The sequence below is a fragment of the Cryobacterium serini genome, from assembly GCF_004404025.1.
In the GTDB taxonomy this organism is placed as follows: Bacteria; Actinomycetota; Actinomycetes; order Actinomycetales; family Microbacteriaceae; genus Cryobacterium; species Cryobacterium serini.
The window spans coordinates 57,428-115,098 of sequence record NZ_SOHN01000003.1; the positions used below are offsets into that span (position 1 = coordinate 57,428).

Below are 57,671 nucleotides of genomic sequence, written 5' to 3' on the forward strand. Positions count from 1 at the left end.
GCGACCATGAGTACGGTGCCGAGCGCCGCGTCATCCGCTCGCACAAGAACGCCGGCGATCAGCAGCGCGCCAAAGAGAAGCGCCGAGATCGCCTGCCGGGTAGTGCGTTCGAGGCGGGCGACCCGCTTCTCCAGGCCCGGGCTGGTGACGCCTACCAAGCCGTCTTCGACTCGGGAGATGAATTCATCCAGCCGCTTCGGCAGGCGAACCGCGAGACCGACAGTCTCCCTCACCTGTTTGGCGATGTCCTGCACCAAGTTACCGCTCTCGTCACGCAGCAGCTGCGCCGCATAGGGCTCGACGGAGTCCCAGAGGTTGAACGCGGGATTGAGTGAACTGGCTACCCCAGAGGTGAGGGACATTGCTCGAATGATGAGCAGAAAGTTCTCGGGCAATTGAAAGGGCAGCGAGCGCACAACATCGCCGAACTGCACCGCGAAGTCGCGGAACTCCCGCGGGTCGACCTCTCGCAGCTCTGCAAACCCCATGCCGCCGAACCGGGCGAACAAGGTCGTCATCGCACGTTCGAGCTCCGTCGTCTCCGCCGAAGGCAAGAGCACCCCTACGTCGTTCATGGCGCTGACGAGGCCGCGCCCGTCACGCGAGGCGGCAGCGATCAGCATTTTGCGCAGTCCGGTGCGCGTGCTCGTATGAACCTCGCCCATCATTCCGAAGTCGATGAACGTCAGCTTCCACCCGCGTTCGATATCAGCGACCGGGGTGACAAAGATGTTTCCGGGATGCGGATCAGCGTGAAAGAAACCCTTGGTGAACATTTGGTCGAACATGACCTCCGCGAAGAGTGGGGCCACCTGTGCCGGATCGATGCCCGCCTTGTGCAGGGCCTCGACATCGGTGATCTTGATCGCCGTCACGTCTTCGAGGGTGAGCACCTTACGGGTGGTGCGCTCCCAGACAACGATGGGTACGCCCACTCGGTCGTCGTCGGGAAACGCTGCCGCGAAACGTTCAGAGCTAGCACCTTCATGCAGGTAGTCGATCTCTTCGAGGCTGGTCTGCGCGAATTCCTCGACGAGCGCGGGCATATCGACCCGGTTGGAGACGAGTTTCACATGACTGAGCCACCCACCCACCTTGCGCAGGGCTGCGAGGTCGACGTCGATAATCGCGTCGATGCCCGGGCGTTGCACCTTGATGATCACCTCGTCGAGCCCCGTGTCGGCAGCATCAAGCGCGGTCAGTCGGGCCCGGTGCGCCTGACCGAGCGAGGCCGCCGCCACCGGCGTCTCGTCGACCGACAGAAAGGCTCGCTCGAGCGGCATGCCCAGCTCCGCTTCGGCTGCAGCGCGGATAGCAGCAAAGCCCACGGGGGCGACTTCGTCTTGCAACCCCTCGAGTTCCTTGGTGATTTCGGGCGGCAACACGTCGAGGCGCGATGACATGAACTGCCCGACCTTGATCATGAGACCGCCCAGGTCGGCCGCGAGCACATGAAAACCCTTGGCGAAGCGTCGCATCCGCTTGGAGCGTGTGCGTTCCGCGATTTTCACCAGCCCGATGCGAGGCAGGAACAACTCGAACCACCACGTTATGGCCAGATACCAGCTGGCGAAACGCAGAATGCGGCGGTATCGGGCACGCATGTTACCCGCGCCCGAATTCGAATCGTAGCTACCTCGACGAGCCAGTGGCACCCCGTCAGTCCTGGGCGAGGATCGAGTAGAGCTTGCGACGTGCGTCGTCAAGCACCATGACGGCCTGCTTGATCTGCTCCGGCGAGCCGGTGCGACCAACCTGCGCCGCTGCCTGGGCGAGCTCGATCCCAGCTTTCGGCAATGCCGCATGACCATGTCCGTGACCAGAATTGGGCGCTGTAGTCTCCCACGGCGCGCTCATGTCAGCGTCAGCGACAGCGGCGCGCCCCTCGTCGGTCAGGGAGTAGATCTTGCGACCATTGGACTCCTCGGCGCTGATCAGGCCCTCGTCGGCCAACAGCTGCAGGGTCGGGTAGACAGAGCCGGCGCTGGGCTTCCAGCTACCGCCACTGCGCTCTTCGATTTCGTGAATGATCTGGTAGCCGTGCATCGACTGCTCAGCGAGCAGCGCGAGCACCGCCGTGCGCACCTCACCACGGCCGGCGCGGGTGCCGGTCTGCTTTTCGAACCGCGAACGAAACTGCTCCATCGCCTGCCAGATGCCGTCGATGTTGCCAGCGTTGAACCCGCCGGTTGGATATGAATTGCCCATGATTGCCTCCTGTAAGTATTGCGAACGATATACAGCGATACGTCAACGATACCCAGCGATGCTTTCGAGCGATACACCTAAAACGGATGCTCAGGGCTGGCTCCCAGACATCGTTAATTTTAGCAATCAGCGTCGATCAAGAGAAAGGCGCGCGCGGGTCTAGCGTTGAATCATGGAACATCCAACACTGCCCGTCACCCACATCGTGAACGTTCGAGCCGACGCAGCGGTGGAACCCGGTCGACTCGGTCACAGCACGGTTCTCTCCTCTCCCGGGGTGCGGGTGGTTGTACTCACTTTCGAGGCCGACTTCATTCTCAAGCAACACTCAGCGCCCAAGATTTTACTGATGCAAGCCCTAGACGGATGCCTACGCGTCACCGCCGGCGGACAGGTCACCGACCTCGTGCCTGGCGCCCTGCTGCGGCTCGATGCCGGCCTGGAGCACGAGGTCGAGGCGCTTGAAGAGTCACGACTGATGCTCACCCTGATCGGCTAGACGCCACAGATTTTCGAGCCACGACTTCGACGAACTACAGCACCCAGTCGAAGGCCTTCGCGGGTGAGCGGGCGCCCTGGGCGGCTTTCGAACGGTTCGGCTCGCCGAGTTCCATCAGCAACGTTTCCGATACGCGCACGAGTGACCCGAACACGTCGGGTGTCAGCCACGGCGGGCGGGTGGCAAAGAGGATGTCCTCGCTCGCGGTGTTGCCACTGGCTCCCGGCGCGAAGGGGCATCCGCCCAGACCACCGAGCGCTCCGTCCACCATGGTGGCCCCGGCGGAAATAGCCGCGAGCGTGTTCGCCACGCCCAGCCCCCACGTGTCGTGCCCGTGAAAAACAATCTCGCGGGCCGGCGTCTCGAGGCGCACACGCGTAATGAGTGACGACACCTGAGCCGGAACCGCCTGCCCGAGCGTGTCACAGATCACCACGTGCGCGGCCCCGGCTGCGCGTTCGTCTTGCGCAATCTGCACTACCCGCGACGGGTCGACCTGCCCGTCGAACGGGCACGTGAACGAGGTCGCGACGCACAATTGGATCTGCCCATCCACATCACGGCTGATCTCCACGGCCGCCGGCATGGCGGAAAGACTCGCCTCGGTGGTGCGGCCGATGTTGGCCTGGTTGTGGGCATCCGTTGCGGAGAAGCAGTACTGAAAGTTGCGGGCGCCCGCGGCGGCGGCGCGCTCCACATGCCGCGGCGTGGCGACCCACACCCAGCACCGCGCCAGCTCAGCGGGCGTGAGCTCCGCGAGCACCTCGAGGGTATTCGCCATCGATGGCACGAGGTCGGGCCGGGCCATCGACCCGACCTCCAGCGACTCCACTCCGAGCGCGAGCAATGACCGAATGGTCGCGAGCTTGCGCTCGGTGGAGAGCATGCCGCCGGTGAGTTGCAGGCCGTCGCGCAGGGTGACGTCACGCAGCACCGCGGTGGGTTCGAGGGTGAACATCAGGCGGGCTGCAATTCGCTCATGATGTGGTCTATCTCGGCAGAGCTCTTGCCCAGAACTCCAGACAGCACCTCGCGGGTGTGCTCCCCGAGGTCAGGCCCGAGGGTCTGGATGTCGAGTGAGCGTTCGCCGATCACGGGCACAATGCCAGGGAAACCCACGCCGGGTAAAACCTGCGACCCGTCGGAGACATCGAAGCGCTGGATCATGTTGCGCGCCTCGTACTGCGCGTCCGCGCAGATATCGGCGGCCGTATAGATAGGACCAGACGGAACCCCCGCCTCCTCCAACACGGCCAAAGCCGCTCTCGCCGAAAGCCCCAACGTCCACGCCCCGATCGCGGCGTCGAGCTCATCCCGCCGCAGCCACCGCGCCGCGTTGTTCTGCAACCCGGGGTCGCTCCCGAGGTCATCGCGGCCGATCACGTGCATGTAGCGCTGGTAGATGGCATCCGCGTTGCCGGCGATCACGATGCTGGCGCCGTCGCCGCAGAGGTAGGCGTTGGTCGGGGCGATGCCGTCCATCCGGCCGCCGACTCGCTCCCGCGCCACGCCATACGCCGAATAGTCGGGTATCAGCGATTCCATCATCGACAGCATCGATTCGTTGAGCGCTACGTCGATGACGCGTTCGTGCAACTCGAGCGCAGCATCCGTTCGGCCCTGACGCACCTCGCGCTGAAACAGGGCCATTACCGAACCGAACGCCGCGTAGAGCCCGGCGATCGAGTCGCCGATCGACACGCCGACCCGCACGGGAGGCCGGTCGGGGTCGCCCACGAGGTCGCGAAAGCCGCCCATGGCCTCGGCGACCGCGGCGAATCCAGGGCGCTGCGAGAGCGGCCCGGTCTGCCCGAACGCCGACACCCGGGTGAGAATGAGGTTGGGATTCACCGCGTTCAACGCGGCGGGCCCGAGCCCCCACTTTTCCAACGTGCCCGGCCGAAAATTCTCGAGCACCACGTCGCAGTGCGCCACGAGTTCCAGCACGATGTCGCGCCCCAGCTCGGTCTTAAGATCGAGCACGATCGACTTCTTGTTACGGTTGATCGTGCGAAACAGCATCGACGTGCTGCCGGCGTGCAGCCGCCAGTTGCGCAGCTCGTCTCCGGTTCCGGGCCGTTCCACCTTGATCACCTCGGCGCCGAAATCGGCCAGCATGCGCCCGGCCGTTGGCGCGGCGATGAAGTTGCCGAGTTCGAGCACACGCACACCGGCGAGCGGGGCCACGTTGGTCATATCAAGTCCTTTCAAGCGGATGCTGCGGTGCCAGGCGTGACTATTTTCCGCCGACGAACTCGTTGGTGTAGGTGGTGGCGAGGTCGATCTCGGCGTCACCGACCTCCGGGTTGGCGATGCGCTGGGTGTCGAGCACGGCCTCGGCACCGGCCTCGCTGTTGCGTCCGTCTTCGGTGAGCTGCGGCTTGAGCTCTTCGATGAGCGCGGCGTAGCGTTCGAGGTCTCCGCCGCTGAAGGTCTCCGGCATCTCGGCTGCGATCTCGGCGCCGGTGTGCTCGGCAATGTAGGCGAGCGTCTTGGTCAGCACGTTCGCGAGCTTTTGCGCGGTTTCGGGGTTCTTCTTGAGCCAGTCGCTCTGCGCGTAGAACGACGACGACGGCCACATGTCAGTGTCGTAGTGCTCCTCCACGCCCGCCGGCGAGCGCAGGTCGGCCAGGCTCACGGTTTCGGCGCCGGTGCGCTCCGCGAGCACCGATACGTCGGGCTCGAGCATCACGCCGGCCACGACTCCACCGGACTCCATGGCGGCCACAGCGGATGCCCCGGCGCCCATCGCGACGACACTGACGCCATCGGGGTTCAATCCCGCCTCCTCGAGCAGAAAGCGCAGCATGGTGTGGGTGGAGGAGCCCGGCGCGGTGACGCCAACGCTCTTGCCGATGAGGTCGTCGAGGGATGTGATCTCGGAGGTTGATCCCGGAGCCACGACGAGGGCGATGGCCGGCGACTTGCCCATCTGCACGAACGAGGTGATGCTCTGGTTCTTCGCCTGCATCTGAATGGTGTGCTCGTAGTAGCCGCTCACCACGTTCACGCTGCCGCCGAGCAGCGCGGTGAGGGCCTTCGACCCGCCCTGCAGGTCTTGCAGTTCTACGTCAAGCCCTTCCTCTTCGTAGTAGCCGAGCTGCTCGGCGAGGGTGGTGGGTAGGTAGGTGAGCAGGGTCTGGCCGCCGATGCCGATGGCGACCTTGGGGGTGGCTGCGGCATCCGCTCCCCCGCTTGTGGTACTGCTGCAGCCGGCGAACAGGGTGGCGGTGAGCAACGCTGCGGCGGCCACGGTGAACTTTTTGGGCAGGGACACGGTGTTCTCTTTCTCTAGGAGGATCAGTATTTACGCGCCGGGAACCGGGCGCCAGCGCAGCAGGTAGCGTTCGAGCCGGTTCACGCCGAGGTCGACGAAGAGCACCACGATCATGAGGATGAACATGCCCGCGAACACGCCTTCGGTGTCAAACACGCCCTGGGCCTGAGCGATGACGTAGCCGACGCCAGCGGCAGCGCCGAGGTATTCGCCCACGACCGCGCCCACGATGGCGAAGCCCACGCTGATGTGCAGGCTGGAGAAAATCCAGGTGAGGGCGCTCGGCAGCACGACGTGTTGAATGAGGTGGCGTTCGGTGGCACCGAGCATGCGGGCGTTGTCGAGCAACACCTTGTCGACGCTTTTCACGCCCTGCAGCACGTTGAAGAACACGATGAAGAAGACCAGGGTGACGCCGAACGCCACCTTCGACTCGATGCCGAGCCCGAACCACAAGAGGAAGATGGGCGCGAGCACCACGCGGGGCAGGGCGTTGAACATCTGCACGAACGGTTCAAACAGCCGCTCGAGAAAACGCACCCTGGCCAGCAGAAAGCCGAGAATAAGGCCGAGCCCGGTGCCGATGATGAAGGCGTAGAGGGCTTCCTGCAGGGTGATCCAGAGGTGCGGAAAGATGAACCCGGTCACGATCCAGTCCCACACAGCCACGCCGATGGCGCTCGGCAGCGAGAAGAAGAACGTATCGATCACGCCGGCCCGGCCGAGAATCTCCCAGGCACCGAGCACCACCGCGGTGAGCAGCAGCTGGTAGAAGCGCATCAGCGCCGCGGGCGTTTCGCTGCGAGGCCGGGCCGGGCCGCTGCGGGGCCGGCGGGCAGCGGATGCGGCGGGCGCGGCATCCGTTCGAGTAGTCGTCGTTGACATGTCAGGCCGCCTTTGCCGCGTAGGTCTTGGCCACTTCGTCGCGCAGCTTGCCCCAGATCTCCCGGTGCAGTTCGACAAACTGCGGGTCGTCACGAATCTCGAGCAGGTTGCGCGGGCGCGGCAGGGTGATGTCGTAGCGGGCCACCACGTGGCTCGCGGGGCCGGCGCTGAGCAGCACGACCTCGTCGCTGAGGGCGATGGCTTCGTCGAGGTCGTGGGTGATGAAGATCACGGCCTTGCCCGACTCCTGCCAGATGTCGAGCAGCTCGTTTTCCATGATCTGGCGGGTCTGCACGTCGAGGGCGGAAAAGGGTTCATCCATGAGCAGAATGTCGGGGTTCACGATCCAGGCCTGCGCGATGGACGTGCGCTTGCGCATGCCGCCGCTGAGCTGGTGCGGGTAGCGGTCTTCGAAGTTCGACAGGCCCACCTTGGCGAGCCAGCGGCGCGCCTCGGCGGCCGCTTCCTTCTTGCCAACGCCGCGCATGATGAGGCCGAGCGACACGTTGTCGAGCACGGTCTTCCACGGCAGTAGGGCGTCCTGCTGAAACATGTACGAGGCTCGGCGGTTGACGCCCACCACCGGGGCGCCGAAACTGCGCGCCTCGCCCTGGCTCGGCGCCATCAGCCCAGCGGCCATGTTGAGCACCGTGGACTTGCCACATCCTGTTGGGCCCACGATCGACACAAACTTGCCCGGCATCACCGTGAGGTCGATGCCCTTAACCGCGAAATACGAGCCGCCCTGGGGCGTCACGAACTCCTTGGTGCAGGCATCGAGCTGAACCGCCGGTACGTGCGCTGTTTCTGTTGACGTCATCGTCATGCATTCCTTACAGGCCGGGTGTCGAAATACTCACTCGCATTGAGAGTGAACCACTCGCAATGTGGTTACATGAACCCTAGTGGCGCTTTGCACCCGAACGCAATGAATAATGGCTCTGTGACAAACGAATGCTTCGCTCGCAGAGCGCAGACAAGGACACCTCGTGACTGAAACAGCTGGCAACCGCATTTTGGTGCTGGGCAAGATTCGCCAAATCATGGACTGCTTCACCGTGGAGGAACCCACCCTGTCGCTGAGCGCGATTCGCAAACGCGCCGGACTGCCCGAGAGCACCACGCAGCGCCTCGTTCAGAACCTGGTGTCGGAGGGCTTTCTCGACCGCGACGGCAGCGGCTACCGCATTGGTCTGGGCGTGGCGCGCTGGGCGATCAATGCCACGCAGGGCCTCGACGTGATCCAGGCCTCCCGCCCGATGCTGCAGACCCTGCGTGAACAGACCCAGGAGTCATCGGTGCTCTATGTGCGCTGGCGGCAGTACCGAACCGTGGTGGCCACGGCGCGCTCGCCGCGCGCCATCTCCCGCGTGCTCGAGGTGGGCACCGTCATGCCACTGCACCTGGGTTCGGCCGGCAAGGTCTTTCTGGCCTTCGATGAATTCGCCCGACAGGAGCTGCTGACCGTTGCGCCGGAGGAGGCGCTGCCCGCCGAGCTGCTGGATCAGATTCGCACCCAGGGCTGGGCGTCATCGTTCGAGGAGCGCGAGCCCGAAGTCGCCTCGGTGAGCTCCCCCGTCTTCGACCACCATGGCAATGTGGTGGCCGTGGTGGGCATCGTAGCCCCGTTTTCGAGGCTCAACGAGGCGACCGCGGTTCCAGGGTATACGGAGCCGGTCGTTGAGTGCGCGGCGCTGATCTCGGCGGCGCTGGGGTTTGAGAGAATAGGACCATCATGAAGACCCTCCTCAATATCATCTGGTTCGTGCTCTCAGGCTTCTGGCTGTTCCTCGGCTACATGGTGGCCGCGGTCATCATGTGCGTGCTCATCGTCACCATCCCGTGGGGCATTGCGGCCGCGCGCATCGGCGTCTACGCCCTCTGGCCGTTTGGCAAGACCGTGGTTGAGACGCCGAACGCCGGGGTCGCGTCGCTTCTCGGCAACGTCGTCTGGGTCATTCTGGCCGGCTGGTGGATCGCCCTCGAACATTTGATCTCGGGCATCGCTCTCTGCTTCACCATCATTGGTATCCCTTTCGGAATCGCCAACTTCAAGCTGATCCCGGTGGCCCTGATGCCGCTCGGCAAGCAGATCGTCGACACGCCCTAGCGTGCACAGGTCATGCCGTCGGTAATCAGGAACTGAGTGCGTGCGCGCGTGCCGCCATGCGCTTTTGGCGTGCCCGGCGAAAGAGTACGAGAAAGACCACGACAGCCGCGGCACCGAGACCGGCGACCACCCACATATACCCGGCACTCCGGACCGCCGCGAAGAGCAGCGCACCGATCGTGAGCACCACGGCCAAGAAGGCGAGGGTGAGGTAGCGGTCGTCCAGCCTTTTAAACGGATGCATCGGCTCCAGTGGCGGCTCGGTGACCGGCTCCCAGACCACGATGAAGAACGTGGCGATGGGCCCAAGTAACAACGAGACCAGAAACCAGTTCCAGCGGGATGTGTGGGGCTTCCTATCCCTCATCCGATGAGCCGTCATCAGCATCGGGACCATTGATTGCTGCTCGATCCACCGAGCACCCGCACAAACACGCGTTGCACGTTTGGGTGGAGCCATTGGGCCCGTCTCCACTGTACGGATTCCTGGTGCTGAGCGCCGGACCGGGGCTCTTGGCGCGAGCTAAAATTGGCCTCAGAACATCTTCGAGCCGGCAGCCGCGCGACCGGTGCATGAGCGTTGATCGGGCCCTTTGAGAATCTCTCCAGCCAGCAGAGCAAAACCTGGCCCGTCACTGGACCCGATGAATCCACTTTCGAGAGTTCGCATCGGTCAAGTGCAGTACGACCCTTCGATCATCTAGTCCAGACAGGGCGTCGGTGAACGGGTCACCAACCGTCTCGAAACGCAGGTCCGTGTAGAACGACAGGGCACTTTTTCGGGCATTGGCCCAGACCAGGTCAACAGCAAGCTCGGAGCCTCGCGCCAAGACGGCTCGCATGAGAGCCTGCCCAATGCCCCGACCTCGGTAGGGTGCCAAAACAGCCACACCCCAGAAACGCATTGAAGAGTGCTCATCGAACGCTACGTCGGGGAACGGCGCTGGACCGCAACTCGCGCACCCGACTGTCACACCATCGTCAGTTCGAGCAACGAAGTGCCTCGCACGCCGATCACGGTCTGGCGCAATTTCAAGTTGTTGCCAAGCAAGCACCGTCGAGCGCAACGCTTTAGTTTGCTTCAGGCCACTATCGCCGATCGTGATTCCATACATAAGTTAACCTCCGACACGTTCACTGATAAAAGCGATGAGTGGTTTGCGACGGCTCTGTTGCAGACGGATGCGCTGCATTCGCTTGATCAACAGCGCGACATTCACGATGAACCCGCCACAGAGAAGCGCCGCGATCGCAACGGTCGTCACCGCGACTGGGAAGGCGGCGCTGGCAAGCATGGGCACCAACGAGGCAGCTGCCACGGCCGCGGAGATGGAGAAGAGGAGTTGTAGCCTTTCGGCTTCAAGTGTCCGTTGGCGTTCGATGCGTTTGGTCTCTGCCTCTGTGACTGCCGCGAACCGTTCTTCAGCTGTCCGACGGTGCCCTTCGACATTGAACGCAGATGAAAGCGTCTTTGAAACCCTGATCAGGCGGGGGTCCTTCAGCATGATGTCGGCATTTCCGACCTCGGCGGCATCGGCTGCAAAGACACCCCTGAACCTCGCCAACTCGTATATGCCGCTTTCGTCGCCATCGGCGCTACCGTCGGCGATGCCCCGACCGAGCAGGTAGAGCCAGCATTGCGAGACGAACCATTGGGCGTGCGCGAGCCGGGTCAGGAGCTGAATCTGATCTACCAGCGACTTCGAGGTGACGTTATCTTGATGCTCGACGACAGTCACCCAGCCAGTCGATGCCGTTTTCACCCCCGAGACACAAAGCCCATGAAACTCTGGCGGCGTTGAATTCAGCCCCCGAAAATTTGAAGGAACCAGCTCAAGGAGCTCGGCGTACTCCGCCTCATCCTTTGAGGCTTGATCCGTGATGAAGATCGTCCGAAAGTCGTGGAACGCGTAGCGTCCGGGTCTTGGAACGAGAAGATCCTCGACTAGAACAATCACGGTATCGACCACCACCGATAGCTCGCCAACATCGGCGCGTCGCGACTCGGAGAAGCCTGTCTGCACACGCAGGGACTCGGTCATCGAACCAGCCCGAGCCAAGTACGGCAGGTAATCTGCGTTCTTCCAAGAGACAAACCCGTCGTAGAAGTCCAGCAACTGGTCAGGCCTGGTTGATTTCGGGAGAGTGAAATCAAGAGTGAGGTGCATCACGCCGAGCCAAGGGTAGATGTAGCCAACGCGTTCAACTTCGTAGCTTTGCCCCGCAATGTCAGCCACGAACATCGGCGTTTCGAAACGAATGATTGGGTCGTGCCAATTCAGGTACGAGAGGTTGAACGAGCGCGCGCCAAGTGCGTCAATGCCGACGTTTCCGTATGCCTCTTGCAGGCGTTGCATGGCAGCTCGGACATCACCTAGTCTGCCCCCGAGGTCGTAGGCGGCGATGACTTGGATGTTTTTCATGACTACAGGAATTGTGTCAGCCTCCTGAGGAAGCACTCCGCCATACGCATGCCCCATTTCGGGGGTGGAGTACCTGTGGAACGAGCGGAACCCTTGCTACGGCGGTGGCGCGCCCTGTGGCTCCCCCCTCGCGGACAGACTTAGGCGTTTGTAGCCATTGGGCTACGAAGAGTTCGAGTTTCACCCGAACCCGGAACTCGTGCTACATCACGAATCGTGTGTTAACGACCCCGGTTCGGCCATCTCCCGCCGTCAAATCGGGGTTTACGCCGCTAATCACACCTGCATCCACGCAGCAATAACGCCGAACATGGCTGCGGAAAACGCGATGGCATCAGTGGTGACCGCTTATCGCGGCGTTCGCAACCGAATCGCACCCTTGGCGGTCGACGGGTCGACCACTCCGAGGCGCCGTGCGGCCCCGGCCAAACTGACCTCCCCGAGACAGCCCTAAAAGAGCTCGCCCGGGTGAGGAGGGTTGTGCATTCCGGTTATCTTGGTCCCTTTCTTCTGCTCCATTCGTTTCAGTGGAGCTCACAGAGCCGTTCGGCAGCCTGGGCGTCAATATGCGGGCGCAAAGCCTCGTCGTCGAGCAGTTGGCTGAACCCGACTGCAGCCCTGCGGCCGCCCATTCGGAGCCGAATCCGGCGGTCATCAACCCTTTGATCTGCAGGTGTTTCGCGAGCGCGACAGTGAAGCCGTTCAGTCAAGGTTCGCTCGGTGGGCCGCCGCATCGAACTCCGCAATGCGCTGCCGAAGTTGCAGCGCCTTAAGTGACGCGGCGAAGGCTTGTTCAAACGCGGCAGCGTCCTTCGAGCGGATACCGTCGAGCAGACTCACCCACTCCCCCACCTCGATCCGGATATAGCTCCAGAACAGACCGCGGGTAACGACGAGAATCTCGACGTCCTCAACCGCGGTCACGATAGCGACGCCACCAAGGGTGACCGTGACCTTGTCGCCGTGGAGTGCAAGTTTCCAGTCGCCGGCGCGTGTGAGGGCCTTGCCCCAGGCGGATGGCTGCCAAGTCGGCGGCATGCTGGCTGTCCTCTCGCTAGCTCGGCGAGTTCGATCCGGTTGCAGGGCCTACGGCTGAATGGCCGTGCAGTCCAACAATCGTCCCGAGTGCGCGAGGCGGGCTTCAGCCCGTACTCCGCACTCTAGTCAACACGTAGCCCGCCCACGGCCCTCGGACAGGGCTCATTTAGGGAGGTTCTGGCGAATCAGAGCGCCACGGCAGCAACAAGCGGAGCGGCGCCAATGGATACCCCCGCTGCGGATCAGAGCAGCGGAAACGCACCCGCCAGCCGGGTGAGGGCTGCCTCCCCCACGATCGGAATACCGTAGTCGCGGGCCTTGCGCGCCTTGCCCGAGAGGGAGTCAGGGTCGGCAGCAACGAGAAGCGTGACCTTCTTGGTCACCGCACTCTTTGGCGCGAAGCCGCGGGCCAGCAGTTCCGATTCCCAATCGCTGCGCGGCCGGTTCATGTCCCCGGTGAGCACAACGAGGTCACCGAGGTGTAGTTCGAAGTGCGCACTCGCCACCGAGGCGGTGGCCTGCTCCGGCTGGTCGAGCGCGGCGTCGAGCGCATCCGCTGAGATGTCGAGGAGGTTGGCGACGTCGACGAGGTCGGCCATCTCATCCGTTGTGAGGGTGCCGTCGGCCCAGGCAATGCGGGCGAGCGCGGCGAAATACTCGCCGTGCAGCAGCTCGCAGCGGTGGCGGCTGAGGCCGAGCTCCTCGGCGAGCTGCACGAGCGCCTGCGCTTCGTGAGCAGAAAGTTGTCGGTCGAGCAGGCAGCGGTCGAGCAGAGCAAGGTAGTCCTGGTGTTCGGCCGGTCCGCTGATTTCGGGCAGTCGCACGCTGATGCGCGCCAGAAAAGCGGATGCTGTCTGCTCCGTCGCGAAATCCGGCCGCGCGTACCACGGGCGCGCCGACGCCGGCAGGGTCGGCCAGCGGTAGGCGGCGGCCCGGTCGAGTGGGTCGGCCCACAGGGTGGGGTCGGCGGCGATGTAGTTGCTGAGCAGCCGGGCGGTGGCGTTGGTATCGACGGAGGCCCGGTGCGCTCCGGTGAGATCGATGTCATAGGCAGCGCAGCAGTCGGCGAGCGACCGACCTGTGCCGGGCAGAAATTCCCGGGCCAGCTGCATTGTGCACAGGCTGATCACCGGGTCGGTAATCGGGTAGCCAGCACGGGCAAGTTCGGCGAGCAGAAACCGAGTGTCGAAGGCGGCGTTATGAGCCACGATGACGCGGCCATCGAGCAGTGCCACGAGCAGCGGGGCCACCTCAGCGAAGGTGGGAGCGAGCATGACATCGGCGGCACGCACGCGGTGAATGTCCTGACGCCCAAGGTCACGCCCGGGGTTGATGAGCGTCTCCCATTGGCCTTCGATCTGCCCATCGGCGCTGACATGCGCGACGGCCACCTCGATGACGCGGTCGTGGCCGCCCGGGAAGAGTCCGGTTGTCTCAAAGTCGATAACGGCGAAACCGGGCATATTGCTCCAGAGCTGAACGGGGTGGTCCTCTGACTGTAACGAGGGGGTAGACATGGGCGCGGCCCACAGACGAGGGGGTGTCAGCGGTTGCGACGATAGGGCGTGAACGGTTTGCGGTACCCGACGACCGGCTTTACGACCGGCACCGACGGGCTGCCGTCGATGGAGAGCGTGGTCTTGCAGCGCGGGTAACGCCGGCAGCCGAGAAACGGTCCGCGCTTGCTAGTGCGCTCGACCATGAATTCGCGGCCGCAGCGCGGGCAGACGATCGAGTGCAGCACCTCGCCGATGGCGTTCGTGCGCACCACGCCCTGGTCGCGAATGAGTTCCATGACGAAGCGCGATTCGCGCTTGTCGATAGTGACAAGTAGAACGCTGCGCCGCGCGCGGGTCAGCGCCACATAGAACAAGCGACGCTCTTCGGCCTTCGGAAATTCTTCGGCTGCCGGCATGGCGAGCCGCAACACAGGGTCGTTCGGGATGATGCTCGGGAACCCCCATTTTCCCGACACCAAGCCAGGAATGACGATGTAGTCGGCCTCGCCGCCTTTCGATGCGTGAATCGTCATGAACGAGATATCGAGCAGGTCCCGAAGGTGCGTGCAGCCGTCCAGATAGCTACTCTGGTGCCGATACCGACCGAGCACGAGCACCGACAATTTGCGGCCAGGCACGCTGGGAATCGCGCCGCTCGCGACGTGGCTGTGAAGCGTGGTCAAACGATGACGGATGGCTGCTGCCACGGCATTATCAGCTTCAACCGTCATGATCCCCACGGTCGGTGCATATTCGGCCGTCGAAGAGACGACGCTTTTGGCGATCTGCACGGGGTTCTGCATGACGAAGGCGCTGGAGACATCCGCTATTGATTGCGAAAAACGAAAGGTGCGTTCGAGTCGCATGATGTCGCTCGGGCCGAACCAGCCTTCAAAGCCCGTCATGACCGACACATCGGCACCGGCGAAGCGGTTGATGCTCTGCCAGTCGTCGCCGACCGCGAATAGGTAGCTCCCAGGTGTGGTCACGAGCGCGCGTGCGAGGCGGGCACGGGCAAAGCTGGCGTCCTGAAATTCGTCGACCATCACGAGGTCGTATGGGCTGTCCCAGTCTCCGTCTTCGAGGTGCTGCGCCGAGAGCGTGAGCATGTCTTCGAAGTCGATGCAGTTGTCGGCTGCTAGTTTCTCGTTCCATTCCCGACGGATGGCCGCAAACAGTCTCAGGAACGATGCGTCGCGATAGCGCACCGGACCATGGGCTAATTCTGCGAGGCGAACGCTCAGCTGCTCATCGGTGAGGCAATTGCTCTTCGCGTGGATAAGGAACGAACGAAAGGTGCCCAGCAGGAGGGCATTCTCGACCGGCTTCTGGCCGACGGCAAGCCGGTCGGCGTCGGGCTGCAGCGAGATTCCTCGTTGGGTCAGCTCGGCTCCTAAACGAGTGAGATCCCTTCCACTCCAGAGCTCGGACATCGTGGTTTCAAGCAGAGTGGTCCCGTTGGTGTGATGTATTTTGCGCTTCCACGCGACGCTCTCGAGATAGCCGTCAAAGGGCGACAACCCCTCCGCATCGATCGCCCAGTGCTCGTGATATGCGTTGATGGCCGGATAGTAGAAGTCCGGTCGGTACTGCACATGCTCGGCGTCAACGGTCTCAATTTCGTAGCGCTTCTCGTAGATGTAATCGACACCGTTGAAGAACAGCCAGTCAGCGATCATCCGCTCGCCAGCGCTTTTGACGGTTTCACCGCGAGATGTCTGAAACCCCTCATTGGCGTCGGCTTTCGTTCCGTCGTCATCAGGGTAGTCACGGGCCAGCACAGCGCGAAAGAAGTCCCACTCCGAGCGGAACATAACGTCGGTGGCGCGCAACCGGTCGACAATTAAGCCGAGTTGTTCTATATCTTTGCCGCCCTCGAGCCTTGGAGCCAAAGACGGCTTCTTGCCGGTGGCCTGGCCGATAACGTCGAGGCCGAAGGCATGAAATGTGCGGGCGACAACCTGCTCGGCATTGAGGCCCAGAGGTGAAAGCCGGTCGCGGGTGCGCTGCTGCAATTGTTTGGCTGCCGTCGAGTTGAAGGCGAGCATGAGTATCTTGTCCGCCGGAATGAGGTTGCGGTGCAGCGCGTAGCCGGCTTTGGCAACCATGGTGGAAGTCTTGCCCGAGCCGGCGGCTGCGACGACCAGCATGCGGTTATCAAAGCAGATCACGGCGCGAGTCTGCTCTGGGGTCAGCGGAGAGGATTCCACGTTGTCGAAGAATTCGCGGCAGTCCTCAGTCTCAGACTCGAGATAGTTCTGGTTTTCACCTGCAACGACGTCTTGCACGTCTTTCGCCCAGCTGGCAATGGTGTTGACGATGCCGACCGGCTGGACGGCAATATAGGGGTGCAAGGCCTTATCGTCGAGCAAGTGGCTGAAGCCCACGGCGGTCTTGCGGTTCGCCCATTCGGTGCTGAATTCGGTGGTGACCCAGCCCTTGGTCTGCATATGTTCGGTGAGCGCGGCAGTGAAGCCGTTTAGCCACAGCGTTGCCTGGTGGGCTGCCGCATCGAACTCGGCGATGAGCTGCCGAAGTTGCAGCGACTGCCGCGACGCCGTGAAAGCGTACTCAAACGCGGCAGCGTTTTTCGAACGGATGCCGCGGAGCCGGCTCACCCGTTCCGCCACCTGCAGCTCGATCTGGCTCCAGAACAGGCCGCGGGTGACGACCACGGTCGACACGTCCTCAACCGCGGTCGCGGTGGCGACACCGCCGACGGTGACGGTGACAATGTCGTCGTGCAGCGCGAGTTGCCAGTCGCCGGACTTGGTGAAGGCTTTGCCCCAGGCGGACGGCCGCCACGTCGGACGTGCGTGTTTGGTCATCGGGAACTGATCAGGAGTTTGATCGTGCTTGCACCGAAGCCGATGAGGGAAAGCGGAATTGTGAACATGAAAAACGTTTGGGCCAGGGAAGTCATGCGTACGATCGAGGCCGTGGGAACGTCCGAAGCGCCCATCCCATATTGCTGCGCGACGTATCCGGCCCCGGCAACGAGAACGGGGAAGCCCAGCGCCATTTCGAAGAGCTTCAGGCCGTTGTGCCGAAATACCTGCACGATGCCGTCAAGCGGCCAAGAGGCAACGAAGGGCAAGATTCCCGCCCACAACTTCACGGCTGCCACTCCTGCGAATTGCGATGCAATCATTGAACCAATAATGGTGGACCCCCGGGTTCTTCTTGTCTTTTGCCGCCGACTCTGATGTACCGACAACGGTTCGCACCCTTATGAACGAACCGCCTAATCAGCCCGAACCGGCAGAGGCACTTCGAACTGTAGCGCTATCGCTCTCGTGTGCGCGGCCCACGGATAGGGCTATCTAACGGTTGTTGGGGCGTCCTTTTCAGTCTCGAAATCGGAAGTTGTGCACGATCACGCCGCAAATCACGCACCCGGGAATCGTTTGAGGCCTGCTAAAGACATTGCCTCTATCGGCGATCTCAAGACGCTTTCGAACTCGGGCCACGTAACGCTATTCGCCGTAGCCAACCTCGACACCGGTAAGACTGCGATCGGCACGGTGACCAGCGGTGCGTCCCAAGCGATCAGATCCCACGCTGCTAGACCCGCCCCAACATTATCTGCCCGATCCCGGCCATCTGGCGGATCCCGCTCTAGTGGATAGTCGCGTTCGCGCTCGAGGATTCCTCGCTCGGACCTGCACATTGATGCAAGTACAAAGGTGCAGGATTGAAACATGAAGACAGAAGTCCAAACGCCCATGGAGATCTTTTTCCTCCCACAGCAGCTGCAGGTACCCCTGTTCCAGCGCCCGTACGTGTGGCGCGAGGACGAACAGTGGGCGCCCTTGTGGCAGGACATCCGTCGTTTGGCCGAACTGAGACTTAGTAAACCGTTCAGCACAGCTACGCACTTTCTCGGTGCGGTCGTTCTCCAAGGTCACGAAACATTGATCGGACGACTCCCCGCCAGCAACATCATTGACGGTCAACAAAGATTAACGACGCTGCAAATCATCATGGATGCTGCCGCACTCGTTCTCGACGAGGCCGGACTTGATATTTTGGCGGGCCAGCTGGAGTCCCTGACACACAACCAAAGCAATTTCTTGCAGCCTGGGCAAAGCCGGCTGAAGCTGATGCATTCAAACAAGGATCACGCGGCCTTCGATGAGGTAATGAACGTCGAGCCACCCGTCGACCACGTGCGGCTCAAACACTCCGAGTCCTTGATCGTGCAAGCCCACAATTTCTTTGCACGTTCGATCACGCAGTGGCTCGGCGCTCGCACCGCGAAGGAATTCGACTCTCGCGCCGATACCCTTGTTACGGTTCTCTTGCGCGGGCTTCAACTCGTGGTAATCAATCTCGGCGCGGACGAGAATTCACAAGAGATCTTCGAGACCCTGAACGCTCGAGGTACTCCGCTGACCGCCTCCGACCTCATCAAAAACTTCGTCTTCCAGCGACTCACTGCAGAAGGCGGTGATACCAAGCAGGCCTATGCCGAAGATTGGCCTTTCGACACCAAATTCTGGGAGGCTGAAGTCAGCGTCGGGCGGCACAATGTCAGCCGCAGTTCGCTTTTCTTAAACCAGTGGCTCATCTCTCGAACTGGCGATGAGATTGGCCCGCAGTCCACATTCACTCGGTTCAAGTCCTTCGTTGAGCACGAGAGTGGACATACGATCACCGAACTCCTCCCGCTCATCAAACAGCAAGCAGCGATGTACGAGGAGTGGACTGCTGCTGCCATTGAGGATGGCGAGCTCACGGTTGTCGAGATGTGTGTCTACCGCATGCAGGCAAACGGAATCGAGGTACTGAAGCCGCTTCTCATCTGGCTGCACTCCCCCGACCGTTCCATCCCGATTTCCGTGGTTGACGAAGTGGTCGCCATTGCGGAGAGTTGGCTCGTGAGGCGCCAACTTCTCAGCCTCACCGGCTCCGACCTCGGCCGCATCGTTTCGGATGTGATTCGCGTTCATCGTGAGGCGGCACCCACCGATTTAGCCGCCAGCATCCAATCCCACTTGGCGCGACTCAGCGTGTCTAGCACCTATTGGCCTGGCGACCACGAGATTCGTTTAGCGCTATCGACAGAATCCACCTATCGCCGGTTCAAGCGCGGTCGTTTACGGGTGCTGCTTGAATCAATCGAAAACAGGTTTCGTTCGGAGTCCGGCCAACCGCAGGTGCCTCGCAAGGGCTATCCAATCGAGCACGTGATGCCCCAGAAATGGGAAACGAGTTGGCCGGTGGATGGGCTAGAAGCCGAACAGGAACGCGCTGCTCATGTCCACCGTTTGGGAAATCTCACCCTCCTCACCAAAACGCTGAATTCCAAGGTTTCAAACGGGCCCTGGCTCGCTAAGCGAGAATCATTCAAGGAACATGACACGTTTCTCCTGACCAGCAGGCTCGTGAACGCAACAAACGATCAGGAATGGGATGAGTACCAAATCGACCGCCGCACGGAGATTCTCATTGATGCACTCTTGAAAAACTTTCCCGTGCCAGTCGATCATGTCGGCTTAGTTACAGACGCCCCCGTGAAAGAAGCAGACATAGTTGAGATCAAAGACCTAGTAATAGCTGGTCTCCTCAACAACGGAACTCGGCTCAAGTCCCGCCCCGGTAAGTGGAATTCCGTGGACGCGATCGTGCAAGCCGACGGCCACCTTGAGGTAGACGGCAAGACGTTCACCTCGCTCTCTGGCGCAGGCTCGCACGTCCGTGGCGGGGCCACCAACGGGTGGTACTTTTGGCGACTCGATGACGGCAGAACGCTGAAGGACGTCCGTGATGCTTACCGCAGTGCAAACACCGCTGACTCGCCCAAAGATGGGGAGGAGGCATCGAGCGAGGATCTCGTTGTGTCCATACGAGGTTGAGGAGATATGGGCCGCGGATGAGCCCTATGCCTTGTCACAGTGACTGTCACCTCCGGTTGGCGTCGGCTGGTCACTGCCGTTGTCGGCATGGACGGCGATCACTTTAACAGTGCCGGGCGCGATGACGGGGGCAGGCAATAGGCTGCAGGGGTACGTGGGGTGAGGACGAAAACGCGGTACGCATGAACGTGGAACAGCCGTCGGTGAGCGAATCATTTGACATGCTCGTAGGGCTGGTAGCGGCGGTGAAGGCACCCTCGCGGCACCCGACTCGGCAGCGCGGTGCACAAGCGGCTCAAGCTGAGCAACATCACCGACGGCCTCGATTTCTCCGCCCTGGCTGTGGATATCGCGCACGCGTTCGACCTCGCACGCTGGAGGCGCTGGCCCGATCGGCCATCGGCTCTGAGCCCGGAGCCCGCGCGCCCGGCCGCGAACATTGGCGGGAGCTGCTGTTCGCGGCCGCCCTCGACGCCCGGCAAACGCAGAGTACCGTGTTTGAGGACATCGCCGACCTGGTCTACCGCGAAGACGACGACAGCCTGGTGATCGTTGATTTCAAGACCAATATCGGCCTCAGTGCGGAGCAGATGGATGCCTACTGGCACCAGCTCTCGACCTACGCCGACTTCATTCACCGGGCAACCTGCCAGACCGTGAGCGAACTCGCGCTCGTCTTCTGTCGTTCCGACCCGGCGCAGGCGTTTCCGCGGGTGGCCGTTTAAACCGTCACGCTGCTGCGCCGTGACGGCGATCGCTGTCGTGCGGCGACGATGCGACCAGCCCTAGCAGCTAGGGACCCTAACGTTGTTAGGGCTTCTCGACCTTTTTGCCCCTCGCCGGCTTCGGCGATGTCTCGGCCGGTCGGACAGTTACCTCCGGTTCCGGCATCATCGCGCTGTACCGCTCCTCCTCGTCGAACATGCGCTTGGTCTTGCCTCGCACGTCTTTCACGTAACGCCCCATAGAGGCGCTCATGTTCGATACCGCGTCGGTACTCGCCATGAAGGTCATAGAGCTGCCGGCGTCAAACCCGAGGCGTTCACCCGACAGCACTGCGTCTTGGTTGGCCCCGAGAAACATGAAGTCCCAGCTGTACTGCTCTTTCTGGCGCGTAACGAGAGCGCGCACGGCGTCTAGGCCGAACTCGCGGCTGGAGTTCTCGTCGCCGTCGGTGACGACCACGACCTGCACGGTTTCGGGGCGGGCGTGTTCGGGCAGCGCAGCCAGAACCCGACCGAAGCCAGTTACCGACTGACCAATGGCGTCAAAGAGCGCCGTGGCGCCCCGCGGCTCGAGAGAGATCGTGACGCTCTTCGGGTCGGCCAACGAGCACTGCGTTTCAATCTCAGTGTCGAACGTGACGATGTCGACGGTGAGCATGCCCGGCTCGGCCGCCTGCTCGGCGAGCATCGTGGTGAGGCCGCCCACCATGTCATCGCGGATGCCTGTCATCGAGCCACTGCGATCGATGACCAGCAGCATGGCGGTGTAGTTCGGATCAGTCATGGTGTTCCCCTTCAAAGTTGCTCCCGGCGGGAACAAGATGAGTGTCGCAGGAGCCACCGACATTGGTCCGTGCACAGCACTGAGGCGCCAATTCAGTGACGTCAGGCTGCTCCGCGCCGCCCTAAGGTGCGGCGATCGCTCTCGATACCGGCCGTCGAGGAACGCGTGTGCCCAAACCAGCTGGTCGCCACGTGGCTCGCGCGATCGCAAACCTTCCGCATGAGCAAATTTCGGGCCTTGGCTCTTCCCTGCGCGCAGTCCTCAGAGAGCTGATAGAACTGCTGTATGTATTCGCCCGAACAGGAGCTAGCTCTTCGCCTTGAGATCTTCCGCCTTCTCGAGGAGCGAGAGGTAGGTGGACAGTACGAATTCAGTCGTGACGAGCTCGCAAATTTCTACATCGGCGAGCTCCGGCTCCCGTTGATCGATCGCGGCAGGGGAATTCGAAATCCCGCCGAATTCAGCTCGACGCTGAGCATCATGACGACCGTCGACGGTCCGTACGCAGACGTGCTCGATACCGCAGCGTTCGTGAAGTACGACTATCGAGCGGGGAACAGCAGCGACAATGTCAAGCTGCAGCGCGCACATCAGCTTCAAGCTCCTCTCATCTATTTCGAAGCCATCCGCACGGGCGTCTATGCGGCTCACTACCCCGTCTACGTGGTCGCGGATGACCCAGTTGCACGGGTATTCACAATCACGATGGATGAGTCTCTCCGCTTTTTCGGTGACCCCACCACGCTGCCGCCCGACCAACGGGCGTACGCCGAGCGCACCGTGCGAGCACGACTCCACCAACCCGCATTTCGCGCCAAAGTCATGCACGCGTATGCCGAAAGCTGTGCCGTCTGCTCGCTGAAGCATGTCTCGCTCCTCGACGCCGCGCACATCATTCCTGACGGTGAACGGGACGGCTTTGCACGCGTGACCAACGGATTGGCGCTCTGCAAAATCCACCACGCCGCGTATGACCGAGACCTTCTCGGAATCACCCCCGACTACATCGTTCGCATCGACCATGCACTTCTCGATGAGGTTGACGGACCGATGCTGCGGCATGGGCTTCAGGACATGCACGGAAGGGCGCTCGCGGTCCCCCGCCGCGCTGCCGATCGCCCTTCCCGAGAGGCGCTGGCAACGCGATTCGAACAATTTGCGGCCTATTAGTCGCCCTATTCCGATGTGCCAGTGGCCCGGACGTCGGCTCGAGGCTAGGACTCCACTGCGCGCCTGATCGACTCAGCTACGTCCGTCGGCGCCTCATGTTCCCAGAATCGCACGACCGTCCAACCCGCCTTCTCGAGTTCACGATCCGTGTCTGCGTCGCGTTCCCGGTTTCTGTTGACCTTGGCATCCCAGAACTCTCGGTTGGCCGCCGGCCGTGTGTAGTGCTCCGGGCAACCATGCCAGAAGCATCCGTCGATCAGCACGGCGATTTTCTGCTTCGTGAACACGATGTCGGCAGTGCGGCGCAGGTCGGGCAACGGTCGCACATTGACTCGGTAGCGGAGTCCCTTCGCGTGTAGCAGTCGACGCACGGCCAGCTCGGGCGACGTATCGCGCGCCTTGTTGCCTTGCATTGATCGTCGCGTCGCCGGGGTTGTCGCCCAGGACGAAGGCTCTCTAGTCATCGCGCCCATCATGCCGCGAATATCCTCCTAGGGCACCTCAAAAATCGGTTCAGTCGACGGCTATAAGGACTTTCAACGACGCCAGCGTTCGAAACCGTTGCCGCAGCTTCGATGCGAACTCAGGATCACATACGAGCACGCCCACCTCGAGATTGCGATGCGCAGCCGCTTCGCTGAGGTTTGCACTCGTGACCAGCGCAGCAGCGGAATCGACGATCACCACCTTGGAGTGCTGCAGTCCGAAGGCACCGTCCGGTATGTACGTCAGGAACAGCGCCCCCTCGAGCTTGTTCTTCAGCTTCTCGGCCGTCCCAGACATCTTCTCGCCGCCGTCGATGAGCACAGTAACCGTGACGCCCCTGGCAATCGCCCTCCACAACGCCTCAACGAACGGCGACCCGAGCGTCGCCGAGAATGTCGAGGCGAACACGTCTTCGATTGCCTCGTCGATCAGATGAGCAACGGCCGCCGCCGTATGGTCGCTGTCGCCATCGAACGACGGCCCACTCCACACTGCTCGCGGTGGCTTCGGGGCTTTGAGTCCCGCGGCGGCGTATCCTCGCAAAACGACGGCCAGCAATGCTGCACCGCCCAGTTGCTTCAATGCGGCCCCGAGAATCGGCACGGCTGGATGCGCCGACCCGGGCAACGTAGCAGCGGCGTAGTCCAGACGACCGTCGATCTCCAAGGACGCTGCGACGCTCGTCGCCTGAGTCGGGGACAACACCCTAGCCAGTTGCACCAGCGCGTCTGCCATCAGGTGCCGGGTGCCACGAGAACGGACTGAAAGAGCCCTTCGACTGCGTGCTCAGGCCCGGCATTGAGCGTCAGCGCAAAGCGGCGATCGAGAAACCGATTCGCCTTCTCACACGATGTCTCCGACACGAACACGCAGAAGTGACAGGCCGCTCCGTGGAGGAAGTCCTCCTGACCGCTCGGCACGCGGTGGGCGCAGATCGGGTCAGAGGAACACCGTTCAGCCCGTCGCAGGGCGTCGCTGAAGACCTTTACCAATCGGTCGGTCCGGGCGATATCCACCAGCCCACCCAGGGTGCCCTCGCTGTCGGGCGACGTGGTGGCAATGAGAATCCCTGCCGCCGCCTCGCGTTCATCGTCTGCGCGCCAGGCGTACAAGCGCTCCGTGAGCGATGCCGACCCGTATCCACTCGACATCGCCATCTCTCGAATCAGCAGGTGCGACATCGTGTGCAGCGCCCAATAGCGCGGCGGAGGAAGCCGATCGGCCGCGACCATCTCCACGGCCGTCAGGCTCTGTCGACGCTTAACGTTGCGCTCATTGGCGGCGACATGCGCCTGCCAGACCTTCGACTCCAGCACGTCGTCTTCCCACGCCGCAACGATATCTTCGTCGAACCGTAGGAACACTCCCTCACCGCGGTCTTCAGTTGCGGGAACCCATTTGGGCTTGCCCGACTGCACGAGTGGCGCGATCCTTCCGGGCGCGTCTCCCACACGGTCGAGCGCATCAATCCGCGTGAATCCGATGAAGGCGTTCGCCTTCTTCACACGCTCCACGGCCACCACGTGAGACGTCACAGGCTGCAAATCGGATGCCACGGGCACCGGCCGCACACGGAAACCGGCCTTTCGGTCTTCCGCCTCGAAATCCTCTGGGTGCACGAGCGTGTCCCATTCCGGTTCCAACAGGCTGATCGGGTCGAAGCTCGACGGAACAGCCACTTCCGGCGTCGCAGCGACTGCCGAACCTCGAGCGACCAAGATCGCCTGCCACAGAGTCTCGCTCTCGATGCCCTCGAATTGCGCCCGCACATCCTTGGGCCCGAACTTGAGCCACCCAGTCAGGTCGTCCAGGGACTGCACGTCAGCAAATGTGGTCGCCGGTAGCCCCTTCACGGTGACCACTATGTCTGCCGGTGTGATGTTCTTTCGAGCGGGCAATACGAGCACGCTCACGGACGCCGGGAACCATTGGTTGGCGGCCCCGAGCAGCATGAGGCGAACTTCGGCTTCACATGGCTTGGTGGCTGGTGAGTATGTCGGGAGATGCGGGTGTCGCCCTCGGCAGTTCGGCAGCATCTTCTCCCCGCCTGCCCGGGTGAGTTCGGCGATGTTGCGGCTCATGTTGCATGCCGAGCACCGGACGGTGACCTGGGGTCCGAGGTTTGATCGCCATTCGACCATTCGCAGCTCGGGCTTCGGCGCTTTCGAACATTTGCCGCCGCCCTCATCGGCTCGGTGCAGCCACTCGACGTACGGAAACTCATCAAGGTGTCCATCAGTGCACGCGATTAGATATCGGGCGGGCACAGCTAGACGCGGGCGGGCATCCAAGGTCCCAAGTTTCTTGCCTTTCTTGGGCCGCCCCTTGCAGTCCTTGTGCACGAACTGGGCTTTGTCGGGGCGGTGCTTGCTCTTGTTCACGAAGTCGAACCTCTTCGATTCCGAGATGGGAGCGAGCAGGTCGCATCCCGTGCAACGCAGCCACTGCGGAAAGATCCGTGTCGGGATTCCGATCGGCGTGCCGGTCTCGTAGGCCTTCTCCGGAACCCAGGGCGGCTGTCTCAGCTCGTCCACTTGGTGACCGAGCTGAGTGCGAACGGCCGACAAGAGCCGCTCGACCAGTACGAGCTGTGGTTTACCCTGCCGGGAGTACGCCATCTCCCAGGCGTCCAAGCCCTGCGGCATCACCGCGATGTGAGGCATGTCGACGGTCGCACCGATTCCGGATGTATAGAGCAGCGAGCTCGGACGAACCGACCCGACCCGACTGTGGTTCTTCGAGGGGATGTCATCGAGGTCGCTGAACGGATCGGCGACCTCGCCAGCGACGTTCATCACTGCGTCTATAACGGGAGCGGGTTCCACATCGGTCATTTCGAGTTCCTCTGCGTGAATACCCATTTCGGAGCAGCAGCCGTGATCGGCTCCGCCAATTTTCCGGCGAACGGTGTGACCAGCAGGTTGATCTCCGGTTGTACCTCGCGCATGGAGTTCGCTACCTGGAATAGGCGGCTGCTTTCGTCGAGCGCCACGGTCTCGGGGCTGACCAGCAGCGACGAGACGATCTGACCGCCGGGCACAGTGTCCTTCTGATACGTCAATGCTCCCGACCATTTGTCCGACTCGTCGGTCCACTTGTCCAACCGGAGGATCAATTTGCCGCGTGCGGCTTCTGCCACGGCGTCATCCTGGCTCGCGACCGCGATTCGTTTTACGATCCGGTCGACCAGCTTGTCGAGGAACGGGCGGCGTACAACGATCGAGCCAGCGCCCATCTCGGAGGAGAGAGACGACCTGTTGCGCTGGTCGGCGACTCGGGCCGCCGAGACGAGGAGCCCGGTCAGCCCGCGCTCCAGGGCCGCATCAGAGAATGGCGTGACAGAGAGCGCTTCAACGTGCGCGTAGAACGTCTCGTGGTAGTGCTGGAACTGTTCGTAGTGGGCCATGTCGCGGGGCCGCGAGCGGTTTGCGAGTGTGACGACCAAGCCGGGCTTGGAATCCTGCCGACCGACACGGGACGACGCCTGAATGTACTCGGCCGTATTCTTCGGCTGGCCGACGACGAGCATGAGTCCGAGTCGCGGGACGTCGACGCCCACTTGGAGCATCGACGTCGCAAGCACGACGTCGTAGGGAAACGCGTCGCGTGACTTGAGCTTCTTGCCTGCCGCCTTTGCCGCGGCCGCTCGCGCTCCGTATTCCTGCTTGGCTTTTGTCGTATCCATCGCGGGATCGAACGGTACGGCCAAGTTCGTCAGCGTCGCCGAGATGTCCGACGACGAGATGCGAGACGTCAGCTCGCCGATCCGCAAGCCTCGTGAACCGCGCCGCGGGTACCCGGAATCCTTCTCGGGATTGCTGGTTCGGGTGACGATGTCGTCCTCAAGGTAACGCCGCATGCCTGCCAGTTCGCGAGTCGCAGAGAAATAGTCCACGAGCGTGACGTACGGCTCAGCCGCGTCCCCATGTTCATCGAACAGCTTTTGACCGGCAAGCAGCAAGATCTCGCTGACCCGGATCTCCGCGAGCGTCAGTCTCGCGCCGTGCGCGCAAACGCCGATGTAGCGCCGCCCGGGTTTCTCAGGAGTGATCACCTCCTCCTTGGAGAAGAAGGTGTCGGTGACCGAGAGCACCTGAGGCGGGAAGATCTGCACTTGCCGTGCGTAGAGCTTCAGCACCTGGTCGTGGGCGTTGCGCACAGTGGCCGTGGAAGCGATGACCAGCGGTTTGACCAGCACGGCGTCGTCACCGGCACCGAGCTCCCACGTGGACAGAGTGTCGACGGCAGCTTCGAACAGCCCGACGGCCGTGCCGAGAGCACCGGTGATGAGGTGTAGCTCATCCTGGATGATGAGGTCTGGCGGGCGCAGACGATCGACATCCTTGACGGATGCCTTCGGGTACGTCCGCCCGCCTTCACACTTGGCCGCGTGGTCGTTGGCCTTGCACACCGTGGGTGCGGTGTCCGGGTGCCGGTAGCCATGTCGCTCGCATCGACGTGAAACGTATCCGAAAAGGCTCGCCGCTTCGCCCTCCCGGGCGAGACGGGCGAATTTATCGACAGTGGCGAGCAAGAATGTCGGCGGATTCCGGTAGATCTCATCGTCGACGGTGAGCACAGGCAGGCCGTCGACCGCGATGCCGCCGGCAGAAAAGGGACAGCTTCCCAGTTTGTCTCCGCAATAGACGTGGATGCGCTGGGTCGCCTTGACCGCGACGACATCCGCTTTCGGGTTGATCGGCGTGCCACACCACGGACAGCTGCTGAACTGCAGCACCGTGAGTCCGTAGGCGGAATTGCCGTCGTCGTTACGCACATCCTTGACCTGCTGTTCGGCTTCGGCGAATCGTTTCGGGCTCACACTCGAACCGACCCAGAGGCCGATTCGGAACGGTTCGGCGCCCCATGTCACCGGGTCTTCGCCACGCACCATCTCTGCCGCACACATCAGCGTGGTCGCACGCAAGAACTGCTGCGAAGTGAGCAACCGCAGCGTGTAGCGCATCAGCACAGCTACGCCGCCGCGACCGTCGATGACGCCGCCGGGCGTCTCGATTACTCCCTGAAGTCTGCGGATACCGAATGTGAATGCCGCGAGCCCGAGATAGGCCTCGGTCTTGCCTCCGCCGGTTGGGAAGAACAGCAGCTCGGCCCGGGGCATGTCACCTGAGCGTCTCGGCGTTGTGGGGTCGACGATCGACGGCAGCTGCATGAGGATGAAGGCCAGTTGGAATGCACGCCAGGATGCTGCGATGTCACCTTTGGATTCGATGGCCGCGGTCGCCTCCCCTGCAGTCATAGTTCGATCTGCGGCCCGAAGCCCGGCGATCTGTGAACGGATGCGCTGATCGCGCATCGTGCGGTTCATGAATGCGAACGCCTTACGCGCTTGCACGCTGTTCGCATCATCCGGATCTGTGTTGGTGAGGAGGGCGAGGCCTTCGTGCAGGCGCTTCAGTGCGTCCTCACCGTCGTTGACGCCACTCAGTGCCACTGCGTGCAGATGCTCGGGGAGCGCCTCCGCGTCGGCCCGCCGCTTGACAAGCCAATAGTCATAACCGTCGATCAGCGGTGCGAGGTACTCGCTGAGCTGTTCGGGGGCCGCGTCCATCAGCAATCTCATGCTCATCTCCGCACCATCGATGGGCGGCGCGAGCGTCTGCGGAACGTCTGCCGTTGGCAGCCACGTCGTGCGCACAGACACGGCCCGACGAGAATCAGGATCTGGCAACGTCCACGTGGCGGAGGCAGTGCGACCCACCGCGAATTCGAGTCGATCGCGGTAGAGCAATTCCAGTTTCAGCACCTCGTCGTCGCCGACATCGCGAACGCTCTCGAGCGCATCGCGAGTTGGCAGAAAGACCGCCTCCCCGTTGGGCGCGGTCACCTGGAGTTCGGTTTGGAACAACCACACTCGTGGCGGAAGTTCCTTGCCCGTGACTTTGGTGTTCTGCAGTGCTGCTTCAACCACACGCATGCCGTCGTGCTCGAACACCTCGACCGAGATCGCGACGTGCTTTTCGACGATCACCTTCGTGAAGGTCTCGCTCATGCCGATCGTCGAGATATCGATCGTCACCGGATTGTCATGGGCAGTGCGGTCGTTGTAGGTTTTCAGAAATCCCTCGTCATCGGCTTCCCGACGGGACTCGTACTGTCCCCACCGTGCCGTGAAGATGAGATTGCGAACCTCCGGACCAACCTGGAAACGCAGTCCCATAGACGAAGGCGCGATGAGCTTGGACTCTGGGCCGCGGTCCTCGTCCGTATCAGTGCCTCCGGCGTCGGCGATGGTCTCGTCGGCCTCGTCGACGACTCCTTTTACGTCACGACTCGCGTCTGGATCGACGACCGCGCCGACTTCTGAATCTCGGAAGTCGTCCGGGCTGGCCGGCTGGTCCTTAGTCCTGCTCTCAAGCACGGTAGCCGGCGTAGGGTCGTCGTCGCCAATTGAGACAGGTGCTAAGGCACCTACGAGGTAACGACCGCGTGGAGTGCCACCAATCGTCTCTTCGGGGCCACCCCACGGACCCATCAAGTCGCGTTCGAGAAGGTCTAACAGCTCATCACGCACCTCGGCGGAAGTGATCAATGTCCGGGATTCTATGAACATCTAGAACATTGCTCCTTCGAGCTTCTCAAAGTCCTTAACACCGACACTTTGCGACGTTGCCGAGACTTGCACTGTATTCGGCGCAGTTCGATCACTGTTCTCTTTGAGCAAACGTTCCAGCACAAGGCGATTCGAGTCCTCCGAGAAGAGAAGCTGCTTCACGCCGCTCAGAGCAACCACTTGCGCCTCCGCGGATATGTCGTCCCATCCGTATGATTTAAGCACCAGACGGTCCACATCTTCGTGTGCCTCCCAAAGCAAACGGAGTACCTCATGTTTCGGCATCCGTTCTGACCCCAGGAGCAGGGTATAAGCGTCTCTCAGATCACAACCCAGAATATTCATCGCGTTAGTCTGTGCGCTTTCCAAGGCCCGCCCAGCGGGATGCAGGCCGTCCAGCAATACTGTCGGGGCAGGAAAAGTCTCAAATGCTCGCGGGAGATACTTGAGTGAGCCGATCAGGCCGTGAGAGTCCGTTGCTGCCCAGAGTCGGTGTGGCGCCGACGACAAGAGCGCAAACTCAGCATAGGACCCAAGGGCAATTGCCGTGATTTTGGTGTCAATCACGATGTCTTCCGCGCACGACAAACGCACGGGCATCAGTGTCTTCCCATCCTGCGGGATAGCCAAGCAATGATTCAGCCCAGAAATAGCTTGGTAGAGCTGATCCGCATTCGCCTTGAATTGCCACCAGAAATCGCGTAGACGAGACTGATTCTTCGTCATCCGATCAGGCTTCACAAGTGCATCTACACGCGCAAAGGGCTCTCGAAAGCCGGATGCTTCCTCAAGTGTCCGGCTGCCAAACTTGATGATGAACTCAGCAGCGCGCGGCGGCCGAGCCAGATAGAGGTCACTCGCGGCGGTGTACGGTCTAATCACGTCGGCATTGGCGGGAGCGACTCGGATCATTGCATCCGCCTCCGCCGCGTTAAGTCGGAATCCGATGCCATTCGGATAGGTTCCGACGAACGCCTTGCCTTTGTTCTCCGGTAGAGCTCGGCGCTCGTGCATAGGCGACCAGGCCGAGTCGGACACGGGCGTTAGATTCGCACCAATTCCTTCGACTTTCTCGCCATTCCAACTTGCGCGGACCGTGACGGCCGACCAGGTCGCCCAGAAAATCACATACCGAAGATGAGCGCTGAAAGTGGGCCACTCCCGCGGTCCGACGGTGGCAATCACACGCATTCCGCTGTCAAGGAGAGGCGTGAGTGCGACCTTACGATTCTCCTTGGCCATAATCGAGTCCTTGCACAGGAGTCCGAGACTGCCGCTAGTGCCATTGAGCAGGACCGAACTTCGTCTCACGAAGTACGCGAAGTAATCGCCCAAGCCCTGAACCCTCGTGGCAACAACATTTGTCAACCACTCGCGAAGGTTCTTCCCGAACAGCCCACTTAGAAAGCGACTCCCAACGAACGGTGGGTTTCCAATGATCGCATCAAACCCGCCGTGACTGACCATCACGTCGGGTGCTTCGATCACCCAGTGCAGCGGCTTCCAGAGCGCCTCTCCGGTAACGACCGTCGGGGTAAGGCCCGCAACAAGGATCGCATCGAGATGATTCCGGTCACCGTCGACCCCGTTTGGACTGTAGGCCGCGAACAGGGCATCGGCAAGATCGTCATACCGCGCGTCGAGCGCTTTGCCAGGCTTGCCCCCTTCGAGCAAGCCTGCCGCAATTATGCCGTCGGCGACGTCACGGAGTTTCGCCGTCACGTCGCGCGACTCTGCCAGGAGCTTCCGTTTGGCGCGCGTGGAGCGCATCCGGTCGGCATCGTCCACTTGGCCGCTGGCGAGTTCGCGGCGGAGCTTCGCCGCTTTTTCTAGGTCGCTGTCGACATCGATCTGTAACAGTCTCGAAGGACGGAGATGGCTACGCCCGGGGTCGATATGTTGCGCGCGCAGCTGCCGTTCGCTTGTGACCCCGAGCAGCGAGTTCCCGTGAAAGACACGGTCGTCGACGAAAGAGAACGGTTTTCCTGGATCCATCGAAATGAGCCAGAGCGAGAGCTTGCACATCTCGACGGCCATGCCGTTGATGTCGGCACCGTAGAGGCAGCGGCCGACGACCTCACGGATCGCCCACCGTTTGACGTCTTCGTTTTCGCCAGCTGTCAGTCCTTCCTTCGATCTGGCCTCGATGAGCCGCCCTGCTAAGTAACGCGCGGCCGCGACGAGGAAGGCACCTGACCCGGCGGCGATGTCAGCCACCTTTAGGTTGAGAATTTCGGTGGAACTCCTTAACACCCATTCGTTCTGATTCTCCGTGTTGAGAGGACCTGGCGAGTACACGAGCGGTTCGAGCGTCTGCAGCACCACCTCTTCCGCGAGGGAGCGCGGGGTGTAGTGAGTGCCCGTATTGGCGCGCTGAGGGGATTCCGTCATCACCAGGCCGCCTTCCGGCACGACGTAGGGGAAGTCGCGCAGGTCGTTGCGGATCAGCGCATACAGCGGGGCAAGCTTGTCGACGATCTCCGTGTGGCCGAGCAGCACGTAGCCGAGGCGAATGCGGGCATCCGCTGCGGCCGTCTCGTCGTCGACCTCGAATGCCTTGGCGATCTGTCGTGCCGTCGCCGGTTTAGCGCTGGGCTGAGCCTTGTCGAGGTATGCGATCAGTTTCTTCGCGAAATCCGCACCACTGCTCGCGCCATCGGCGACCTCAGTCAATTCGGTGAGGGCCATCTCCGGTTCGTAGCCGCTCTTGCCGTTCAGGCCAACGACGACGTCGGTGGCGTACTCGGCGGAGTAGCCGAGCAGCCCCTCGTAGACGTACCCGATCTGCTCGACGTCGAGGTCGCGAAACGACAGTTGGCGAGCCTCGCCACCGACGTGGGCGATCTGCACAGCCTGGAGCACTTTGAGCATGACCCGGTCGGAGACCCGCACGGTGAGCAGCCCTTGGGCGTTCGTCGAGCGCAGCCAGGGGAACCGGGTGGGGTCGAACATCGAACCACCGTAGGCCGGCATCCGGGTGTCTTCGAAGGTCGCGCCCGAGAAGATGGCCGTGCTCGTCGCGAGAAGTCGATGCCAAGTTTCCCAGGTGTGGTCGAGGGCTTCTTCGGAGTCGTTCTGCGCTTGACGTTCCAGATCAGTTCGAACACCGGCTATGGCGTAGGAGTCGCGATACATCTGGTGCTGCGGCAGGAGGCCGCGTTCTTCGGCGAACAGCAGGAAGATGACCCGCATGAGTACCGAGACAGAAGCTTCGTAAACTTGTTTGGCGTCAGCCGGCAGAGGAGAATCCTCGCCGTTCGCCAGGGCACGCAGGTGCGACTCCGACATCGCCTGCAGCACGAGCTCGACCGCGCGGCGCACCTGGTCGCCCAGCGCCTCGGTGATCGCCTCCGCGCTGGCGACGCTCGCCTCGAAGAGTTTCGGGAGGCGCTTCTCGGGAGCGCCCCCGGCTAGTGAGACGAGGCCAGCGAGGGCGAGGAAGGCGTCGCGGCTGTCCCGCTCCTCACGCCAGATGAGGGCATCGAACACGCCGCTGGCGGTGGTCACGCCGCTGACCGATGAGACGATACCCCACCAGCGGCCGTCGGTGACGAGCCCGACGGTGACGCCGGTCTCCCGGAGCAACGCTGCCGTTCGGTCGATCGAGTCCGCGGCCCAGCCGTCGGTACCGAACCGTCGGAGATCCTCGGTCGGATCGACGACCACGACGAGGGCCACAAGACCGTTTCCGATGTCGAGCGCTGCCCAGGGGCGCACGGTCACGTCACCGTCAGGTGAGCTCGCTACAAGTGTGGAATCGGGATTCACGACAAGGTATTCGTCCCACTGCAAGAGCTCCCGCAGAACGGCTGTGACCCAGCGGTCACGCCAGGCGAAGTCGCCCGATGCATCCGTTTTGCCGTGGAGATTCGTCCAGGCCTTTGCCCAGATCGTGTGTTCGTAGACGAAAGTGCTGTTGACGTCATCGATCGCGTTGAATGGGCGGTCGAGCCCTGTAGGGAACGTCGATTTCAAAGCAGCTTTCGACAGGAACGGCCCGTCGATGTCGACGAGCGACAGCCACTCCCAAGGATCCTTAATTGCCACGGGTCTCCCCCATTTTCTCGGCGTCGGCCGGGCTGAGTGCGAAAACGACCGCGGCTACGAACGTGTGCGGTTGCAGGTTGGCATATCGCCGGGACACGGCGTCGCGTTCGTCGCGTTGCTCCTCGGTGAGGGCATCCAATCGGCGGCGGATATTTCCCAGGTCTTTCTCGCGCTGCTGCTGTTCTTCATGGAAGAGCATCTGCTCGAGCTCACGCTTGCGCGTTTCGGCATTGTCCAGTGTGCTGGAGAGCGTCTGCCGGAATCGGGCGAACACTTCATCGACTCGAGCGAGATCCGCGACCTTTCGTTTGTCGAGGTCTTGCTCGATCGCGCCTTGCAGTTTGTCTGCGCGGGAGGCGACGGCGTCGGCGACACGTTGGCGGATACCACCGACAGCATCGCCGTCTTGATTCCAGAGGTCGGCGAGTCCCGCCAAAACTGCCGGGGAGGGAACGGCGAGTCGTTCGGCGTCGAGCGCTGTCACGAGCAGATCCTCGGCGCTTTCGACCCCAATCTCCTGGCGCCGCCTGAGTCTGGTGCCGGCGAGGAAGACTTCCTCGTGCAGGCGGGTACCACCATCACCGACGACGACCAGGCGCGCGACGCCGGCGACGAAGGACTGCTCCAGACCGTCTACGACGACGGCGCTCACACCGTGGATGTGGTTCGACCTGGTCCAGATCTGTCCGCGAAGTTCGCGGGCAGCGCGCTGGATGAGGGGGTGCCCGAGGTGCGCGTAGACGATGTCGGATCGACCCTCGGCATCGTTGCCTTCGAAGGTGATCGGGCGTGCCACCTCGGGGTTCAAACGCGTGCGCAGTCCGTCAAGCCCGGGCGTCCATGATCGGTCGAGGCCGGAGGGCAGGGCGTACAGTTCTGCCTCTTCCTCGTCGTCGACAACCGCGATCAGGGCGGGTTGTCCGGAAACGCGAAGCCCTGTCTCCAGTACACGTCGTAGATTGCGATCATGCAGGTGCAAGCGATCGCGGGACCCTTCGAGCCGGTCGGCCAGCGCCGTCAGCTCCCGACCGAGGTTCTGCTCGCCTTGCAGCACTTTGTTGATGATCTGCTCTCCGGAGCCCTTGACGGGCTTGGCCCGGGTCGGCAGTTCGCCATACCCGAGGACACGCTGGATATCGGGGTCGATGATGTCGCCGGCAGAACCAAGGTCTTCCTGCACCCTCGAGATCTTGCGGGCGACGCGGGCTAGGTAGTCGGTATCGCGAGCGTAGTTCGACGCCGCATCGGATTTGTCTTCCGGGTCAGGATGGTAGATCTGCGGGCGCTCGGTCTGTCCGTATCGATCGATACGGCCGATACGCTGCTCGAGCCGGTTCGGGTTGAAGGGGATGTCGAAGCTCACGAGTCGGTGGCAGTGAGTCTGCAGGTCGATGCCCTCGCCGGCGGCATCGGTGGCGAGGAGGATGCGCACCGGGTCCTTGGACGGGTTCTCGGTGAAACGGATGCGGATGAGCTCGCGCTCGTCGGCATCCGTTGCCCCCTCGATCACGGCGAGCCGGTCGTCTCCGAGGTCGAAGGCGTTGAGCACGTCGCGGATCCAGTGCAGAGTGGCGACATACTCGGTGAAGATAACGAGACGCACGTTCAGCCACGTGCCGTCGGGCGTGAGGAGCTGAGCACGGATCTGGTCGATGAGCGCCTTCAGCTTCGTGTCGGGAAGCGACGCGTACCGCCACCCCCAGTCGATGAGCCATTCAAGGTCGGTGACATCTTCATCGGTCAACGGCACCTGCGCCCGCTTGGCGCTTCGCAGTGCTTCGAGCTCCGGTTGTTCGGCGCGACCTTCTTCTTCATCGGATGCTTCGTCGCCGAGGACTTCGTCGTAGTCGGGCAGATCCACATCATCATCACCCCGCAACCGCGTGGCGAGATACGTTTCTGCAGTCGCTACGAAGGCAGCAGGTGAGGAGAAGAATCGCTTCTTTAGGATCAATGTCGCCAGGTCGGCGGCGCGTTTGCCAGTGTCTGCCTTCACTGCCTTATTGCGTCGCGTCGTGAACGCGATCAGGCGGTCATAGGCCTCGGACTCATCCGCGCTGGGCTGGAACAGCATCGCGTGCACTTCTCGGAGCTGGAAGCCTTCGTCAGGAAGATCCTTCTTGAGCCGGCGCACTGTCACCTGCTGCAGTGCCTGGGGGTCGAGGTCTGCTCCGCGCGCGAAGCGTTGTGGGTCGACCATCTCCAGAAGCGCAGTGAACGACTCGGTATAGCCATTGTGTGGGGTGGCACTCAAGAAGAGACGGTGTTCACACCGCCGGGCGAGCTCGCGAACAGCGACCGTTCGCTGGCTGTCGACCGCGTAGCGGTTCGTGTCGCTTCCACCGCGGGACGGAGTCGCGGGGGCGACGTGGTGTGCCTCGTCGATGATGACGACGTCGAAAGCGTATCGGTCGGCGACGCGCTTGTCGTCAGCACGCACATAGACGTCGCGCAGCAGACGCTCTGCACGGGGGGACGGCAACCACGACATCGACACGATGACGCGGGGAAACACCACGAAAGGATTGGCGTGCACGCCGAAACGACGACGGAAGTCGCGCATGGTGTTCGAGTTGATGATCTCGAAGGTCAGCCCGAATTTGTCGGACATCTCCTCTTTCCACTTGATGACCAAGCCTGCCGGGCAAACGACGATCACGGAGCGCGCACGGTGGCGGAGGAGAAGCTCTTGAACCACGAGGCCGGCCTCGACGGTCTTGCCGAGGCCGACATCGTCGGCGAGCAAGAGATTCGCACGTGGCGATTCGAGTGCGCGTCGGAGAGGTTCGAGCTGGTAGGCCTCGATAGTGGCGCTGCTGCGGAACGGAGCTTGCAGAGTGCGGGCATCCGCGGACGTGAGCGCACCCCAGCGCAGGGCGTCGACGTACGCGGCGAAAGTGGTCGGGTCGTCTATCCGTGCAGGGTCGATCATGACGGGTAGCCCCTGCTCGAGGATCACGCCCCTGCCGGGTTCGAGCTCCCAGACGACCGTGAGCTCACGGCCGTAGTGCTCTTCCTCGATGGACTGTAGAGATACAGCATGCTGAAGTTCAGGAGCGCCGTCATCTGCGCTTGATCGTCGGAGGGCCTGCTGGGCCACATTCGTGACGATCCATTTCGCACCCCGCACGCTCGCGAGCTGGCCGACTTCGGGCACCTCTGCCGTGGCAATAGTGCCGCGTTCTTCGAGCTCAGTCGTCACAAGTTCCCCCATATTGTTTGCATCCCCTCAAAAACGATCTGGCTAGTTATGTCAACACCCGCCTACCGACAGTCAAAGTCCTGAATACGACTCAAGGTCTGTCATAAAGCCGGGATCGCGGGTCAAGTTACTTCTTCTCAGGCGAGTCGTGAAGCCTCTCGCTGCCTTTTGTGAAAGAGGACGCGATCCTCTCTCCTGCAACAGTCGGGCTAGGGACGTGCGCCTCCGCAATGGCCCAGCCGAAAGCTGGTCGGGAAGCTTCCCGTTCAAGCGACGGCCGTCAATCAAGGCGCCAGACCAGCCCCACCCTTCACCGACGGACATGTCCGCGGTCAGATCTACGGGGTCAAGGTCGTCATAGGCTTTGAGGCCTTCGGCGAGCCACTGGACTACCGGCACAGCAACGGCGTTGCCGACGAGCTTCCAACGGTCGCGTACGGGGGCGGCTTTGGTCCACCCTGCGGTGAAGCCCTGCAATATTTCAAGGGCCTCAATTGATGGAGTCTGAAACCGGTGTTCGGCCTCGGCGCCCGGGAGCCAAACAGCCGGCGAGGTCGGAATGCCGGCAGTGGTCGAGCCCTTGATCGTTGGGACTACTCCAACGCCCCACCCAACCCCTCGGTTGCCTTCGGACCAATAGAAGCCGTTTGCGTCGGCAATGTGACTGGGCGGCACATGATGCACAGCACGTCCTTCGTTCAAGTCACGAAACAGCACTCGGGTCGGATCGTGATAACGGCTTGCCAAGACGAAGACACGTTTGCGTCGCTGTGCCACACCGAAATGCTGGGCATCGAGGATGCGGTATGTCCAGGAGTATCCGGCCTCCTCAAGCGTGTCGGTGATCACCCGAATTGCGTTGCCCTTGTTCAGCCGCAGCATGTTCGGAACATTCTCGAGCAGTACCCACTCGGGCTTCGCAAGGCGGACGTGTTCAAGAACGCCGAGGATCAAGCCCGACGCACTGCCGTCAAGCCCCGCTTGCTTCCCGGCTTGCGATAGGTCAGTGCACGGGAAACCGGCCACAACGACGTGCGCGTCATGCATGTCGTTCGGAAGTTCACGAACATCGGCATGGAGGACGGCACGAGGAAATCGCTTGGCAAGAACGCTGCGTGCGGGATCCCAATTCTCATATGTATGAACGGGGCCTGTGAAACCGGCCTTGCCTAGACCACGCTCGAAACCACCGATTCCCCCGAACAGGCTCAGGATGGGGGCGTCAGGGTGCATCTCTCAAGTATTCCAGACAAGCTGGCAGTGTAGGCACGAACCTCCGGGAGTGCCTGCGGGCATCTATGCCAGCGGGAGCCAAACAAGAATTGACGCTGGCCCTCGTGCTGAGTGTTCTGCCGCCTTCTTTCAAGGACGACAGAGTCCAAAATCAGCTAGGTTTCAACTCTCGGCGGTACCCATTCTGCGTTATTTCGACGGTAGATCCCACCGTACAATAACTGCGCGGCCGGCCTATCGGGTGAATGGATCGCGGCCTCGGGAAGATTCTGCTCTTCCTATCGTCCGCGACAACCTCAATCACGCACCGGAAGAATTTTCCTTTCGGCAGCAATTTGAAATCCATCGGGCATGGGCTTGAACGGCCCATCCGCGGAACGGTGACTCGATTGGAATTGCCTCAATGATTCAACATTGATATCCCCAGTCACGATGTAATCACGAACCCCGCCCTTAATCTTGACGATGTCGCGTTTCCACGCGTCACGATACGGCGCGCGAATCCGACTATCACCATACTGTCGGTCATTGCACTGGATGATGAATGCATGTATGTCCAGTGCTGCGGACTCTACAAGAGCTTCGAAGGTCGTTGTGTCGCGGTTCCACTCCGGCACAAAGAGAGCGTCGATTTGCCCCCGTAACCGAGCCCTGTGGTTGATGTTGGTGAGTTCGCTGCAAACCAAAATTGCAAAGCTAAAGCCACCATGATGAATTACAGTCAAGGGCTGCTCGGCAGACGACGAATGGAGCTTCAGCCCCCCAAGCCGATGGAGTTCCTGTTCCTCGTGAAGCGCGAGTTGCTGCTTGTCTTGTCGATATATCATCATCGACGGAAATCCCAAACCGTCGTGTGCGAGAGCCGCCCAAACCTGATTACGAATGCCATGCTCACCCGCATGAAGATACTCAATCCCCGCTATTAAGGAGATGCGGCGTGCCTGCAACTTGTGCGCAATGCGCATGAACCACTTGGCCGGAAGCGCAAGTTCGGGTAATATCAGGTAGTCGATTCCGCCTGATTGCGATATCGCCTCATTGATCAGGGTGTTGAGTCGCCGGTATCGATCTGCATCCGGGTCAACGCATTTGACCACCGATGCCGTCCAGCTTTCGTCTGCGGTTTTCCAGCTCCCCAAGGCAATGCGCTTAGTCTTCGCCGGGAGGGCGGACTGGACTCTCAAACTTGGATTTGTGCAACTCTCAAGGTAGGGAAGTTTGCTGATCAATGAGAATCCTCGAAGTGACAGCATTGCATCGCTGAGTGCCTTCCGGGATTCGGGCGCGAACGGATCCCGGACGACAACGAACAGTTCGGCAAGACTGAAGGGCCTGGTTGGAAAGGCTAATCCAATCGGAATAGCCTCTGGCAGTAGATCGATCCACCGCATTACCGCCTGCAGCCCGCGCCACACTGGTTCAGTCAGTAGCGCTACGGGGTCTCCAATTGTCTCGGTCTGGCCTCGCACCAGCCCTCGTTGCGACACGAGTTCCTTCGGCAGAAATGCAAACCGGAGTGGCGAGTAGGCGAGGTCATGCATAAAAAAACGGGCATGTTGCGTTTGCAGGGCCGTCTCGCCGATTCCTTGGAGGCTCAGTGCCCTCATCTCTGGCAGCGCAATGATCGCTTCCCAGCGGATCTTCTCCGACGGAGAGAGAGCCGACGGAAATGCCGAGCCCAGGCTCTCATAGAGAGAAAGCGTCAGATGATATTTCCAGGAGTTGACAACGTCCGACCCTGGAATATCGTCGACATTCTTTGATTTCACGCATACGTTACAGTCGTCGCTGACGCGATCGACCAAACTGTTGATTGCTACGATCATCTCCGCCAGTTGGACGAAGTCCTTGCAGGCTGTGGCCAACCTGATAACTCGAGTGATATATGTCGCCAATTCGAAAAAGTTAGGTAGAACGAGGACATGCTCTACGAAGGCACCATAGAAGGCCAGTCGATGATCGCGCCAGACCTCAGGTTCGAGGTCTCTCTCGTAGGCTTCGAGGTCACGAAGCTGAAGAGCAAATCCCGCCCGTCGCATTGTCAGGGAATCAGTTTTTCGAAGGTTGTCTGCGATCTCTCCGTCTGACTGAGTCGCAGCTACCATCTCCGTGGCAACGTCCGATGCCTGTTGCGGGAGGCTAGGAAGGGAACGCCACTCGCTGGCTCGCTCCTGAACCTGACGCTCTATCGAGTCGACTAAGACTCTCCCAGAAACACCTTCCAAAAGAAATATCTTGTTCTTTGCGTTCGCAAAGAGAATGCAACTGTTCTCAAGGTATGGAGCGCTGTATTGAACCCCCGGCGATTCGCCGGCGGCCCGCGACAGCCTCGTGCCAGAACGACTAAAGAGCCAGTCCCACAGTTCAGCGGGTGTAGTGAACCCTGCCCCGTTTTCCATAACAAGCATAATGTCGTCAACGTAGCGACCGTAATAAAGCGGTACGACTTCCCGCTCCATCATCCGGTCGAGCTCGATTAGAGCCATGTTTGCTATTAGTGCTGAAGCCGGCAACCCGACAGGCAATCCCTGTTCTAAAGGCGTGGACGCCGCCCATGCTGTGATGGCATTAATGAAAAGAAAGTTGAGCTTCTCCTCATTGGCGGAAAGTTCTAAGCCCAATACACCAGATACGAAGGCGGTATCTAGCATGAAGTCGGGATTCAACTCATGGTAAAAAGAGCTCACGTCAGCGGTGATTGCAATGACTTTCTTTTCGTCCGAAAGAGCCTCAGTCATCGCTGCCAGGCCCTTATCGCGCCAAGCTCTAAAGGGCGCCATGTATGGAGAGAAAGAACCGAGGGAGAGTTCGTTCACTTCGCCATCCGATTGCCGGCGTAGACGATTCCCGTAGGCAGACGGTTTGAGGCATCGGTCGAATTTATGGCCGACTTTCATCATCCATAGGGTCGAAAGCACGTGGAGGTCGAGGCTGCATTTCGCGGTAAGTCGAAATTCGGCGGTAGGACGACGGGGCGGTTTTTGAGCCGACATTCTGTCCAAAGTTTGCCCCCACACCGCCCTCGGCGCTGATAGTTTCAGTTCTTCTTCACCCTCGGCTTGGATGATGTCTTTTACAGACGTAGGTAGGTAGGTATATCCACCGAAAAAATCAACCTCTTCAACCCAGTCGGTCGCAGTACCGTTGATCTTGTCCAGGAGGCGTCGCAAGTTGGATTCGAGGGCCACCTCGTAGTCAGCGATGGCCAGCATAGACGGACTCGTCGTGTAATAAAGGTCAACCTTCGCTTTACGATAGGCCTTTCCCATGTCGGCAAGTGTCCAGCTCATTTCATTCGCTCCTTGAAAATTCTCAAACGCGGGCTGCCGTGTCAAGCCTCGGTACAGATGTGTTGGGCGACGGCACTGGCGGTTTCCCTTCAGACTAGCCAGCAAAGGGCAGTCGCTACGACCCCGTCCCCCTCAGGCCCAACTGCTCCCGAGCGATATCAGCCCGGGCCAGACGCTGTCCACTTCCGCTACCTCTACCGTGCTGGGTCTCGTACAAGATCGGTGAACTATCGCGTCGAACGATGCTGATGATTATTACTGTGCCGCATCTCAAGTGCAACACAGCCTAGAATTTACAGCGGATTATGGAGATCCGATGAGTCCTTCTGGATCGCCTGAAGTCGCTCTTCTGTCTCTTCATCGATAGTGTCCGGGCGACCAGGTTCCACCATCGTAGGCACGCGGCATTTCTGCCGCGCGCTCACTGAATTGCAGTGCTTACGCCCTGTGCTCCTCGAGGATCTTGTCCAGGGTGGAGTCCAGGTACACGGCCGATTTCTCGTACTTCTCCGTGAGCCGCAGGCGCGCCTCGTTTGACAGCCCGGCCTGCCGCACCGGATCCGCGTTGTGCGATATGTCTGCCCTCTTCACAATCAGCGCGAGCGGGTTGGCCGCCACCCGAGCCATCGACTCGGCGAGCGGCTCCCCCGTGCGCTTGGTAATGGCATCCACGGCCTCGACGACGTGTTCCTCGAAGCCGAGCGTACGCAGGTAGTCGAGTGTGACTGCCGTGTCCTCGACAACGTCGTGCAGGGCAGCCACGATCTTTTCGTCGTCGGTGCTCACTCGGCGCATCACCGCGAGCGGGTGGCAGACATACGAAACGCCCAGCTTGTCACGCTGTCCGGCGTGCGCTGAACGGGCCAGGTTCACCGCGACGTCCAGCACTGACGGCTGCGAACGCGACAGCAGGTACTCAGTGACGGATGCCCAGTTCGGGAACCGAGCATCCGGCCCGAACTGCAGCCACTCCCCTTCGAACTCACCGGCACCGTTGGCCGAACGGTCATCGACCAGAAAGTCACCCCGGTTGAGGTTCTTGTGGTGCGAGAGGATCAGGCGCTTGTAGGCGACGGTCTCGCTCGTGAGACCCAGGTGCTTCTGCACCCACAGCACCTTGTCGTGCCAAGCAGAGGCGTTGTGCCACGGCGCCGTGGAGAGGATGTAGGTGTCGAAGTGTTGGGCCAGCTCGCGGTACGCCGCCAAGGCATCCGGCAGAGGGTCCATCAGGGCGAAGATTCCGGGGGCGTCGTCGTAGTGGTCCGCGAATTTGATCTTGTCTTCCTGGCTCAGCCGTCGAATTCCGCTCGGGAAGTCGACGAGCGTGTTGTCGAGGTCGATGTAGAGGATCTTCTTCGGTGCAGGCAGTTCGTGGTTCGTCACAGTGGTGCTCCTTGGTTCGAATGTCATCATGACAGGTAGGGGCCCAGGACCTGGGCCGTGGTGATCGTGAGGTTGCGGTGAATGTTTTCGTAGGCCGGCATCAGCTCGGTAGCCCCCATCACCGTGTGGATCACGCCGGCCGAATCGAAGATTGCGATCGGCTCGAGGTTTCGTAACAGCGCCCAGAACGGCTGGAAGAAGTGGATGCCGCGGCCGGTCGACGCGATCTGGGCATCCGCTGCGTCTGCGTAGTCGTCGCGGGCCTTGAGAGCGGTGGGAAACGGCAGAAAGTAGGGGCAGTCGGGGTCGTCGTAGGGGTTCATCGGTGCCGGCACGGCATACCACTCGTGCCGGTCGTCGACCGCGCTGGCGAGCGCGCTGGCGATCACCCGGTAGGTGAGCGAGTGCGGCGTGGTGACCGGGGTGGCTTTGGGGATACCGAGACCGGTGGCCACCTCGATGCGCTTGATGGTCTCGTGCGGGCTGACCGCCGCCATCATCTCGATCCAGCTGATGTTGTTGACGACGCCGTTCACCAGATATTTGCAGCCGCCCACGAGATCCCACTGGATGCTCATGCTGTCCTGCTCGTCGTGCACGATCACGAGGCGGCCGTCTCCGGGGACCTCGTGGCCAGAAATGCGCAGGTGCGGGTGACGCCGCACGAGTTCGCTCGCGATCCACCAGATCTGCGCGGTGAGAAAGCGATCGGCGGGCGGGTTGTACTCCTCGTACCCGTCGCCTCCCCCGTCACCGTTCTCATTAATCACGAAGTTGTTGCCGGAATCGTTCGATGCCTCGCTGCTCATGCTCTCGTCTCCTTATTGGTCACGTCACGCCCGGCGGCCACGCGCTTGATGGCGGCCTGCAGAAACTGCTTCGGAGTCGTACGCGGCAGCACCTCCAAGACTTCCGTGAGCGCCCGGTCGATCGCTACCCCCCTTATAGAGGACTGCGTACAGAGCCGCGACCGACGGCGTACGGCTTTGTGCCTGCGCGCAGTGCAGCAGCACAGTGTGTCCCTCCGCTCGCAGCGCTGCGACGGCATGGACTGTGTCGAGGAGCACGAAGTCGAGATTCGGGTTCTCAGCGGGGGCGTCCTTGTCGATCAGGCGCACCTCCACGTGGTGACGGATGCGGGTGGGCACCTGCGCGGTGCCCACCCGGCAGAGAGAAACCACGGCGTCGATCTCGGTGGGCAGCCTATCGAGGGCTCCGGCCGCGCCGAGCCAGACGCCGTCGTCGTGCGGGTGTTGCACCAAAGTCGAAACATCACCGAGGTAGGCATAGTCGTGGCGTTCGGTCTCGGTGTCTCCGGTAGCTCGTTCACCGAGCCGCACCAGGTCCGCGGCGGTCAGGCGGGGCCAGCCGTGCACGATCCGGCGCCACTCGGTGGGAACAGCGGATGCGCCCCAGCGCGCACCGAGAAGCCCGCCGGCGATGGCCGCCACGGTATCGGTGTCGCGGCCACCGCGCACCGCGGCTTCGAGTGCGAGGCGCAGGTGCGTCGCATCCGTCGCTTTGGTGGTGCTGATCGCCGACCACGCGCCCTGCAGCGCCTCGACCACCCAGCCGTTGTGAGCGAAGTCTGACGGCTGGCTAATTTCGGCCACCGCGATACGGGTTTCCCAGAGGTCCCGCCGGTCGTCGGGCAGAAACTGAAGGCCTACGCGCACGTCAAGTTCGCCCTCGAGCACCGCGTGCCGAATGGCGAGGCACCAGAGCACGCAGGCATCGCCGGCATCCGCCTCATAGTGGGTGAGGCTGCTGATGGAGCGGGCCGCCTCGGCGAGCGCCACCGAGTCGTCGAGGTACGCGAGGGCCACCGGAGCGGTGCGCATGAGCGAACCGTTGCCGCCGCTGCGCCCGTGTCGTTCGTGGTGCGCCTTCGCAACCGCACGCACAGCTGATGCCGTGGGCTCGGTCTTCGACAGCACCGCCCGCAGCTGAATCCCCACGTCGGGCGCCGTCTTCGCCCAGTCGACCCATTGGGCGACGATGCCGTCGAGAACGTTCTCGTCGCGGAGGTCCAGACCGTCCGCGGCAGCCTGGGCGATGGGGACAGCCATGGAGGTGTCGTCGGTCCACTCCCCCGGTTTCCAGGCGAAGCCCCCTCCGCCCTTCATGCGCACTGGGGTGCCGTCGGGCAGGGGCGGCCCGAATTCGTAGCCAGCGCCGAGCGCGTCGCCGCAGGCCATTCCGAGGAGCACACCGGCGGCGCGGTCGCGTTGCGCGGTGCTGAGGCGTTGAGGTGTGTGATTCATCTGGTCTCCCCTATTTTTTAGATCGGTTTCGATCTATCTCCAATGTAGCTCACATTTGGAAGAATTAGCTCAGATCTGCGATAATTAGCCAGTGGCCACGTATCGAGACAGTTCAGACAAGCTCTTGACCGATTACCCGCGCCCGTCTGTGGCCGTGGATACGGCCGTGCTCGCAGTAAGAGAGGGAGTGCTTTGTGTGGCCCTCGTGCAGAACGAAAAGAGGCGGCGGTTGCCGGGAACCTTCGTGCACGAGCGCGAAACTCTGGCCGACGCCGTACTCCGCTCCCTGCACGACAAGGCCCATATTATGGGTCTGCGCCCGCGCCAGTTGCAGGTGTTCGACGCCCCCAATCGGGATACGCGGGGCTGGGTCATCTCGGTGGCGCACTTGGTGGCGGCGCCGCAGGCATCCATCTCGAAGGCCGAACTGACACCGATGTCAGAGGTTCGCGGCCTGGCCTTCGACCACGACTTGATTCTCGAGCTGGCGGTCAGCACACTGCGGGCTTCGTACCGGGCCTCGGCCGATCCCGAGCGGCTGCTCGGCCCGGAGTTCACACTGCTCGAGCTGTTGCGGCTGCACTCGGCGATCGCGGGTGAACCGCTCGGCAAGGACACCTTCCGTCGGCGCGTGCTCGGTGAGCTGGTGGAAACGGATGCTTATCAGCCTGGCTTGGTCGGCAAGCCCGCGAAGCTGTTTCGGCACGTGGAACTCTGAGCTGCCCGGCTGCCGGTCACGGTATCTCTCGAAATTGTCCGCCTCTTATGCTTCGTCGCTAACCAAGCCAAGTTGTGACGCAAACTTTGGGCCGCGCATCAAATCATCGTGGCTGACGTATCGCTGTGAGAGTGTCCAACCCCACGGCTTGCCGTTTGCAGTCTTCATATCGCTGCGCACCGCGCGGGGCATCACGAATGTCTCTTCGCTCTCGCGGGACGACAGAAATACCACCTTGTATGCCTCCCCCGAATTTCGGGTTGCCCTAGCGACCTCTTCGTGAATTAGTCCCCCGACCCGGCGCACCTCAGCGTGTATCGAGTTCAAGCGTGCGTAAGCCTCGGCCAAGTTGAACACGATGGACTCCTTTATGTAGAGGATCTCTGCAATCTCGGGTTTGATCTCCTGGTCGGCATAAAATTCTGTAAGCGTCACACTGTCCCGGAAGCATCGGTCCGGCTGGCAGATATAAGCAGCACTCTCGAGATACTCGCCGGGTGCGCACAAGACCAACCCTTGTAGCTCCGCGTTCGACTGCGAGGTTGTCTATGAGTTGCAGGAACCGTCGGAACGCCGAGGCATGACCGGAGCGGGCGATCGCCGCACTAGGTTGTTGGGCGTCGGTGCTGCCTCCTAGAGGCTACGGGTGGATGCGGGTTTGACGCTGGCTCGGCTCGCAAGGCGTCATTGCCGCTTTGGGCAGCGGGGAATTTGTGGGGGAACTAAATAGGGCCGGGGGCCGAGCTGCGTCGCGAGATATGGTTCGCACGCCCCACAAAACCTTCGGACACCAAGGCGGGTGCGTGGCAATACACTCAGGCTGAGTGCCCGCGCGCGCTCATATTTAGGAGCAACGGACGCCAGTGTCGGAGGGCACCAGTAAGCTGCGAATCATTCCAACCTCCAAGTCAAGTGCCGAACACCGAAACGAGAAATGCCGAATTGATGCAAACCCGCGATCAGGACATGGCCGCCCGCTATTCAAACGGTGAAACCCTCGATTCCATCGGCGAGGAGTATGGAATCACCAGAGAACGGGTGCGGCAGATCGTCAAGAAGTTGGGCGGCGCAGGCGCTGGCGAAGCCCGCGCAAAGCGCCTGGAGTCGGGGCTTTTGGCGCAGGGCGCAACGCGTTTGGCCTTTCTCGAACGTTTCGGGAGTATTGCTGCCGATCTTGCCGCTCGCGGCTACTCGCGACCATCCGTTATCACTCGTCTCAAGGCTGTCTTCCCCGATATCAACGTCGCCGTCGCCGACGATGCGCTGGCGGGCTCGGGGATCATCTTCGATAAGAAGTCCATGGAGAACCGGTTTTCAGATGCGACCATCATCGCCGGCCTCTGGTATCTGCTCGGTTCCGAGCTATCGTTGGCTCCGGACGGTGAATGGGCGGCCGCGAACTTGGGCGATGAGGCCTTCGATGAGCTTCCGCACGCCCTCGGGGACGCAACGATAAGCGATGACGACCTGGCCACCATTCTGGGACTGATAGGCGCTGCTCAGCGTCACGCTATTGACCATCCGGAAATAACGATCACCGGAGCTCGCTATCAGGAATTGAGGGAACAGCTAGTCGCCGCATTTGGACTGGTCTCCGACAAGGGAGTTTCGCCCTGGCCGCCCACGCGCCAGACCGTGATGAAACGATTCGGCGGCTGGAACGAAGCACTGGTCGAAATGGGCATCAGCACGGCCGCGAAAGGACGCCCGAAAGGACTTGTGCAGTTCACACAGGAAGACTATGACGATGCCGTACTTGCCTTCAAGAGTCACGTCCATGCGAATGGCATCAGCCCTGCGGTTGCCAACTACGGGCCGTGGGCCCAAGCCCAGACCGCCGCGGGCTTTCGGCGGCCGTCAGTCTCTTCAATGCGCAATCTGTACGGATCTTGGGGAGAGATGATGAGGTCGGCTCCCAAGACGAACCCGGTAATTGCTCCAAACTGATGCACCGTGAGTAATAGGCTCGTGCAGAATCCACGCCGCGAATCGGCGAACAGACGTACGGTGGGGTGGTCTCGGCAACAGTGGCACTCTCAATCCACCCGATGCAACTTATCCATACTTCGAACCGCTTGTCGGTCACCTTCGACGACATGAATCTCGTATGGGCCGCGGGGCTGATCCCCGCGCTAGATTTGGCGGTGAAAACGGGTCTCGGTGAGCTGGCCGTGGGGCTAATACACTCTGGTTGAAAGCTCGCGCGTATAACTGGTCAGACCGACCGGTTCAACGCCATCAGGGCACCGCACGCCAGCAATTGGCACCATTCGATGGGGATCCTTACTTGAACAACCGAAAACTGCAAATTCTTGACGAACTTGGGCGTCTTTCAGAGGACGCGGCTTTAGTTACCGCTGACATCACGGCGGCCGCGACACCGGATGAGCAAGTCGGTATTATCGAGACGCGCAGCCGCCCGATCCAAGCCCAGATGGAAGCCCTCTTTGCGGAGATTCGACGGCTCGATGTGCAAGGGATGCGAGAGACGATCGAGCAGACCCGGGCAGCCACCGGGCGTGGATCAAAAATTCTCAAAGCCGCGGCCCGAGAAGCTACTGATCTGCTAGAAACGGGTCTCACTGATGCCTCTGAGTTGCTCGAAACCGCAGAAGAAGAAGCCGCCGAATTGCTCGAAACGGCCGAGCAGGAAGCCACGGAACTGATCCAAACGGCTCGGCAAGAGGCTGTCGAGCTGCGAGACGATGCTCAACGGAACGCCGATGACCTGATTGACAGCGCGATCAGTGAGGCCACAGATGTCTTGGATGAGGCGCAAGAGGAATTTGACGACCACAACAGTTGACAGCTGGCCCCCGTGGGCACCATAGAGCAGTGATCCTGCGCGGGCAATAAGCTCGATGACAATGCGCACCGGGGGCCGTCGAGCGGTCGGCATGCGATGACACGATGGTCACTGCACGAGTGGCACTTAGAACAAGGGGAATCTGTGAGCGAGATCGATTACCACGCAACGGTCGGCGATGCACTGGGGCTGCTCATCGAGGGGCTACAGCCGTTCGTAGAGCGCGTGTTCGCCGCCAAGCTACCGGCGGAAGTGTCGTGGACGAGCCTTCTCGAGCGCAAAGACCAGCTCGCCGGGCGACGCGGCGGTTTTTACTCTCCACGCGACCTGTCACTGCTGCTTCGCTCCATGACCGAACGGGTGGGCGAACTCGGGTTTCCCTTCGACCAGGACTTGCCGCGCCAAGGCCAGACCTATGCCAGCGAACTGCGCGAGGTGCGAAACCAGTGGGCCCACACCCAGGAGTTCACAGCTCAGACGGCGTATCGCGCCGTTGACTCGGCGGAACTGTTGCTGCAGTGCATCGGAGCCGATGTGCAGGCGCACGCGGTCGGCATAATCAAGGCGAGCGTTCTGCCAGTGACGACGGCGCCCCCAGCCGAGAAACTCGCCGGCGACGATGCGGGCACCCCCAGCAACGTCAGCGACCCTGCGGAGTCAGTCCCCGATGCTGCCACGGGTGCCGCCCGGATCACCATCAAATCCGTGCCATTTCTGAGCTACGCCATGGCGCATTGCCGCATACCCATCGTCGATGAGATCGTCATCGAGAACCTCGGCACTGAAACTCGGGGGGCCTCACTGGAGGTCGACGTGGTCACCGCCAACGGCTCGCTAGGCGGACCGAAGGTGCTGCTCGCCGACCTCGGAGAGAAGCAGTCCACGACTCTGCGTGCGATCGACCTCATTCTCGACCCGGCGCGCATGCTGGCCGTTGAGGAGCAACGCCCCGGTCTGATCCGTGCCACCCTGCGCGACCACGCGGGAACCGTGCTCGCCGAGGCATCCGTTGACGTGCAGATACTCGCCCAAAACCAGTGGGTCGCCACGCCCGTGAACCTGGGCCTAGAGCTGCTCGCGGCCTACGTGCAGCCGAACGCGGCGATGATTGCGCCGCTGTTGCGCGAGGCCTCCGACCTGCTGCAGGAACGCACGGGAGATTCAGCGCTGTCGGGCTACCAGCTCGAAACCGCCGAGCGCATCGACGAAACCGTCGCCGCCATCTGGGATGCGATGCGGGCCCGCGACATTCGCTATGCCGAGCCGCCAGCCAGTTGGGGGAACAGCGGGCAGAAGGTGCGCACGCCCGAGGAGGTTCTCGTGGGAAGACTCGGCACCTGCCTCGACACCACAGTGACCCTCGCTGCCGCGCTCGAGCAAGTCGGGCTTAACTCCACGCTTTGGCTACTGCAGGGCCATATATTTATCGGCTACTGGCGCATCGACTCCTCGCTCGGCGCCATCGCAGTTACCGATGTGGCGGACGTCGTGAACCTCGTCGACCTCGGCGCCATTGGACTTCTCGAAACGACCGCGCTTACCGGCGGTACCGACTCCAAGACGTTTGCAGAGGCCCGCCGCATTCCCCACACCGTGCACCTCGCGGCCGGACTCGACAAGTTTCTCGGTGTCACCGACATTCGTCAGGCCCGCGAAAGCTACATCTTTCCGCTGCCCAGCCGCGGGTCGACCGCTGATGGCGAGGTCACCGTCACCGTGTACCAGCCGGCCCCCGGCCGCGCAATCGACCCGTACTACGGAAAGAACTCGACAGATGCCGCGCCCGGCTCGACCGCGGTACCCGCCCGAGTGAGCCAGTGGAAGAATGCGCTGCTCGACCTGAGCCTGCGCAACAAGCTCATCAACTACACCGATCGGTCCGGCTATTCGCTGGCGGTGCCCGCTCCGGCCGTGGCACGACTCGAAGACGCGATCAGCGCCGGCACCCCGATCACGCTCCTGCCTTCCGACGCGGTGCCGAAGATCGACGAGGTGCGCGGCATCCGCTTTGGGCGCGATCTGCCCGAAGAAGCACGCGAGATGATGCTCGCCGATAAGAAGAGCGCCTTCGTCGACATCACGGGGGCCGCCTATACGACCAAGCTGCGCTACCTGGCCAACAAGGCCCGCACCGTTGTGGAAGAGACCGGAGCCAATAACCTCTATCTCGCATTCGGCATGCTGCACTGGACCTTCAATGACCGCGACCTGCGCTCACCCCTGGTGCTCATTCCCGTTAACATGACGAGCGCCAGCCGGGGCACCTCCTACAAACTCACCATCGACGATGCCGGCGCTTCGACCCCCAACTATTGCCTGCTCGAGAAGCTGCGATTGAGTTTCGGTCTCGAGATTCCGGGTCTGTCCAACCCTACGGAAGACGCGTCCGGCATTGATCTGCATGCCGCCTTCACGGCCGTACGTGAGGCCATCGCAACGGCCGGGCTGCCGTTTCGCGTCGAGGAGAGTGCCGACCTGTCGATTCTGCAGTTCGCCAAGTTTCGCCTCTGGAAAGACCTCGATGAGAACTGGGAGACGCTATCGCAGAACAGCCTCGTCGCGCACCTGATCAACTCGCCGACCTCCGCGTACGCTGACCCGGTCGCGGCGGCATCCACTGTTGATCTGGACGACCTCGGCGGAACCGTGCCAGTACCCGCAGACTCGTCACAGCTGGAAGCCGTCGCCGAAGCGGTGCAGGGGCGTACCTTCGTGCTGGAGGGCCCGCCCGGAACCGGCAAATCGCAGACCATCACGAACCTGCTCGCTCGTTCGCTCGCGGCGGGCAAGCGCGTGTTGTTCGTGGCCGAGAAGCGCGCGGCGCTCGATGTCGTGAAGAAGCGTCTCGAAAACGTGGGCCTCGGCGACTTTTCGCTCGACCTCCACGACAAGAACGCCCGCCCGGCAGCGGTGCGTGCCCAGGTTCGGGCTGCACTCGACCTGCATATCCAGCCCGACACTTCGGCGCTGCAAACCAATGTTGAAGCCGCAGCCTCCAGCCGCGGAGCCCTCGCCCGCTACGCTGATCGCCTGCACGAGGTGAACCCGGCCGGCCTCTCGCTCTACGGTGCACGCTCCTACGAGCTGGCAGCTGATGCTGACGTGACCGCCCTCGAGATTCCCGCCTCCCTCGTCGCCGATAGCACCCCCGCAGTCTTCGCGGAGCTGCGACAGGTTTTGCGAAGCCTGCCGGAGGTGAGTGATCTGGCCCGGCCCAGCCCGACGCATCCGTGGGGTTTCGTGGACGAACGGGCAACCCACGTACTCGACGCTGCCGCAATTCACACGGCAGCCCGCGCGTTCGACACCGCCCTCGATGCGGCTCAAACAGCAGGATTCAGTCTCGAGGCACTCAACCGGCGCAATTCGCCGGAGCTGATCGGCGAATGGAGCGACCTCGCTGCAGCACCGAGATACCCGTTGTCGATCGTCGACTCCTTGCACCGTGACGATTGGAAGGTCTACCTCGCGGCGCTGGAGCAGCAACTCGCGCTTGTGACGGCAACAGCGCCGGAATGGCGCGCATTTGCAAAACCGACGGTACTCGCTTTCGATGTGCCGGCCGTTCACGCCGCGGCCTTGGTCGCCGACCAGTCGGGGTTTTTCGGCCGCAAGAAAAAGCGCCGCGCGGTTCTGGCAATTCTCTCAGGTGAGCTCACCGTCGACCCGCGCACTGTGCCGCTGAAAACTCTGTCGGTGCTGACCGGCGCCCTAGCGGCTTCGCACGCGGCGGCCGCCAGCCTGCGCGATGCGGCGCTCAAATTGCCGATTGCGCTCGTGGATGTCGGGTGGAACCCGTTCATCACCGAGTCCGCGGCAAAGCTCGCGACGGATATCGCGTGGCTGGAATGGATCGGCGATGCTCTCAACCTGACGGGCAACGCGGGCACGGCTGATCTTCGCCAGTATTACGCGGCGAGCACAGTGGGCGCCGGTCAGGGCGAATTGGACCGGCTCGAAGACGCGTGGGCCCAGCTCTGCACAGCGACCGATCTTCGCCCGGAGACGCTCGCTCTCTGGGCGGGGGATCTCGGTTTCACCGCGCGCTGGACAGCGACCCGCGCTGCTCGCCACGTCGAAGCGGCCCAGCCGGTGACTCTCAATCGTTGGCTCGGCTTGGTACGGCACCTCGAACCGTTGGTGCGCAACGGGCTGACCGAGGCCCGCGCAGCCCTGCTCGCCGGCCTTATCCCAGCGGATGATGCGGCGCTCGCCTTCGACAAGGGCGTCGCCATCACGTCTATCTCCGAGCGCGAAGAGGCCACCGCCCTCGGCGACTTCAACGTCGCCGCACACAACAAAACCATCGGCCGGTTTACGACGAGCACGGGTCTGGTACGTGCCGAATTACCGCGTTCCATACCGGCCGACGTGCTAGCTCTTCGCCGATTCGATACAACAGTGCTCTCGGGTCAGGTAGGAGGTTTGCGACGCCAGCTCGACCGGCAGCGCGGCGGGATGAGCGTGCGCGCCCTGCTTCAGAACTATGGCGAACTCATCACCCAGGTCATGCCTTGTACCCTCATGAGCCCCGAATCGGTGGCGCGTTTCTTTCCGGCCCAGGCCGGCCTCTTCGACATAGTCGTCTTCGACGAGGCATCGCAGATTCGGGTAGCCGATGCAATCGGTGCCATGGGGCGCGCGGCATCCGTCGTCGTGGTCGGTGACAGCAAGCAGATGCCGCCAACCAGTTTCGCTGAAGCGAGCGCGAGTATTGATGACGAAGTGGACACTGCTTTGGAAGTGGTCGTCGATGAGGAGTCGATTCTCACGGAGTGCGTGCACGCCAGAGTCGCCAGCAAGTGGCTGTCGTGGCACTACCGCAGTCAGGACGAGTCGCTGATCGCCTTCAGCAACCACTACTACTACGAGAGTCGATTGTCATCGTTCCCAGCGCCGTTGGGATCGGGCGCCGCTATTGCCGGCCACGGCGTCTCACTGGTGCGGGTGAACGGGTATTTCGAGCGGGGCGGCAAGGGCAAAACATTGCGCACCAACCTCGTCGAGGCCACCACGATCGTGGACGACATTCAGAAGCGCTTTCGTTTGTCGCCGACAGAGTCACCCTCGGTGGGCGTGATTACTTTTAACGCGCAACAGCGCAACCTGATCGAGAATATGCTGCGTGACAGCCCGGACGAGCGCATTGAACACGCGCTGGACGAACCCGACGGCCTGTTCGTGAAGAACCTCGAGAACGTGCAGGGTGACGAACGCGACAGCATTCTGTTCTCGATCGCGTTCAGCGCCAACGACAAGGGTGTGGTGCCGCTCAACTTCGGGCCACTTTCACGGGCGGGCGGTGAGCGACGCCTGAACGTAGCAATCACGCGCGCCCGGCGCGAGGTGGTCTTGTTCGCGAGCTTCGATCCCGGCGTCTTGCGGGCACAAGACACCAGCTCCGTTGGTATCAAGCATCTCAAGGCATACCTCGAAATGGCCGACCGAGGCACCGATGTCATGCACGATGATGTTCGGCGCCAGTCAGTGGTCGATCGTCATCGCGACGACATCGCCGCCGAGCTTCGCGCGCGCGGCTTTGCCGTGCAGACCGATGTGGGTTTGTCGGAGTTTCGCGTGGATATAAGCATCGCGGATGCTGCGGCCCCCGACCGCCCACTGGTAGCTGTGCTGCTCGATGGACCGAACTGGCGGGCGCGGCGAACCGTCTCCGATCGTGACGGCCTGCCCGTCGATGTACTGCATGGCCTGATGCGCTGGCCCGGTGTGGAACGCGTGTGGATGCCGGAGTGGCTGCACCAGCGTGAGTCGACGCTGGACCGGCTCGCCGAGGCCGTAGCGTCTGCCGCCCATGGGCCTGCTGTTCTCGCACCTGACGTCGTAACGGTCTCGTCCGTTCATGTCTCGCCGAGGCATCCCTCAGCAGTAGCGATCTCATCCGTAGTTCGAGGCATGCCGGTCGCCACGCCCAGCAATCCGCTGATCGTGCCCTATGTCGACTGGAAGCCGAGCTACCGCGGGTCGGTAAGTGTTCTCGACGAGTTGCCCCGATCATCCGCCCGGGTGCAGGCGATCATTCGTGCCGTGGTAGCGGCCGAAGGACCGGTTCACAGTGTGCGCCTTGCAAAGCTCGTGGCGAGCGAATTCGGGCTGGATCGAGTGGCTCAGGCACGCGCTGCGGCCATCTTGCGGTGCGTCCCCGAAGACCTTCAGCATAAAGGCGACGAACCTTTTCATTGGCCGACCGAGATCGACCCGGCCACGTGGCTCGTGGCACGGCGCACCCGGATTGGCGGTTTGCGGCTGATTAACCACGTCTCACTGGTGGAGATTGCGAATGCGATGCTCCACACCACGGCATCCGCTGCCGGCATGGATGAAACCGAACTGAAACGGGAGGCTCTGGCGCTGTTCGGTGGAAACAGAGTGACCGAGGCGATTGGTCTGCGGCTCAACGAGGCCCTCATTTACGGGCTGGGATCCGGGCGATTGGAACGGGCTGGTTCCGGAGTCATCGTGAGTGGACCATTGGGTTGACCGTCGCTCTGTCATGCGCATTCGTTGGGCCTCGGCTGGGATACGGAATCCGCGCTCGGTGGCAATGTGGCCCTCGGGTCTGCCCGACCCGGTCCATCTTGTGACGCAAGCCGGGGAATCCGCCGCATGCGAACCCCGACGCGCACCCGCGCTACGCTAACGTGTGCAACTTTCCCTCTGGCTGGCCCTCGCGGGCGCCGGCGTGCTGATTAGCTTTACCCCGGGCGCGGGCGCGATCAACACCATGAACAACTCGCTGACCAGCGGGTTTCGTCGCTCGATCTGGGGAATTTTCGGGCAGCAGGCTGCGCTCATCGTGCACATCATCGTGGTGGCGCTCGGCGTCGGGGTGCTGGTCGCCGGTTCCCCCGTGCTGTTCAATGTCATTCGTTATGCCGGGGCCGCCTACCTGGTGTTCCTCGGCATCCGACTTTTTGTACAGAAGCCCGACCCAAAGCGGGACCCGACCGCGCCGCTGACCAGGGAGCCGGCCTGGTCGATGTTTCGCCGCGGCTTCTGGGTGAACCTGCTCAACCCCAAGGCGCTCGTCTTCTTTCTCGCGTTCATGCCGCAGTTCATTCGGCCGGAGCAGCCGCTGCTCCCCCAATACCTGGTGCTGAGCATCACCGTCGTGCTGATCGACATCGTGGTGATGTGGTTTTTCTTCGCGGTGGCTGCGAAATCGTTCCAGCGCTTTACGAACACTGCCCGCGGGCAGCTCATCCTCAACCGCACATTCGGCGCGCTGTTCGTGACCGTGGCGCTGCTGTTGGTGCTGGTGCACTGAGGCACCGGCATCCGCTTCTCTGAACGGATGCTCGGTACGCTTGCCTGATGAGTAACACCGAGATACGACCACCGCGACGCGCAGTCAGGGCGGCGGCCGTGGGCTTTGCGGTCGTTATGGTGTACACGATTGCCGGGGCGCTGCAGATTCTGGTGTGGAATCCGCTGGCCGCAGTGCCCGGCGCGACGCTCGGGCAGATTCGCGCGGATATGGCCCGTGCCGATGAAAGCCTCAGCGCAAACGGAGTCGTCACCTGGGCTGGCATCGGGCTGCTGCTGGCCGGAGTGATCCTGCTGGTCGCGACCATGCGCCGCACCAGTCGGGTGGGACCAGTCGTGGCGGCTTATCTCGTGCTGCTGGTGTTCGCTGCTCCCGGGCATTTCTTCGTCTCGTTCGGCCCCGGCATGTCGCTTGCCGACACGTTCATGATTTCGGGCGCCGATCACTCCCCGTGGGGCATGGCTTTGTACCTGGTGAGTGCGGCTTCCCTGCTTGCCCTGATCGTGCTGATCATTCGGGCTGCGCGCGCCGCCTCGGCCGGCACAGAATAGACGAATGGCCGATAGCTGGGCGCGGTCGACGGCGGGCCTCCTTGTGGCTTCGCGGTGTGAGTCACGTCGTCGTTGCTGGCGCGCCCTGCGTTACAACCGGGGGCGAGAGGCCCAGCGCTCGGCTTTGAGGGCGAGGTGCAGCTCGAGTCGAGCCTGCCCGCCGAGCGGGTCCACACCGATGAGTGAGCGGATGCGCCTCAGCCGGTTATAGATACTGGTGCGGTGCAGATGCAGCTGCTCGGCAACCTCGGCCACGGAACCGTTCTTGTCGTAGAGCAGCTCGAGCACGGGCAACAGTTCCTTGTTGTGGTCGAGTTCGCGCAGGTCCAGAAAAAGGGCCGACTCGGTCGGCACAACGTCTCGACCCTCGACGGCTAACAATTGGTAGACCCCGATAGCGCGAAACGATACGAGCGGTCCCAGTTGGGCGTCTACCCAGGCTGCCTGCACGGCGCTCCGCGCCTCGGCGTAGGCGCCGGGCAAGCGTCGAAGGTCGGAAAAGGGCTCACTCAGCCCGAGCAGAACGGGCGTGGCCGGCTGCCCGCCGCGGCGTGAGACCTCAAGGCCAAAACGTCGAAGAACCTCGGAACCGTCGACGCCGTCAATCACGTCGTGCAGCAACAACACCGCCTGCGTTTCGGTGCCAGCGGAGAACAGCACCGTGTCGATGCCGAGCGTGGCCTGAACCGCGGACAGCCGATGCAACAGAATGCTCTCGGCAGGATTGCGCTCGGCGTTCATGCCGCGTTCCACAAGCATGGCCAGCCGCCACGGTCCACGACCATGCACACCGGGCCAATCTTTAACCGATACGAGGGCATCGCGATCGCCCGAACAGGCAGCGAGAAACTGAGACTCGTTCGCCGGGTGGCCATCGGAATCCGCGCTCGTGCGATCGAGCAGTAGCTCCGCGAGGCTGTCCAGCTCAGAGCGGATGCCCCGTAGCTCCTGCAAGATGGCATCGGGCTCGAGCTCGTCATCGAGCTGCAGCACCCAGAGATATCCCACTCGGAATCCACGGGCGAGCAGCGGCACGCATACCCGGCCCAACATTTCGAGCTCGGCGTTGGCCGGAACCGGAACCGGTCGTACCGCCGTGGCGATACCGTGGCTGAGTTGCCACTCGCTGACGTCGGGCGGGACCACCTTGCTCAGCACGAAATTCGTGCGCACACGGTCCGCCGTCGCGTGGTGCGCACTGTACGCGAGCAATCCGCCCTCGAGGTCTGCCAGAGACAGGGCACGGTCGAGGTGCCCCGCAATGATGGCCACCGCCTGATCGATATCGGCCCCCCTCATAAGATCCATCCTACGCAAGCCGTGTGCACATCCGGCGACAATCGACGCCTCTTGGCG

At 62.0% G+C, this 57,671-nt stretch carries 40 protein-coding genes (1 of these 40 cut by a window edge); 12 read left to right on the forward strand and 28 right to left on the reverse strand.

What is annotated here, in order from left to right; translation table 11 throughout:
• On the reverse strand, positions 1-1,604 hold the 5' portion of the coding sequence (locus E3T51_RS00365) for an ABC1 kinase family protein (RefSeq protein ID WP_134526029.1). Its footprint begins 52 nt before the window's first position; 1,604 of the gene's 1,656 nt are visible here — the first part of the coding sequence; it begins with the start codon at positions 1,602-1,604; its stop codon lies beyond the left edge, outside the window.
• A gap of 55 nt (positions 1,605-1,659) precedes the next feature.
• Positions 1,660-2,208, reverse strand: a complete 549-nt coding sequence (locus tag E3T51_RS00370; protein WP_104190838.1) for a PadR family transcriptional regulator — start codon at positions 2,206-2,208, stop codon at positions 1,660-1,662.
• A gap of 172 nt (positions 2,209-2,380) precedes the next feature.
• On the opposite strand from E3T51_RS00370, the gene E3T51_RS00375 reads away from it, so the two are divergent.
• A complete protein-coding gene (locus E3T51_RS00375) occupies positions 2,381-2,707 on the forward strand; it encodes a cupin domain-containing protein (protein ID WP_134526032.1) in 327 nt (108 codons plus the stop codon).
• Positions 2,708-2,741: 34 nt separating this feature from the next.
• On the opposite strand, the gene E3T51_RS00380 is transcribed toward E3T51_RS00375, so the two are convergent.
• The 5 genes from E3T51_RS00380 to E3T51_RS00400 are packed head-to-tail and all read right to left on the reverse strand — an operon-like array spanning position 2,742 to position 7,689.
• Positions 2,742-3,665, reverse strand: a complete 924-nt coding sequence (locus tag E3T51_RS00380) for a beta/alpha barrel domain-containing protein (RefSeq protein WP_134526035.1) — start codon at positions 3,663-3,665, stop codon at positions 2,742-2,744.
• A complete protein-coding gene (locus E3T51_RS00385; RefSeq protein ID WP_134526038.1) occupies positions 3,665-4,903 on the reverse strand; it encodes a CaiB/BaiF CoA transferase family protein in 1,239 nt (412 codons plus the stop codon). Before E3T51_RS00385 ends, E3T51_RS00380 begins: the two co-directional genes overlap by 1 nt.
• 40 nt (positions 4,904-4,943) lie before the next feature.
• A complete protein-coding gene (locus E3T51_RS00390) occupies positions 4,944-5,984 on the reverse strand; it encodes an ABC transporter substrate-binding protein (protein WP_166806326.1) in 1,041 nt (346 codons plus the stop codon).
• Between the two features lie 30 nt (positions 5,985-6,014).
• Positions 6,015-6,869: an ABC transporter permease gene (locus E3T51_RS00395; protein ID WP_198417810.1), complete on the reverse strand. Its 855-nt coding sequence runs from the start codon at positions 6,867-6,869 to the stop codon at positions 6,015-6,017.
• A gap of 1 nt (position 6,870) precedes the next feature.
• The gene (locus E3T51_RS00400) at positions 6,871-7,689 is read right to left on the reverse strand and encodes an ABC transporter ATP-binding protein (protein WP_104190832.1); all 819 of its coding nucleotides are present in this window, start codon (positions 7,687-7,689) and stop codon (positions 6,871-6,873) included.
• Positions 7,690-7,858: 169 nt separating this feature from the next.
• On the opposite strand from E3T51_RS00400, the gene E3T51_RS00405 reads away from it, so the two are divergent.
• Both E3T51_RS00405 and E3T51_RS00410 read left to right on the forward strand, forming a co-directional pair.
• Entirely contained in the window at positions 7,859-8,608 is a 750-nt protein-coding gene (locus E3T51_RS00405) for an IclR family transcriptional regulator (RefSeq protein ID WP_198417811.1), read from the forward strand.
• Positions 8,605-8,979, forward strand: a complete 375-nt coding sequence (locus tag E3T51_RS00410) for a YccF domain-containing protein (RefSeq protein WP_134526044.1) — start codon at positions 8,605-8,607, stop codon at positions 8,977-8,979. The genes E3T51_RS00405 and E3T51_RS00410 overlap by 4 nt, the downstream gene beginning before the upstream one ends.
• A gap of 25 nt (positions 8,980-9,004) precedes the next feature.
• Here E3T51_RS00410 and E3T51_RS00415 read toward each other — a convergent pair whose 3' ends face one another.
• From E3T51_RS00415 to E3T51_RS00445, 7 genes are all read right to left on the reverse strand, one after another.
• Positions 9,005-9,346 carry a hypothetical protein gene (locus E3T51_RS00415; protein ID WP_134526046.1) on the reverse strand — a complete coding sequence of 114 codons (342 nt, stop codon included), beginning with the start codon at positions 9,344-9,346 and terminating at the stop codon, positions 9,005-9,007.
• A 265-nt stretch (positions 9,347-9,611) separates the two neighbouring features.
• On the reverse strand, positions 9,612-10,094 hold the full coding sequence (locus E3T51_RS17460; RefSeq protein WP_134526049.1) for a GNAT family N-acetyltransferase: 483 nt from the start codon (positions 10,092-10,094) through the stop codon (positions 9,612-9,614).
• Positions 10,095-10,097: 3 nt separating this feature from the next.
• Complete coding sequence (locus E3T51_RS00425) at positions 10,098-11,402, reverse strand: hypothetical protein (protein WP_134526052.1); 1,305 nt, start codon at positions 11,400-11,402, stop codon at positions 10,098-10,100.
• Between the two features lie 702 nt (positions 11,403-12,104).
• Positions 12,105-12,440 carry a hypothetical protein gene (locus E3T51_RS00430; RefSeq protein WP_134526055.1) on the reverse strand — a complete coding sequence of 112 codons (336 nt, stop codon included), beginning with the start codon at positions 12,438-12,440 and terminating at the stop codon, positions 12,105-12,107.
• Between the two features lie 242 nt (positions 12,441-12,682).
• On the reverse strand, positions 12,683-13,957 hold the full coding sequence (locus E3T51_RS00435) for an exonuclease domain-containing protein (protein ID WP_241989086.1): 1,275 nt from the start codon (positions 13,955-13,957) through the stop codon (positions 12,683-12,685).
• Positions 13,958-13,983: 26 nt separating this feature from the next.
• Positions 13,984-16,767 (reverse strand): UvrD-helicase domain-containing protein, encoded by a 2,784-nt coding sequence (locus tag E3T51_RS00440; RefSeq protein WP_134526060.1) that lies wholly within the window; start codon positions 16,765-16,767, stop codon positions 13,984-13,986.
• The gene (locus E3T51_RS00445) at positions 16,764-17,057 is read right to left on the reverse strand and encodes a hypothetical protein (RefSeq protein WP_134526063.1); all 294 of its coding nucleotides are present in this window, start codon (positions 17,055-17,057) and stop codon (positions 16,764-16,766) included. Before E3T51_RS00445 ends, E3T51_RS00440 begins: the two co-directional genes overlap by 4 nt.
• A gap of 583 nt (positions 17,058-17,640) precedes the next feature.
• Here E3T51_RS00445 and E3T51_RS00450 point away from each other — a divergent pair.
• Together E3T51_RS00450 and E3T51_RS00455 are read left to right on the forward strand one after the other, a co-directional pair.
• Positions 17,641-19,797 (forward strand): GmrSD restriction endonuclease domain-containing protein, encoded by a 2,157-nt coding sequence (locus E3T51_RS00450; RefSeq protein ID WP_134526066.1) that lies wholly within the window; start codon positions 17,641-17,643, stop codon positions 19,795-19,797.
• A 182-nt stretch (positions 19,798-19,979) separates the two neighbouring features.
• A complete protein-coding gene (locus E3T51_RS00455) occupies positions 19,980-20,522 on the forward strand; it encodes a PD-(D/E)XK nuclease family protein (RefSeq protein WP_134526069.1) in 543 nt (180 codons plus the stop codon).
• Positions 20,523-20,607: 85 nt separating this feature from the next.
• Here the strand turns inward: E3T51_RS00455 and E3T51_RS00460 are convergent, their stop codons facing one another.
• Positions 20,608-21,306 carry a vWA domain-containing protein gene (locus tag E3T51_RS00460; RefSeq protein WP_134526072.1) on the reverse strand — a complete coding sequence of 233 codons (699 nt, stop codon included), beginning with the start codon at positions 21,304-21,306 and terminating at the stop codon, positions 20,608-20,610.
• Positions 21,307-21,591: 285 nt separating this feature from the next.
• On the opposite strand from E3T51_RS00460, the gene E3T51_RS16990 reads away from it, so the two are divergent.
• Positions 21,592-22,476: an HNH endonuclease gene (locus tag E3T51_RS16990; protein ID WP_134526074.1), complete on the forward strand. Its 885-nt coding sequence runs from the start codon at positions 21,592-21,594 to the stop codon at positions 22,474-22,476.
• Positions 22,477-22,520: 44 nt separating this feature from the next.
• Here E3T51_RS16990 and E3T51_RS00470 read toward each other — a convergent pair whose 3' ends face one another.
• From E3T51_RS00470 to E3T51_RS00525, 11 genes are all read right to left on the reverse strand, one after another.
• Positions 22,521-22,940: a very short patch repair endonuclease gene (locus tag E3T51_RS00470; protein WP_166806327.1), complete on the reverse strand. Its 420-nt coding sequence runs from the start codon at positions 22,938-22,940 to the stop codon at positions 22,521-22,523.
• Between the two features lie 49 nt (positions 22,941-22,989).
• The gene (gene drmC, locus E3T51_RS00475) at positions 22,990-23,697 is read right to left on the reverse strand and encodes a DISARM system phospholipase D-like protein DrmC (RefSeq protein ID WP_134526080.1); all 708 of its coding nucleotides are present in this window, start codon (positions 23,695-23,697) and stop codon (positions 22,990-22,992) included.
• Entirely contained in the window at positions 23,697-25,796 is a 2,100-nt protein-coding gene (drmB, locus tag E3T51_RS00480) for a DUF1998 domain-containing protein (RefSeq protein ID WP_166806328.1), read from the reverse strand. Before drmB ends, drmC begins: the two co-directional genes overlap by 1 nt.
• A complete protein-coding gene (gene drmA, locus E3T51_RS00485; protein ID WP_198417812.1) occupies positions 25,793-29,515 on the reverse strand; it encodes a DISARM system helicase DrmA in 3,723 nt (1,240 codons plus the stop codon). The genes drmB and drmA overlap by 4 nt, the downstream gene beginning before the upstream one ends.
• A gap of 21 nt (positions 29,516-29,536) precedes the next feature.
• Positions 29,537-33,583 (reverse strand): Eco57I restriction-modification methylase domain-containing protein, encoded by a 4,047-nt coding sequence (locus E3T51_RS00490; RefSeq protein WP_134526088.1) that lies wholly within the window; start codon positions 33,581-33,583, stop codon positions 29,537-29,539.
• Entirely contained in the window at positions 33,573-36,785 is a 3,213-nt protein-coding gene (gene drmD / locus E3T51_RS00495; RefSeq protein WP_241989087.1) for a DISARM system SNF2-like helicase DrmD, read from the reverse strand. The genes E3T51_RS00490 and drmD overlap by 11 nt, the downstream gene beginning before the upstream one ends.
• Before the next feature lie 72 nt (positions 36,786-36,857).
• Positions 36,858-38,018 carry a DNA cytosine methyltransferase gene (locus E3T51_RS00500; protein WP_134526094.1) on the reverse strand — a complete coding sequence of 387 codons (1,161 nt, stop codon included), beginning with the start codon at positions 38,016-38,018 and terminating at the stop codon, positions 36,858-36,860.
• Positions 38,019-38,314: 296 nt separating this feature from the next.
• The gene (locus E3T51_RS00505; protein ID WP_134526097.1) at positions 38,315-41,308 is read right to left on the reverse strand and encodes a reverse transcriptase domain-containing protein; all 2,994 of its coding nucleotides are present in this window, start codon (positions 41,306-41,308) and stop codon (positions 38,315-38,317) included.
• Positions 41,309-41,746: 438 nt separating this feature from the next.
• Positions 41,747-42,691, reverse strand: coding sequence for a 5' nucleotidase, NT5C type (locus E3T51_RS16910; RefSeq protein WP_198417813.1), 945 nt, complete (start codon positions 42,689-42,691; stop codon positions 41,747-41,749).
• 26 nt (positions 42,692-42,717) lie between these two features.
• A complete protein-coding gene (locus tag E3T51_RS00520) occupies positions 42,718-43,500 on the reverse strand; it encodes a TY-Chap2 family putative peptide chaperone (protein ID WP_134526100.1) in 783 nt (260 codons plus the stop codon).
• A gap of 24 nt (positions 43,501-43,524) precedes the next feature.
• Positions 43,525-44,955 carry an ADP-ribosylglycohydrolase family protein gene (locus E3T51_RS00525; RefSeq protein ID WP_198417814.1) on the reverse strand — a complete coding sequence of 477 codons (1,431 nt, stop codon included), beginning with the start codon at positions 44,953-44,955 and terminating at the stop codon, positions 43,525-43,527.
• Between the two features lie 91 nt (positions 44,956-45,046).
• On the opposite strand from E3T51_RS00525, the gene E3T51_RS00530 reads away from it, so the two are divergent.
• Positions 45,047-45,673: an NUDIX hydrolase gene (locus E3T51_RS00530; RefSeq protein WP_134526103.1), complete on the forward strand. Its 627-nt coding sequence runs from the start codon at positions 45,047-45,049 to the stop codon at positions 45,671-45,673.
• 45 nt (positions 45,674-45,718) lie between these two features.
• Here the strand turns inward: E3T51_RS00530 and E3T51_RS00535 are convergent, their stop codons facing one another.
• Positions 45,719-46,108: a hypothetical protein gene (locus tag E3T51_RS00535; protein ID WP_134526106.1), complete on the reverse strand. Its 390-nt coding sequence runs from the start codon at positions 46,106-46,108 to the stop codon at positions 45,719-45,721.
• 510 nt (positions 46,109-46,618) lie between these two features.
• On the opposite strand from E3T51_RS00535, the gene E3T51_RS00540 reads away from it, so the two are divergent.
• The 5 genes from E3T51_RS00540 (at position 46,619) to E3T51_RS00560 (ending at position 56,315) form a co-directional block, all read left to right on the forward strand.
• Entirely contained in the window at positions 46,619-47,620 is a 1,002-nt protein-coding gene (locus E3T51_RS00540) for a sigma factor-like helix-turn-helix DNA-binding protein (RefSeq protein WP_134526109.1), read from the forward strand.
• A 340-nt stretch (positions 47,621-47,960) separates the two neighbouring features.
• A complete protein-coding gene (locus tag E3T51_RS00545; protein ID WP_134473282.1) occupies positions 47,961-48,479 on the forward strand; it encodes a hypothetical protein in 519 nt (172 codons plus the stop codon).
• A 144-nt stretch (positions 48,480-48,623) separates the two neighbouring features.
• Positions 48,624-54,977: a DUF3320 domain-containing protein gene (locus E3T51_RS00550; protein ID WP_134526112.1), complete on the forward strand. Its 6,354-nt coding sequence runs from the start codon at positions 48,624-48,626 to the stop codon at positions 54,975-54,977.
• 163 nt (positions 54,978-55,140) lie between these two features.
• Positions 55,141-55,764, forward strand: a complete 624-nt coding sequence (locus E3T51_RS00555; RefSeq protein ID WP_134526114.1) for a LysE family translocator — start codon at positions 55,141-55,143, stop codon at positions 55,762-55,764.
• A 47-nt stretch (positions 55,765-55,811) separates the two neighbouring features.
• Positions 55,812-56,315 carry a hypothetical protein gene (locus tag E3T51_RS00560; protein WP_241989088.1) on the forward strand — a complete coding sequence of 168 codons (504 nt, stop codon included), beginning with the start codon at positions 55,812-55,814 and terminating at the stop codon, positions 56,313-56,315.
• A 90-nt stretch (positions 56,316-56,405) separates the two neighbouring features.
• Here E3T51_RS00560 and E3T51_RS00565 read toward each other — a convergent pair whose 3' ends face one another.
• Positions 56,406-57,614 carry a PucR family transcriptional regulator gene (locus E3T51_RS00565; protein ID WP_134526117.1) on the reverse strand — a complete coding sequence of 403 codons (1,209 nt, stop codon included), beginning with the start codon at positions 57,612-57,614 and terminating at the stop codon, positions 56,406-56,408.
• Positions 57,615-57,671 lie beyond the last annotated feature (57 nt).

What these genes read in the sequence shown, in the direction of transcription:
- E3T51_RS00370 (WP_104190838.1), bottom strand. Translation starts at nt 2,208, where the DNA reads ATGGGCAATTCATATCCAACCGGCGGGTTCAACGCTGGCAACATCGAC.
- E3T51_RS00375 (WP_134526032.1), top strand. Translation starts at nt 2,381, where the DNA reads ATGGAACATCCAACACTGCCCGTCACCCACATCGTGAACGTTCGAGCC.
- E3T51_RS00380 (WP_134526035.1), bottom strand. Translation starts at nt 3,665, where the DNA reads ATGTTCACCCTCGAACCCACCGCGGTGCTGCGTGACGTCACCCTGCGC.
- E3T51_RS00385 (WP_134526038.1), bottom strand. Translation starts at nt 4,903, where the DNA reads ATGACCAACGTGGCCCCGCTCGCCGGTGTGCGTGTGCTCGAACTCGGC.
- E3T51_RS00395 (WP_198417810.1), bottom strand. Translation starts at nt 6,869, where the DNA reads ATGTCAACGACGACTACTCGAACGGATGCCGCGCCCGCCGCATCCGCT.
- E3T51_RS00400 (WP_104190832.1), bottom strand. Translation starts at nt 7,689, where the DNA reads ATGACGTCAACAGAAACAGCGCACGTACCGGCGGTTCAGCTCGATGCC.
- E3T51_RS00410 (WP_134526044.1), top strand. Translation starts at nt 8,605, where the DNA reads ATGAAGACCCTCCTCAATATCATCTGGTTCGTGCTCTCAGGCTTCTGG.
- E3T51_RS00415 (WP_134526046.1), bottom strand. Translation starts at nt 9,346, where the DNA reads ATGAGGGATAGGAAGCCCCACACATCCCGCTGGAACTGGTTTCTGGTC.
- E3T51_RS17460 (WP_134526049.1), bottom strand. Translation starts at nt 10,094, where the DNA reads ATGTATGGAATCACGATCGGCGATAGTGGCCTGAAGCAAACTAAAGCG.
- E3T51_RS00425 (WP_134526052.1), bottom strand. Translation starts at nt 11,402, where the DNA reads ATGAAAAACATCCAAGTCATCGCCGCCTACGACCTCGGGGGCAGACTA.
- E3T51_RS00430 (WP_134526055.1), bottom strand. Translation starts at nt 12,440, where the DNA reads ATGCCGCCGACTTGGCAGCCATCCGCCTGGGGCAAGGCCCTCACACGC.
- E3T51_RS00435 (WP_241989086.1), bottom strand. Translation starts at nt 13,957, where the DNA reads ATGTCTACCCCCTCGTTACAGTCAGAGGACCACCCCGTTCAGCTCTGG.
- E3T51_RS00440 (WP_134526060.1), bottom strand. Translation starts at nt 16,767, where the DNA reads ATGACCAAACACGCACGTCCGACGTGGCGGCCGTCCGCCTGGGGCAAA.
- E3T51_RS00450 (WP_134526066.1), top strand. Translation starts at nt 17,641, where the DNA reads ATGAAGACAGAAGTCCAAACGCCCATGGAGATCTTTTTCCTCCCACAG.
- E3T51_RS00455 (WP_134526069.1), top strand. Translation starts at nt 19,980, where the DNA reads ATGAACGTGGAACAGCCGTCGGTGAGCGAATCATTTGACATGCTCGTA.
- E3T51_RS00460 (WP_134526072.1), bottom strand. Translation starts at nt 21,306, where the DNA reads ATGACTGATCCGAACTACACCGCCATGCTGCTGGTCATCGATCGCAGT.
- E3T51_RS16990 (WP_134526074.1), top strand. Translation starts at nt 21,592, where the DNA reads ATGTATTCGCCCGAACAGGAGCTAGCTCTTCGCCTTGAGATCTTCCGC.
- E3T51_RS00470 (WP_166806327.1), bottom strand. Translation starts at nt 22,940, where the DNA reads ATGACTAGAGAGCCTTCGTCCTGGGCGACAACCCCGGCGACGCGACGA.
- drmC (WP_134526080.1), bottom strand. Translation starts at nt 23,697, where the DNA reads ATGGCAGACGCGCTGGTGCAACTGGCTAGGGTGTTGTCCCCGACTCAG.
- drmB (WP_166806328.1), bottom strand. Translation starts at nt 25,796, where the DNA reads ATGACCGATGTGGAACCCGCTCCCGTTATAGACGCAGTGATGAACGTC.
- E3T51_RS00500 (WP_134526094.1), bottom strand. Translation starts at nt 38,018, where the DNA reads ATGCACCCTGACGCCCCCATCCTGAGCCTGTTCGGGGGAATCGGTGGT.
- E3T51_RS00505 (WP_134526097.1), bottom strand. Translation starts at nt 41,308, where the DNA reads ATGAGCTGGACACTTGCCGACATGGGAAAGGCCTATCGTAAAGCGAAG.
- E3T51_RS00520 (WP_134526100.1), bottom strand. Translation starts at nt 43,500, where the DNA reads ATGAGCAGCGAGGCATCGAACGATTCCGGCAACAACTTCGTGATTAAT.
- E3T51_RS00525 (WP_198417814.1), bottom strand. Translation starts at nt 44,955, where the DNA reads ATGAATCACACACCTCAACGCCTCAGCACCGCGCAACGCGACCGCGCC.
- E3T51_RS00540 (WP_134526109.1), top strand. Translation starts at nt 46,619, where the DNA reads ATGCAAACCCGCGATCAGGACATGGCCGCCCGCTATTCAAACGGTGAA.
- E3T51_RS00560 (WP_241989088.1), top strand. Translation starts at nt 55,812, where the DNA reads ATGAGTAACACCGAGATACGACCACCGCGACGCGCAGTCAGGGCGGCG.
- E3T51_RS00565 (WP_134526117.1), bottom strand. Translation starts at nt 57,614, where the DNA reads ATGAGGGGGGCCGATATCGATCAGGCGGTGGCCATCATTGCGGGGCAC.